This is a genomic window from Xanthomonas sp. WHRI 7064 (assembly GCF_040202355.2).
In the GTDB taxonomy this organism is placed as follows: Bacteria; Pseudomonadota; Gammaproteobacteria; order Xanthomonadales; family Xanthomonadaceae; genus Xanthomonas; species Xanthomonas arboricola.
The window spans coordinates 4,700,342-4,758,012 of sequence record NZ_CP167821.1; the positions used below are offsets into that span (position 1 = coordinate 4,700,342).

General features: G+C 65.3%; 36 protein-coding genes, 2 tRNA genes, 3 rRNA genes and 2 other RNA genes (2 of these 43 running past the window's edge). 15 read left to right on the forward strand and 28 right to left on the reverse strand.

Features of this window, described 5'->3' with window-relative positions; translation table 11 throughout:
• The 4 genes from galB to ABQY74_RS20020 form a co-directional block, all read right to left on the reverse strand.
• A protein-coding gene (gene galB / locus ABQY74_RS20005; RefSeq protein ID WP_349794657.1) for a beta-galactosidase GalB crosses the window boundary here: on the reverse strand, nt 1-1,155 show its 5' end (the start). 1,545 nt of this gene lie to the left of the window's left edge; only the first 1,155 of its 2,700 coding nucleotides appear in the window; the start codon lies at nt 1,153-1,155; its stop codon lies off the left edge, out of view.
• Nucleotides 1,156-1,318: 163 nt separating this feature from the next.
• Entirely contained in the window at nt 1,319-2,740 is a 1,422-nt protein-coding gene (uxaC, locus tag ABQY74_RS20010) for a glucuronate isomerase (protein WP_349794659.1), read from the reverse strand.
• Nucleotides 2,741-2,783: 43 nt separating this feature from the next.
• On the reverse strand, nt 2,784-3,770 hold the full coding sequence (locus ABQY74_RS20015) for an endo-1,4-beta-xylanase (RefSeq protein ID WP_167707961.1): 987 nt from the start codon (nt 3,768-3,770) through the stop codon (nt 2,784-2,786).
• 10 nt (nt 3,771-3,780) lie between these two features.
• Nucleotides 3,781-5,106: an MFS transporter gene (locus ABQY74_RS20020; RefSeq protein WP_349794661.1), complete on the reverse strand. Its 1,326-nt coding sequence runs from the start codon at nt 5,104-5,106 to the stop codon at nt 3,781-3,783.
• A gap of 466 nt (nt 5,107-5,572) precedes the next feature.
• Between ABQY74_RS20020 and ABQY74_RS20025 the strand changes: the two genes are divergently transcribed.
• The 4 genes from ABQY74_RS20025 to ABQY74_RS20040 all read left to right on the forward strand — a co-directional run bounded on the left by ABQY74_RS20025 (nt 5,573) and on the right by ABQY74_RS20040 (nt 12,053).
• Nucleotides 5,573-8,512, forward strand: a complete 2,940-nt coding sequence (locus ABQY74_RS20025) for a TonB-dependent receptor (protein WP_349794663.1) — start codon at nt 5,573-5,575, stop codon at nt 8,510-8,512.
• Nucleotides 8,513-8,611: 99 nt separating this feature from the next.
• Nucleotides 8,612-10,099, forward strand: a complete 1,488-nt coding sequence (locus ABQY74_RS20030) for an MFS transporter (protein WP_104553517.1) — start codon at nt 8,612-8,614, stop codon at nt 10,097-10,099.
• 36 nt (nt 10,100-10,135) lie between these two features.
• Nucleotides 10,136-11,170, forward strand: a complete 1,035-nt coding sequence (locus tag ABQY74_RS20035; RefSeq protein WP_349794665.1) for a glycoside hydrolase family 43 protein — start codon at nt 10,136-10,138, stop codon at nt 11,168-11,170.
• A 349-nt stretch (nt 11,171-11,519) separates the two neighbouring features.
• Complete coding sequence (locus ABQY74_RS20040) at nt 11,520-12,053, forward strand: lipocalin family protein (RefSeq protein ID WP_349794667.1); 534 nt, start codon at nt 11,520-11,522, stop codon at nt 12,051-12,053.
• Nucleotides 12,054-12,136: 83 nt separating this feature from the next.
• Here the strand turns inward: ABQY74_RS20040 and ABQY74_RS20045 are convergent, their stop codons facing one another.
• Entirely contained in the window at nt 12,137-12,490 is a 354-nt protein-coding gene (locus ABQY74_RS20045; protein WP_349794669.1) for a ribonuclease E inhibitor RraB, read from the reverse strand.
• Nucleotides 12,491-12,679: 189 nt separating this feature from the next.
• Entirely contained in the window at nt 12,680-13,252 is a 573-nt protein-coding gene (locus tag ABQY74_RS20050; RefSeq protein ID WP_039527696.1) for a hypothetical protein, read from the reverse strand.
• A 156-nt stretch (nt 13,253-13,408) separates the two neighbouring features.
• Here ABQY74_RS20050 and ABQY74_RS20055 point away from each other — a divergent pair, with 156 nt between their 5' ends.
• Nucleotides 13,409-13,612, forward strand: a complete 204-nt coding sequence (locus tag ABQY74_RS20055; protein WP_023905744.1) for a YdcH family protein — start codon at nt 13,409-13,411, stop codon at nt 13,610-13,612.
• Between the two features lie 411 nt (nt 13,613-14,023).
• On the opposite strand, the gene ABQY74_RS20060 is transcribed toward ABQY74_RS20055, so the two are convergent.
• From ABQY74_RS20060 to ABQY74_RS20070, 3 genes are all read right to left on the reverse strand, one after another.
• Nucleotides 14,024-15,004, reverse strand: a complete 981-nt coding sequence (locus ABQY74_RS20060) for a zinc-binding dehydrogenase (RefSeq protein WP_349794671.1) — start codon at nt 15,002-15,004, stop codon at nt 14,024-14,026.
• A gap of 326 nt (nt 15,005-15,330) precedes the next feature.
• Nucleotides 15,331-17,985 (reverse strand): glycerol-3-phosphate 1-O-acyltransferase PlsB, encoded by a 2,655-nt coding sequence (plsB, locus tag ABQY74_RS20065; protein ID WP_349782706.1) that lies wholly within the window; start codon nt 17,983-17,985, stop codon nt 15,331-15,333.
• The gene (locus ABQY74_RS20070; protein WP_349782704.1) at nt 17,985-18,959 is read right to left on the reverse strand and encodes a hypothetical protein; all 975 of its coding nucleotides are present in this window, start codon (nt 18,957-18,959) and stop codon (nt 17,985-17,987) included. The genes plsB and ABQY74_RS20070 overlap by 1 nt, the downstream gene beginning before the upstream one ends.
• A gap of 406 nt (nt 18,960-19,365) precedes the next feature.
• Here ABQY74_RS20070 and ABQY74_RS20075 point away from each other — a divergent pair, with 406 nt between their 5' ends.
• The 4 genes from ABQY74_RS20075 to ABQY74_RS20090 all read left to right on the forward strand — a co-directional run bounded on the left by ABQY74_RS20075 (nt 19,366) and on the right by ABQY74_RS20090 (nt 28,691).
• A complete protein-coding gene (locus tag ABQY74_RS20075) occupies nt 19,366-20,418 on the forward strand; it encodes a LacI family DNA-binding transcriptional regulator (protein ID WP_039510858.1) in 1,053 nt (350 codons plus the stop codon).
• A 134-nt stretch (nt 20,419-20,552) separates the two neighbouring features.
• Complete coding sequence (locus tag ABQY74_RS20080) at nt 20,553-23,582, forward strand: TonB-dependent receptor domain-containing protein (RefSeq protein ID WP_349794674.1); 3,030 nt, start codon at nt 20,553-20,555, stop codon at nt 23,580-23,582.
• 308 nt (nt 23,583-23,890) lie between these two features.
• A complete protein-coding gene (locus tag ABQY74_RS20085) occupies nt 23,891-26,923 on the forward strand; it encodes a TonB-dependent receptor domain-containing protein (RefSeq protein WP_127158575.1) in 3,033 nt (1,010 codons plus the stop codon).
• A 247-nt stretch (nt 26,924-27,170) separates the two neighbouring features.
• Nucleotides 27,171-28,691, forward strand: a complete 1,521-nt coding sequence (locus ABQY74_RS20090) for a tryptophan halogenase family protein (protein WP_349794676.1) — start codon at nt 27,171-27,173, stop codon at nt 28,689-28,691.
• Between the two features lie 243 nt (nt 28,692-28,934).
• Here the strand turns inward: ABQY74_RS20090 and pyrF are convergent, their stop codons facing one another.
• Complete coding sequence (gene pyrF, locus ABQY74_RS20095; protein ID WP_104575991.1) at nt 28,935-29,666, reverse strand: orotidine-5'-phosphate decarboxylase; 732 nt, start codon at nt 29,664-29,666, stop codon at nt 28,935-28,937.
• Nucleotides 29,663-30,628 (reverse strand): 5'-nucleotidase, lipoprotein e(P4) family, encoded by a 966-nt coding sequence (locus ABQY74_RS20100; RefSeq protein WP_126968743.1) that lies wholly within the window; start codon nt 30,626-30,628, stop codon nt 29,663-29,665. The genes pyrF and ABQY74_RS20100 overlap by 4 nt, the downstream gene beginning before the upstream one ends.
• Nucleotides 30,629-30,967: 339 nt before the next feature.
• On the opposite strand from ABQY74_RS20100, the gene ABQY74_RS20105 reads away from it, so the two are divergent.
• Nucleotides 30,968-31,636 carry a YceH family protein gene (locus ABQY74_RS20105; protein WP_047127679.1) on the forward strand — a complete coding sequence of 223 codons (669 nt, stop codon included), beginning with the start codon at nt 30,968-30,970 and terminating at the stop codon, nt 31,634-31,636.
• A gap of 132 nt (nt 31,637-31,768) precedes the next feature.
• On the opposite strand, the gene ABQY74_RS20110 is transcribed toward ABQY74_RS20105, so the two are convergent.
• Nucleotides 31,769-32,803: a DUF4272 domain-containing protein gene (locus ABQY74_RS20110; protein ID WP_349794679.1), complete on the reverse strand. Its 1,035-nt coding sequence runs from the start codon at nt 32,801-32,803 to the stop codon at nt 31,769-31,771.
• Nucleotides 32,804-32,878: 75 nt separating this feature from the next.
• Between ABQY74_RS20110 and ABQY74_RS20115 the strand changes: the two genes are divergently transcribed.
• Nucleotides 32,879-32,954: non-coding RNA, sX9 sRNA (locus ABQY74_RS20115), on the forward strand.
• A gap of 4 nt (nt 32,955-32,958) precedes the next feature.
• On the opposite strand, the gene ABQY74_RS20120 is transcribed toward ABQY74_RS20115, so the two are convergent.
• Nucleotides 32,959-33,549: a GNAT family N-acetyltransferase gene (locus ABQY74_RS20120; protein WP_104644593.1), complete on the reverse strand. Its 591-nt coding sequence runs from the start codon at nt 33,547-33,549 to the stop codon at nt 32,959-32,961.
• A 63-nt stretch (nt 33,550-33,612) separates the two neighbouring features.
• Entirely contained in the window at nt 33,613-35,589 is a 1,977-nt protein-coding gene (rep, locus tag ABQY74_RS20125) for a DNA helicase Rep (protein ID WP_024937657.1), read from the reverse strand.
• A gap of 113 nt (nt 35,590-35,702) precedes the next feature.
• Here rep and ABQY74_RS20130 point away from each other — a divergent pair, with 113 nt between their 5' ends.
• Both ABQY74_RS20130 and ABQY74_RS20135 read left to right on the forward strand, forming a co-directional pair.
• The gene (locus tag ABQY74_RS20130) at nt 35,703-36,338 is read left to right on the forward strand and encodes a thymidine kinase (protein WP_039527659.1); all 636 of its coding nucleotides are present in this window, start codon (nt 35,703-35,705) and stop codon (nt 36,336-36,338) included.
• A gap of 522 nt (nt 36,339-36,860) precedes the next feature.
• Nucleotides 36,861-38,105: a GAF domain-containing sensor histidine kinase gene (locus ABQY74_RS20135; RefSeq protein WP_024937659.1), complete on the forward strand. Its 1,245-nt coding sequence runs from the start codon at nt 36,861-36,863 to the stop codon at nt 38,103-38,105.
• A 150-nt stretch (nt 38,106-38,255) separates the two neighbouring features.
• Here ABQY74_RS20135 and ABQY74_RS20140 read toward each other — a convergent pair whose 3' ends face one another.
• The 8 genes from ABQY74_RS20140 to ABQY74_RS20175 all read right to left on the reverse strand — a co-directional run bounded on the left by ABQY74_RS20140 (nt 38,256) and on the right by ABQY74_RS20175 (nt 47,489).
• The gene (locus ABQY74_RS20140; protein WP_047127789.1) at nt 38,256-39,857 is read right to left on the reverse strand and encodes a glucan biosynthesis protein; all 1,602 of its coding nucleotides are present in this window, start codon (nt 39,855-39,857) and stop codon (nt 38,256-38,258) included.
• 68 nt (nt 39,858-39,925) lie between these two features.
• Nucleotides 39,926-41,029: a DUF4380 domain-containing protein gene (locus tag ABQY74_RS20145; RefSeq protein WP_349794694.1), complete on the reverse strand. Its 1,104-nt coding sequence runs from the start codon at nt 41,027-41,029 to the stop codon at nt 39,926-39,928.
• A gap of 184 nt (nt 41,030-41,213) precedes the next feature.
• Nucleotides 41,214-42,029: a bifunctional DNA-formamidopyrimidine glycosylase/DNA-(apurinic or apyrimidinic site) lyase gene (mutM, locus tag ABQY74_RS20150; RefSeq protein ID WP_349794683.1), complete on the reverse strand. Its 816-nt coding sequence runs from the start codon at nt 42,027-42,029 to the stop codon at nt 41,214-41,216.
• Nucleotides 42,030-42,343: 314 nt separating this feature from the next.
• Nucleotides 42,344-42,458, reverse strand: a 5S ribosomal RNA gene (gene rrf, locus ABQY74_RS20155).
• A gap of 112 nt (nt 42,459-42,570) precedes the next feature.
• A 23S ribosomal RNA gene (locus ABQY74_RS20160) occupies nt 42,571-45,451 on the reverse strand.
• 227 nt (nt 45,452-45,678) lie between these two features.
• A tRNA-Ile gene (locus ABQY74_RS20165) sits at nt 45,679-45,755 on the reverse strand.
• A 19-nt stretch (nt 45,756-45,774) separates the two neighbouring features.
• Nucleotides 45,775-45,850, reverse strand: a tRNA-Ala gene (locus ABQY74_RS20170).
• Nucleotides 45,851-45,942: 92 nt separating this feature from the next.
• Nucleotides 45,943-47,489: ribosomal RNA gene (locus tag ABQY74_RS20175) — 16S ribosomal RNA — on the reverse strand.
• The 16S, 23S and 5S rRNA genes sit together here with 2 tRNA genes alongside, the layout of an rRNA operon.
• 813 nt (nt 47,490-48,302) lie before the next feature.
• Here ABQY74_RS20175 and ABQY74_RS20180 point away from each other — a divergent pair.
• Complete coding sequence (locus tag ABQY74_RS20180; RefSeq protein ID WP_104560842.1) at nt 48,303-49,478, forward strand: benzoate/H(+) symporter BenE family transporter; 1,176 nt, start codon at nt 48,303-48,305, stop codon at nt 49,476-49,478.
• Between the two features lie 61 nt (nt 49,479-49,539).
• Nucleotides 49,540-49,614: non-coding RNA, sX9 sRNA (locus ABQY74_RS20185), on the forward strand.
• Nucleotides 49,615-49,653: 39 nt separating this feature from the next.
• Here the strand turns inward: ABQY74_RS20185 and bphP are convergent.
• The 6 genes from bphP to ABQY74_RS20215 form a co-directional block, all read right to left on the reverse strand.
• A complete protein-coding gene (bphP, locus tag ABQY74_RS20190) occupies nt 49,654-51,555 on the reverse strand; it encodes a bacteriophytochrome BphP (protein ID WP_184230799.1) in 1,902 nt (633 codons plus the stop codon).
• Entirely contained in the window at nt 51,552-52,145 is a 594-nt protein-coding gene (locus ABQY74_RS20195; protein ID WP_047126570.1) for a biliverdin-producing heme oxygenase, read from the reverse strand. Before ABQY74_RS20195 ends, bphP begins: the two co-directional genes overlap by 4 nt.
• Before the next feature lie 99 nt (nt 52,146-52,244).
• Nucleotides 52,245-53,510 carry a TCR/Tet family MFS transporter gene (locus ABQY74_RS20200; protein ID WP_046345147.1) on the reverse strand — a complete coding sequence of 422 codons (1,266 nt, stop codon included), beginning with the start codon at nt 53,508-53,510 and terminating at the stop codon, nt 52,245-52,247.
• A gap of 380 nt (nt 53,511-53,890) precedes the next feature.
• Complete coding sequence (locus tag ABQY74_RS20205; protein WP_047126569.1) at nt 53,891-56,050, reverse strand: lytic murein transglycosylase; 2,160 nt, start codon at nt 56,048-56,050, stop codon at nt 53,891-53,893.
• Nucleotides 56,051-56,365: 315 nt separating this feature from the next.
• Nucleotides 56,366-56,572: a hypothetical protein gene (locus ABQY74_RS20210; protein ID WP_039518438.1), complete on the reverse strand. Its 207-nt coding sequence runs from the start codon at nt 56,570-56,572 to the stop codon at nt 56,366-56,368.
• 264 nt (nt 56,573-56,836) lie between these two features.
• Nucleotides 56,837-57,671 carry the 3' portion of a LysR family transcriptional regulator gene (locus ABQY74_RS20215; protein WP_047126568.1) on the reverse strand. 38 nt of this gene lie beyond the right edge of the window, so 835 of the gene's 873 nt are visible here — the last part of the coding sequence; the start codon falls outside the window, past its right edge — the gene reads right to left on this strand; the stop codon is at nt 56,837-56,839.

Here is a 57,671-nt window from a genome sequence, read left to right on the forward strand (position 1 = left end):
GCCGTTGACCAGCAGGCCCTTGTCGGCATCGAACACGATGCTGCGGATGCCGAACGGGGTTTCGTAGCGATCCACCACGTGCCCGTCCTGACTGACCTCGGTCACTGCGACATAGCGGTGCGGGCGCTGGGTCGGTGGCGGGCCCCACAGCCGCGGGCGGTCGATCTGCGTGCTGCCCTGCACACGGGCGCTACCACCGGCGGCAACCGCAACCTGCACCGCGACAATCCGCGCGACCGGCGCGCCGCTGCGTGTGCCGCGTGCATCGTCGAGCACATAGATCGCGGTGCTGACCTGCGCCTGCACCGCGCTGCGCGCGGCATTGTCCAGCGTGATCGCCAACTGCACCTGCGCGGTGCCGGCCGACACCTGCGGCGTGGTCAGCTGCGTGCCCCAATGCGCGACATGCAGCGGCGCAGCTTTGGTCAGCCACACATTGCGATACAGCCCGCCGCCCGGATACCAGCGCGCCGACTCCGGCGGGTTATCCAGACGAATCGCCAATTGATTGCGCGCACCGGGCACCACGTAGGGGCTCAGGTCCACGCGCCAGGAGCTGTAGCCATACGGCCAGCCGCCGACCAGCTTGCCGTTGAGCCAGACCGTGGCATAGGCCATCGCACCATCGAAATCGAGAAACAGCGCGCGCCCGCGATCGCTGGCGGGGATGTCCAGACTCTTGCGATACCAACCCACGCCCCAGCTTGGCAGGCGCCCCATGCCACCGTAGGGACCATCGGCCAGGAACGGCCCGGCGATGGCCCAGTCGTGCGGCAGATCCACGCGCTCCCAACCGCTGTCGTCGAACTGCGGCTGCACGAAGGCGACGCTGCTGCCGGGGTGGCCGGGCGGGCGTTTGTGCCGCTTCGCGGGATCTGCAATCAAGTTGTTGGCCGTGGGCAGGATCCACGGCTTGAGCACGCGGGTTGCGGCGGCATCGAGGCGCTGCGCCTGCTCGGGCTGCGCATCGGCCACCTTGCCGTCTTCGCTGCGTGGCACGTGCGGGCGGATGTCGTAGTCCAGGATCTGCCGATTGCCTGGAGGATCGCCCCGATGGAAGCGCCATTGCGCGTTGAGCGAGACACGCTCGCGCGGCAACTGGGTCGATGCCGGTGGTGCTGCCAGCGCGGGCACTACCACGCAGATGCGAAGCATCGCGACGCGCGCAAGGCGTGCGCAATCCCTGAGCGCGCGCATCACCCTCGCCTGCATGCCCGTGTGCGTCATATCGCGCCTCGCATCGACCGTGCCTGCAGGCGTGTCCCATCCGCACCACCTGCACGCGTGCAGGCATCGCTGCGTGCTGCCTCGCTCAGCCTCACAGCTTGTAGGCTTGCTTGGGCAGGCGATACGCCAGATCGATCGCAACCTCGACCGCCTCGTCCTCGTCCAGCCTGTGCTCGGCGACCAGCTTGGCGAGAAAGGCACTATCCACGCGCCGCGCCACATCGTGCCGCGCCGGAATCGACAGGAAGGCGCGGGTATCGTCGTTGAAACCCACGGTGTTGTAGAAGCCGGCGCTGGCCAGGGTCTGCTCGCGGAAGCGCCACATGCCTTCCGGCGCGTCATGGAACCACCAGGCCGGCCCCAGCAGCAGCGACGGGTAATGGCCGGCCAGTGGCGCCAGCTCGCGGCTGTAGCTGGTTTCGTCCAGGGTGAACACGATCAGGCGCAGGCGCGGGTCGTTGCCGAACCGGTCCAGCAAGGGTTTGAGCGCGTGCACGTAGTCGGTGCGCATCGGAATATCGGCGCCCTTGTCACGCCCGAAGGTCTGGAACAGCTGTCGGTTGTGATTGCGAAAGCAGCCCGGGTGCAGCTGCATCACCAGGCCATCGTCCAGGCTCATCGCCGCCATCTCGGTCAGCACCTGCGCGCGGAACAGCTCGGCCTGCGCCGGTGTGGCGGCACCACGCACCACGGTGTCGAACAGGCGTTGCGCCTCGGCCGGCGACAGATCGGCCGTGGCTGCGCTGGGGTGGCCGTGGTCGGTCGAGGTGGCGCCATGCGCGGCAAAGAACGCGCGGCGCTGCCGGTGCGCACGCAGATAGCCTTGCCAGCTCAGCACATCCTCGCCGGTGAGCGCGCCGAACTGCTGCAGCGCGCCGGCAAACTGCTCGTGTTCGGGGTCGACCACCGGGTCCGGGCGGTACGCGGTGAGCACGCGTCCCTTCCAGCCGCTGGCGCGAATGGCCGCGTGGTGCTGCAGCGTGTCCAGCGGCGACTCGGTGGTGGCAATCACCTCGATGTTGAAGCGCTCGAACAGGGCACGCGGGCGGAATGCCGGCATCTGCAGCGCAGCGGTGATGTGGTCGTAGTAATGATCGGCAGTGCCGGCATCCAGCCGGATGCGCAGATCGAACACGTCATGGAAGACATGATTGAGCCACAACGCTGACGGCGTACCGCGCAGCAACGTGTAGTGCTCAGCGAACACGCGCCACGCTGCGCGCGGGTCCACCGCCGCGCGCGACCCATCCGCACGCGGAATGCCCAAGGCATCCAGTGCGATGCCCTGGCTGTAGAGCATGCGGAACACGTAGTGATCCGGCACCAGCAACAACTCGGTGGCATTGGCGAACGGCGCGTCGGTAGCGAACCACGCCGGATCGGTATGGCCGTGCGGGCTGATGATCGGCAGTGCGGCGATCTGCGCGTACAGGCGGCGCGCGATCGCACGGGTGCCGGGGTCGGCGGACAGCAGGCGGTCGGCGTGCAGGGTCAGCGGAATGGAGGTAGGCATCAGTCGGTCGCCGAACGGGCAGGAAAGAGGCAGGGCACCGGGATCATCGCGCCGCGCCGTGGCTGGCAACGTAATCGCGCAGCCAAGTCAGCGCCGGCCGCTCGGTGGCATCGGCCCGGATCAGGTACGCCGCCTCCTTGTCGCGCCACAGCCCGGGACGAAAGCCCCACAGCGTGATGCCGCGCACGCCGGGGTGCTCCCAGAACACCGGGAACACGCGTTGGTAGGCGGCCAGCTGCTGCGCATCGGTGGGCCCGTCCAGGTCGAACTCGGTGATGTAGATCGGCAAGCCGGTCGCGGCCAGTGCATCGAGATTGTCGCGGTGCACCGACATCGCCACATTCGGGGTGGTTTCGAAGGCATGCTCTTGCACGCCGATCGCATCGACCAGCTGCTCGCGCTGCAGCAACTGCACGATCTGCAGGTATTTCTGCGTGGCCTGGGGGCTGTTGGTGATGCTGTAGTCGTTGATCATCAGCCGCGCACGCGGAAAGTGCTGGCGCGCCAGCCGGAACGACTGCAGCACCCACTCCCAGCCGCTGGCGCCGTTGCCGCCGAGCGCCTGCAGATAATTGCCGCCGCCGGTGTCGTCCTTGCTGGGCGGGTCGTTGAGCGGCTCGTTGACCACTTCCAGCAGGTCGATCTCCGGATAGCGCTGCGCCACCGCGGCAAACCACTGCTCGATCTCGCGGCGTTGCTCGGCCGGCCGCAGCGACTTGATCCACTCCGGCTGCTGATTGCCCCACACCATCACATGCATCTGGAACGGCATGCCGTTGGCCTTGGCCAGCCGGTAGGCGGTATCCAACCCGCTCCAGTCCATCTGGTCGCGCACCGCTTCCACGCTGCCCCACTTGCCGCTGTTCTCCGGCGTGAGCTTGTTCCAGTACTGCGCAAATCCCGGCGCCTGTTGCGGACTGTAGGCGCTGCCCAGGAACTTGGGCGCGCCGGAAGCCAGCGGTGCGGCCTGCGCAAGCGTTGCGACGTTCGCCGCCAACAACAACCCCACTGCCAATGTGCGTAATTGCATGATGATCCCCTCAGGAAGATGCGTTGGCTGTCGGTGCGGAATCTGCCGGCAGCTGCGCCGGCGCCAAGCGTGGCACCAGCATGTGCACCACCGCCAGCGCCAGCAGATACGCCGAGCCTGCCATCAGGAACACCGGCACATAACTGCCGGTGGCCTGCAGCAGGAACCCGATGAAGGTGGCGATCAGCATGCCACCGACCGCGCCGGCAAAGCCGCCGATGCCGACCACGGTGGCGACCGCGTGGCGTGGAAACATGTCCGACGGCAGCGTGAACAGATTGGCCGACCACCCCTGGTGCGCAGCGGTGGCCAGGCCGATCAGGCCCACGGCCAGCCACAGGTTATCGGCGCGTGCGGCGAACACGATCGGCACCACCGAGATCGCGCAGATCAGCATCGCGCTCTTGCGCGCGCGGTTGACGCTCCAGCCGCGCGCGATGAAGCGCCCGGCGACCCAGCCGCCGGCAATGCTGCCGATATCGGCCAGCACGAAGATCACGATCAATGGCGCGCCCAGTTGCAACAGACTCAATCCGTATTCGGCATGCAGGAACTTGGGCAGCCAGAACAGGAAGAACCACCAGATCGGGTCGGTGATGAACTTGCCCAGCACGAACGCCCAGGCCTGCCGATGCCGCAGCACCTGCAACCACGACAGCCGCCGCTGCACCGGCTCGTGCGCATCGCTGCGGATATGCGCCAGCTCTGCCGCCGACAGGCCGGGTTGCTGCTCGGGCGGGTGATAGCTGAGCCACCACACCAGCAGCCACGTGGCGCTGAGTACGCCGGTGAACAGGAAGGCCGCCTGCCAGCCCCAGGCGGTGGCAATCAGCGGCACCAGCAAGGGCGCGACGATCGCACCGATGTTGGAGCCGGAATTGAAGATGCCGGTGGCCAGTGCGCGCTCGCGACGCGGGAACCACTCGGCCACCGTCTTCAGTGCAGCGGGGAAGTTGCCGGACTCGCCCAGCCCCAGGAAGAAGCGCGCAATCGCAAAGCCCACCACGCTGGTGGCCAGCGCATGCCCCATTGCCGCCAGGCTCCAGATGCCGATCGCCAGCGCGTAGCCGACGCGCGTGCCGAAGCGGTCGATCACCGCACCGCTGCACAACAGGCCCAGCGCGTAGGCGGCCTGGAACGCGGTGACGATATAGCCGTACTGGATTTCGTTCCAGCCGATCTGCGTCTGCAGAAACGGCGCCAGCACGCCCAGCACCTGGCGGTCGACATAGTTGATGGTGGTGGCGGCAAGCAGCAGTGCGCAGACGCGCCAACGCATGCGGCCCAGGCGCGCCAGCGTGCCGGCAGCGGCAGCCGCTTGCGGCAACTCGCTCATGCGCGCTGGCGCCATAGCGCTGCTGTACGCAGCCTGCGACGGGCAATCGCGCAACGGCCACTGCAATGCGCTGCCACGTGTCGCGCGTGGCCCAGCCTCTGGCTACCGTGTTCTTCGGTTCGATTCATCGAGCACTGCACCTGCACGAAGGTGGCCTTGCGCCACGGGTGATAGCGCTACCATTACCACGCTGCTGGGCAAAAACCATCGCGCAGTGCAGCACGCCAGTGCGCCATACGCGGCCAGCATCATTCCGATCAGCGCCACTGTCGCAGCCGCCGCGATGCCTTCCGTCGCCTATGCTGCCCTGCAGCGTGCTGTTCTGAATTTGGTAGCGCTAACATCGGCCACCGCTGATCGCCCGTCTCCCCCATCGCACCATCGCCGCGCCGCTGTTCGGCAGCGGCACTCCCTGCGCAGGGGCGATGCGTGGGACATCTGCTCACCTGTTAGGGAAGGGATTACGGTGAAGAACAGCTACGCACAAACCGCGTTGTCCTGCGCGTTGGGGTCCATCCTGCTGGGCATGACCAGCACCGCCGCCTGGGCGCAGTCCAGCGACGCCGACAGCGCTTCCCCCGCACAACCGCCCGCGGCCGCCGCTGCCAGCGGCGATGCGGTGACCCAGCTCGACACCGTCACCGTCTCCGGCTACCGGCGCAGCATCCAGTTTTCCACCGACGCCAAGCGCGACTCGGTCGGCTTTGCCGACACCGTGTTTGCCGAGGACATCGGCAAGTTTCCGGACATGAACATCGCCGAGTCGCTCAACCGCATCCCCGGCGTGCAGCTCTCGCGCGACGTCAATGGCGAGGGCCTCAACATCGCCATCCGCGGCCTGGGCACCAGCTTCACCAAGACCACGCTCAACGGCGCGAGCATCGCCACCGCTTCGATCGGCCTGAACGCGCAGAACCAGAACCGCGAAGTCGATCTGAACCTGTTTCCCACCGAGTTCTTCACCCAACTCACCGTCAGCAAGACGCCCACCGCCAGCATGCTCGAAGGCGGCGTCTCCGGCGTGGTGGACATGCGCAGCGCGCGCCCGTTCGATCGCCCCGGCGTGCACTTCACCTATCAGGCCCAGGCGGACTGGAACAGCACCAGCGAAAAGACCACCCCGCGCGGCGCCTTCATGGGCAGCTGGACCAACGAGCAAGGCACCTTCGGCGCATTGCTGGGCGTGGCTTCGGTCCGCGGCAAGCTGGGCGTGCGCGGCTTCGAAAGCGTGGGCTGGACCAACCCCGGCCTCACCTACACCCAGTGCGGGCTCACCCCGCCTGCCGGCACCCCGGCCACCAATCAACCGGCCGCGTGCAACGTCAATGGCGGCGGCAACTGGCGCATCCCCGACCGCGTGCCGGCCACCGCCGGCAGTGGCCTGACCACCGGCGAGACCATCGATGCGGCCTGGCTGCTGGCGCGCAACCCGGGCCTGAGCATCGACCAGATCAGCGACGCGCTGATCCCGCGGCTGGGCCGCAGCGTGTACATGAATGGCGATCGCGACCGCGATGCCTCGGTGATGTCGCTGGAATGGCGCCCGTCCGACAGCATGCATTTCTACCTGGACACGCTGTATTCGGAAGCCAAGCGCACCACCGAGCGGATCAGCATGAATCTGATCGGCCGCAACGGCAACATGATCCCGCTGGGCATGCAGCTGGACCAGAACAACGTGGTCACCAGCGCCACGTTTGCCAATGCGCAGTACTTTCTGGAAGCGCGCCCGTACCGGGAAGAGGTCAAGTTCTGGAGCGTCAATCCGGGTGCCGAGCTGTTGTTCGGCGAGAACCAGGACATCAAGCTCAACGTGCAGGCCAATGCCACGCGCAGCTGGCTGGAGCGCGAGTCGCCCAGCATTCTGGTCACCTCGCCGTTCACCACCGTCGATTACCGCAACGAAGGCGGCGACCGCCCCTCGATTAGCAGCCCGCTCGATCTCAACGACCCCAATCTGGGCTGGGGCTGGAACGGCGGCCGGGTCAATATCCAGAACGAAAAACGCGTGACCGAGACCCGGGGTGCACGCGCCGATCTGCAGTTCGGCGAAGACAAGCGCAACATCAAGATCGGCGCCGCCTACGACCAGGCCGAGCGCACCATCCGCGGCTTCGACAACAGCATCGCCTGGGAGCAGGTGGTCTGCCGCGGTGGCGGCGGCAATGTCTGCAACGGCGGCCCTGGCTCGGCAATCCCGAATGCGGCGCTGGCCGGCTATCTGCGCCCCGGCCCGGACGGCTTCATCACCGCCGATTTCAAACGCTTCCTGGGCGACACCAACTATTACGCGCTGCGCGATTCCGCACCGGAAACCAACTCCGCCAATACCGGTGCCTCGGCCGGCGGCATCCGCGAAAAAAACTGGGGTTTCTATATCGAAACCAACGCGGAAACCGAAGTGTGGAACCGCACGCTGCGCTTCAATGCCGGCGTGCGCTACGTGACCACCGACCAGACCATCACCGGCCCGGTCACCATCAACGGCATCCGCCGCGTCCAGGTGCTGGATTCGGACTACAAGGAGACCCTGCCCTCGTTCAACGCCGCCTGGGACGTGGCCGACAACGTGGTGCTGCGCCTGTCCAGCTCGCGCACGCTCACCCGGCCTGACCCCAGCGCGATGCTGCCCAACACCAATTTCAGCGACCCCTCCGCGCAGACCGCAACCCAGGGCAATCCGAACCTGGCGCCGTACCTGTCCACCAACGTGGATTTCGGTGGCGAGTGGTACACCGGCGGCGAAGGCTATGTGGGCCTGACGTTGTTCAACAAGCGCATCAGCGGCTTCACCGTCAACGGCGTGCGGCGCATTCCCTTCAACGACCTGGGCGTGCCCTACGACAGCCTGCTGCCGATCCAGCAGGCCGGCCTGGACCAGCGCGGCGGCCCGAATGCGGCCACCGTGGATGTCCAGACCCAGGTCAACGCCGACGGCGTGCTCAACATCCGCGGCACCGAGGCGATCTGGGTGCAGCCGCTGGACCGGCTGGTCGACGGCCTGGGCTTCAGCGTGAACTACACCCATGTCACCCAATCCTCCGAAGGCGAAGGCATTCCGGCAGTGGCGGTCGGCGTCGCCCCCAACCTGTGGAACGGCACCGTGTACTGGGAAAAGGACGCCGCCTCGGTGCGCCTGTCCTACACCTGGAACGACGACATGGTGATCTCCGGCGCCAACCAGAACGGCATTCCCTACGCGCGCCTCAACGCCGATGCGCGCGGGCAGCTGGATCTGTCTGCCAGCTACACGCTGGAGTCGCTGCCGTCCAAGCCGCAGATCACCCTCAACGTCACCAACCTCACCGACGAGCCGCTGCGCACCACCTACGCCTGGCCCAACGCCACCTACGATCTGTACGAGCCCGGGCGCACGGTCATGCTCGGGATCCGCGGTACCTTTTGAGTGCTGTGTTTGCCGGTCGCGATCACCTCCCATCGCGACCGGCAGCCTGGCGCGCGCCGCGGCGTTTTCCGCAGCACTCCCTGAGCCCCGCCCCACCTCATGAACGATCGCTCACAACAGCTCTCCTTGCGCGAAAAGATCGGCTACAGCCTGGGCGACCTGGCAGCCAACCTGATCTTCCAGACGCTGGTCACCTTCCTGGCGTTCTTCTATACCGATGTGTTCCGCATCCCGGCGAGTGTGGCCGCCACCCTGATCTTCGTGGTGGGCATGCTCGGCGCGTTCGTGTTCACGCCCATCATCGGCATCCTGGCCGACCGCACCCGCACGCGCTGGGGCAAGTTCCGCCCGTGGATCCTGTGGACGGCATTGCCGTTCGGTGCCTTGTCGCTGGCCGCGTTCAACACGCCCGCACTCGGCGAACAGGGCAAGATCGCCTACGCCTTCGCCACCTACACGCTGCTGATGCTGGTGTACGTGGCCAACAACCTGCCGTACTCGGCATTGAGCGGCGTGCTCACCGGCAGCATGGAGCAACGCAATAGTTTGTCGGCGTACCGCTTTCTAGCGGTGACGTTTGCACAGTTCATCATCCAGGTGTTGTTGCTGCCGCTGGTGCTGATCCTGGGCAATGGCGACAAGGCACAGGGCTTTCGCAACACCATGGCGCTGTTCGCCGCCGTCGGCACGCTGTGCTTTCTGATCACCTTCTTCACCACCCGCGAGCGCGTGCTGCCGATCAGCGAACAACGCAGCAGCGTGCGCCAGGACCTCACCGATCTGGTCCGCAACAGACCCTGGCTGGTGATGCTGTCGCTGACCATCCTGGTCTTCATCAATCTCGCCATGAAGGGCGGGATGTACATCTACTACTTCAAGTACACCCTCGACGCGAACGCATTGACGCTGTTCCTCGACAACGCCGGCTTCAACCGCTTCATTGCTGCAATCAACAGCATGCTCACCGGCGCCGGCATGAGCGCGCTGCAATGGCCGCAGGACGCACCCACCTCGGCCTTCAGCGTGTTCAGCGCCGGAGGCATCCTGGCGATGATCGTGGGCATCGGCTTTTCCAAGCGGCTGGCCGACCGCTACGGCAAGCGCAACGTGTTCGGCGGCGCGCTGCTGATCTCCACGCTGTTCCTGCTGGCGTTCTACGTGTATCCGCCGACTGCGATCGCCTGGGTGTTCGCCTCCTACGTGCTGCACGGCTTCTTCTACGGCATCACCATCCCGCTGCTATGGGCAATGATCGCCGACGTGGCCGATTACTCGGAATGGAAGAACCACCGCCGCGCGACCGCAATCATTTTCTCGGCGATGTTGTGCGGCCTGAAGATCGGCCTGAGCGTCGGCGGCGCGCTGGTCGCCGGCATCCTGGCGTTCTATGGCTACGATGCCGCCCTGCCGCTGCAAAGCGATGCCGTGACAAACGGCATTCGCCTGGCCATCAGCGTGTATGCGTCCATCCCGTTCCTGCTCGGCACCGCGTTGCTGGCGCTGTACGAGATCGACAAGCCGCTGGAAACCCGCATCGAACACGAGCTGGGCCTGCGCCGACGCAGCGCCGCGCTCGCCACCAGTTGACGCCCTCTCCCTCCCACCTCATGCACAGGTACGCGCATGTCCGATGAACTGCACACCGCTGCACTGCAGGCGCTGGCGCGCACCGCCATTTCCGCACCGCTGGTCACCCATCTCTATACGGCCGACCCTTCCGCGCACGTGTTCGACGGCGCGTTGTACATCTACCCCTCGCACGACATCGATGCCGGCGTTGCCTTCAGCGACGACGGCTCGCACTTCGACATGGCCGACTACCACGTCTTCCGCATGGCCCATCCCGGTGCACCGGTGGAGGACCTGGGGCAGGTCCTGCACGTGCGCGACGTGCCCTGGGCACAGCGCCAGATGTGGGCACCGGATGCCGCGCAGCGCGACGGCAAGACCTATCTGTATTTTCCCGCCAAGCGGGCCGACGGCATCTTCCAGATCGGCGTGGCGGTAGGCGATGGCCCGCAAGGCCCGTTCGTCGCAGAACCCGAGCCCATCGCCGGCACCTACTCGATTGATCCGGCGGTATTTGCCGACCACGACGGCGCGCATTACCTGTACTTCGGCGGCATCTGGGGCGGCCAACTGCAGCACTACCGCGACAACGTCTATGCGCCGGAGCATCAGGAACCGGGCGACGACGCGCCCGCACTCGGCCCGCGCGTCGCCCGCCTGGGCGAAGACATGATCCAACTGGCCGAACCCACCCGCGAGATCATCATCCTCGACAAACACGGCACACCATTACGTGCCGGCGACCATGCCCGCCGCTTCTTCGAAGGCCCCTGGGTCCACCACCATGCCGGCCGTTATTACCTGTCCTACTCCACCGGCGACACCCACCGGATCTGCTACGCCACCAGCGATACCCCATACGGGCCATTCGCCTACCAGGGCGTGCTGCTCGCCCCGGTGGTCGGCTGGACCACGCATCACTCCATCTGCCTGTTCGACGGCCAGTGGTATCTGTTCTATCACGATGCCGTGTTGTCGGGCGGGCAGACGCATCTGCGCAGCATCAAGATGGCACCGCTGGAGCACGACGCGGATGGAAGGATCGCGACGATTCATCCATATGGGGAAGACGCGGTATCGCCCTGGTGAATGCCGTCGGGCTACCGCCTGCCGGAACTCCGACCAGCCCGTCATGGCTCGACCGCCGGCACTGAACGACACGTCCTGCCACCGCTGCGCTTTCGAAGCGCGTCGTGATCCTCGTTGCGGCTGATCGTCGACCCGGCGCTCACCACTGCGTGATCGCGCGTTTCCTGGCATGCGCAAGGCGTCGGCCTAGCGCTTCAACGCCGCCATGACATGTGGAGCGTTACGGTCATCCCGCTGGCACACCACGCCAGCGTGCACTCAGTCCGGAACTGCATCGCATGGGGTTGCATCCGGACGCACAGCAACGCCGTAGAGGCCTATCTACGGGTTCTTTCTGGTGGAGGTTGCCATGCGAGGTGGTTCGATGCTGTTGTTGCTGACGCTAGCGGTCTACGGGAGTGCCAGTGGGAGCGAGTCGCGTGCCGCCCTGCCCCGCGCAGACACCGTTGACGTGCCACGCTTCATGGGCGACTGGTACGTCATCGCGCACATTCCTACACGGCCCGAGCGCAAGGCCTACGATGCCGTGGAGCGCTATACGCTGCGACCGGATGGCCGCATCCAGACCACCTTCACCTACCGCAAGGGCAGCTTCCAGGCGCCGCTCAAGTCCATGCATCCGATCGGCCAGGTGGCGAAGGAAGGCAATGGTGCGCTGTGGAGCATGCAGTTCTTCTGGCCGTTCAAGGCCGAGTACGTGATCGCCTGGCGGGATACGGAGTATGCGCAGACCATCGTGGCGCGCAGCAAGCGCGATTACGTCTGGTACATGGCGCGCACGCCGCAGGTCTCCGATGCCGACTATCAGCAGGCCGTTCAACGCATCGCCGCCATGGGCTATGACGTGTCGCAGCTGCGCCGCGTACCGCAATCGCAGCGGTGACGCGGTGACGCGGTGACGCGGTGATGGTGCAACGAGCTCAGCGATGCAGTGACTGCATCGCCGGCTCTCGCACACGGGCTGCGTCATGCGTCCTTGTCATCCACGGAAAACTCCCAGCCGTCATTCAGGCCACCCAGGGGCTTGGCCTCCACGGCCAGCTCTTCCTCGAACGCCGAAATCGCCTTGTACGACGGCACCATGGTCGGATACACCGTCACGTCCATCGGAAACGCGGTGTTTTCCGGATAGTGGCAGCAACGCACCTTTTGCTCGAAGCGCAGCAGCATCACCGAGAACTCCAGTGCCGACTCCTTCCTCGGGAAGACCACGGAGAACGCAATCTCGCGCGGCTTCGACAGGTCCACGCCTTGCTGGGCAATGTGCCAGAGGGTGTTGCCGTTATCGTCGTTGGGATACAGGTCCGGATGTCGTTGCATATGAGCTTCGGTCTTTGGCGGCCGGTGGCCAGGGAAGAGCGCTGGCGCTGATTGTGCGCTCTGATCGCGTGTCGCCAGGATCCAGACCTCGGCTGCTGGAGCCTACCGTCTCCCGGTGTTCGAGGTGCCTGCTCAGGCAATGAACCTGCTACGCAGATGGCCGCACGATGTGCGACCACCTCGGGCAATTCACGGCAGCCAAACCAGATTCATCAACTGCGGATCGGCCGTCACCTTGACCAGCTTGCCGCTGGGGCCGAACTGCACCTGGTACTCGGAGAAGCTGTCGCGCCAGTAGCGCCACAGCGAGGCGTCCAGATTCGGGTTTTCGCTGCTGATCGGGTAGCCGACCGCCATCAGCACCTGTTCGCGGGTCATGCCGCCGGTGAGCTTGCCGTCATTGATGGCCTGGCGGATCTTGGGCGGAAAGGTGGCCAGCTTGAGCTTGGGGTCGGCGGTGACGACATAGCGGGCGGCGAAGGCGGTGTTGTCCAGGTCGCGGCTGTAATCGTTGCCGATGGACTGCTTTTCGCCGGCGATCTTGAGGTTGACGCGGTTGCGGCCGAAACCGGTGACGCTGACCGGGGTGCCTACGGGAAGCATGCGCTTGCCGTCTTCGGCGTAGTTGCTGTCGCTGATCCAGCTGCCGTCGGTGCGCAGGTTGCAGCACAAAAAGCCGTCGTACTTGGCGACGTCGGCGGCGCTGGCCAGGTTGGCGGCGGTGAGCAGGCTCAGGGCCAGCAGGGAAGAACGCAAACGCATCGTAAAGACTCCTTTCTCGACGGCCATGGCCGCGCGGCAATGATGGGATCAGGCGCGCCGCCGTTTCCCCAACGGCGCGCAGGCATTGTCGCAGCCCCGGACGGCTTGGCAAGCACGGGTGACGCGGCCGGCCCGTGGTTGTGTATGCTCGGAGCCGTGGAAACTCTCTCACCCGCCGAGATCGCCGAGCAGATCGCCGAGTTGCGACGCGCCCACCGCGCGTTGGACGAGGAGATCCAGCGCGTGCCCGCCAACATGGACGACGAGCTGCAGATGAAGCGTCTGAAGAAGCGCAAGCTGCATCTCAAGGACTGCATCACGCGGCTGGAAATGGAGCTGGTGCCTGACGAGCCGGCGTGAGGTTGATGCTTGCGGCCGCCAGGGTTTGCTTTGCGGTGGTGGATATCAGCGTCGCTGTGACAGGCAGTTGAGTCAGTTGGTGGCGCAGGCAGGGTTTTGTCGGCATGGCGCTGGCTTGAGCTGAGGCGTGTCGCATTGGTCGCTTGGGCCACACCCTCACCCCACTCCGCGCCCCGGCCCACGCCTTGCGACGCGGGCGCTCCAAGGCATGCGCGCCAGTGGCGCGCAAGCGGTGCCGCTTCGCCCCGAAGGGACAGGGGCTCGATATGCCGGCCTTGAAGAATTGTCGATCTCTTCGGCCGACCTGGGCAACGGATCCGCGCGCTTGTTCGCGTCAGCGGACGTGCAAGCGCCTCACCGCTTTTGCGCGTCAGGCGCCGACTGTCGTAAAGACGACCCGAGCCGCCGTCCTCAGCCTGCGCGCAGCAGGATCTTGCCGCGGCGGCCCGGTTCGGCGCTTGCCGCGGCCGCCTTGGCTGCTTCTTCCAGGTCGAACACCGCTTCCACCGGCAGGGCCAGGCTGCCGTCGACGGCGGCCTTGAGCAGTTCGCCGATCATGCGGCGCTTGTCCTCGGGCTTGGTGGCGGCCATGACCTTGCTGCCCCAAAAGCCGCGCACGCTGGCCTGCTTGAAGATCACATCGCCGCTGGAAATCTGCAGCGGCTCGCCGGTCATCGAGCCGAACGAGATCAGCTCGCCGCCCTCGGCAAGCAGCCCCATCAGGTCGCCGGCTGCGCTGCCGGCGACAGAGTCGATTGCGCGCACGATCGGCGCCTCGCCGACCAGCGCGCGCACGCTGTCCTGCCAGCCCTCCCGGGCGGTGGAGACCGCGTTGCCGATGCCCAGTGCCTGCAGCTCGTCCACGCCGGCGTCGCGGCGCACCAGATTGACCACGTTGATGCCGCGCGCGGCGGCGAGCATGGCGACAGTCTTGCCGACCGCACCATTGGCGGTGTTCTGCACGATCCAGTCGCCTTTTTCGACCTGCAGGAACTCGATCAGCATCAGCGCGCTCAGCGGCATCGCGATCAACTGGCAACCGCGGTCGTCGTCCAGCGCGTCGGGCAGCGGCACCACGCCGGACGCGTCGGCCAGGAAAAACTCTGCCCAGCTTTCGTGCACGCCGGCCGCGACCACGCGCTGGCCGGTCTGCAGGCCTTGGACGCCTTCGCCGAGGGCGTCGATCACACCGGCTGCTTCGCTGCCGCCGATTGCGGGAAGCTCCGGCTTGTAGCCGTAATTGCCACGCACCGTCCACAGGTCGTGGTTGTGGATGGGCGAGCGACGCATGGCGATGCGCACCTGGCCCTTGCCGGGCTGCGGAGTAGGCCGTTGACCGAGTTCGAGCACCTTGGCCGGGTCGCCGAATTGGGTGTGGATGGCTGCGCGCATGGAAGTCTCCTGCCGGGCACGCCAGTGATCCAACGCACCCGATCGTGATGAAAGGTGGCGCGATGCTATCGGTACGGCTGCAAGAGGCGGATGAAACGAACGGAACTGTTGTGTGAAGTTGCGGGCGTTGGTGGAGGACGCCTGGAGTGACTCTGGTCTACTACAGCGCCGGGGGTCGCGTGCTGACCGACCCGCATCCGCCCTTCGGGGCACCTTCTCCCGGTGCGAGAAGGGAAGCGTGGTGCGCACCTGCGCTTCCCTGCGGGTGCGCTGCCATTGCCCGGCATCACCTACCGCAGGAAGACGCTGGCGTTTGTACTGCGGCCTTACTCGGCCGGCGGCAGCACCACGTCCGGCTTGACCGCTTCGGGGCTGACCCGCTCGATGGTGTGGCGCAATTCGCGGCCAAGGATGAACTTGGCGTCCTTGGCCCAGGCATCCAGGCGCTCGTCGAACAGCAGCTTGCTGTTCTCGTCCGGCCACACCAGGCGCAGCTCGCGCAGTTTCTGGATGAAGCTGCGGAACAGGGTCTTGTCGAAGAACTCCGGGGCGGCCGGGGCGTACAACAGGCTCAGGCGCTGCGCGGCCTGCTGGCACAGGCTTTCCAGTTCGCCTGCACCGAGCACGCCGGGGCCATTCTTCACCAGCACCGAGATGGCGATGTAATAGCGCTCGAAGGCCTGCTGCAGCGAATGGCCGATCGCACGCAGGCGGAACACCTCGTCGGTCTGCCCGGTATTGCGGGTGAGGATGCCGCCATCGTCGTCGGTGACGTTGAGCAGCAGGCCTTCGCGCACGAACATGTCGATGGTCTGCTCGATACGCTCGGCAAAGCGGTCCTCGCTCCACGGCAGGAACAACTCCGCCTGCAGGAACGGGTACACGGTGCGCCCCAGGCGCAGCAGACCGGCACGGCTCATGCGGCGGTTGTTCTGGAAGCAACACGCCACCCAAGAGGAGGCCGTGAACAGGTGCAGCACGTTGTTGCGGAAGTAGCTCAGCAACACCGCGGTGTCGCCGCTGACGCTCAGCACATCGCCCAGCGGGTGCGACACGCGCGTGAGCACGTTGATCTCTTCGGCGTGGGTGATGATGCGCGCCGGGGTGTGCGGGGTGACGGTGACGCGGTCCGAATACGGCATCTCCGCCAGCAGCTTCTTGCACAGCTCGATCTGCGCGATCAGGTCGGCCTCGCCCATCGCGTGCTTGGGCGTGGATAACAGTGCCAGCGCCAGCAGGTTGATCGGATTGACGTCGGCGGCGCAGTTGATGCGGGTCTGGATCTGGGTGGACAGCGTGTCCACCGCCGGTGCCAGCCAGGTGGGCTTTTCGTCATCGGGCAGCGGTTGGCCGTCCCAGTCGGGCGCGTGCTTGGCCAGCACGTCGTTGAGCGCGATCGGCTCGCCGAAGTTCACCACCACCTGGCCGTAGTTTTGCTTGAGCACCTTGGGGATGGACCACAGCAGGCCCCAGATGGATTCCTTCTCCTTGGGCCGGCCGGTGAGCTCGTCCAGGTAGCTGTTGCCTTCCATCAGCTTCTCGTAGCCGATGTAGACCGGCTGGAACAGCACCGGCTTGCGCGGCTGGCGCAGGTAGGCGCGCAGCGTCATCGCGATCATGCCGCCCTTGGGCTGCAGCAGGCGCCCGGTGCGCGAGCGCCCGCCTTCGACGAAGTATTCGATCGAATAACCGCCGGCCACCAGCTGGGCGACGTACTCGCTGAGCACCGCCGAATACAGCGCATTGCCCTTGATCGAGCGGCGGATGAAGAACGCGCCGCCCTTGCGCAGCAGCGTGCCGACCACCGGCAGATTGAGGTTGATGCCGGCCACGATGTGCGGCGGCACGATGCCGCGTTCGTACAGCAGGTAGCTCAGCAGCAGGTAATCCATGTGGCTGCGGTGGCTGGGCACGTAGACCACTTCGTGCCCGGGCGCGGCCTGCTTGAGCTTGTCCAGGTGATGCACCAGCACGCCGGCGTAGATGCGGTTCCACACGTGGGTGAGCAGGAAGCTGGCCGAGCGCACCACCGGACTGGAATAGTCGGCGGCGATTTCCCAGGCGTAGGCATGCGCCTTGCGCCAGGCATCGACCGGCTTGGAGTTGTCGCGCTTGGCCTGGGTGGCGATGGCCTCGCGCACCGAGTCGGCCGCCAGCACCTGGTCCACCAGCAGGCGGCGGGTGGACAGGTCCGGCCCGATCACCGCCTCACGGATACGGCGGAAATGCGTGCGCAGCACGCGCTGCAGCTTGCGCAGGGTGCGCTCGGGCGGCAGGCCTTCGGCCATGGTCTGGCGCAGCGAGATCGGCGGGGCAAAGCGCACGATGGTGGTGCGGCCATTGAGCAGCACCGCCAGCAGGCGCCGGAAGCGGCCGACCAGCGCCCAGTTTTCCGAGAACAGCACCGCAAACCAGCCGCTCTGCTTGTCCGGCGCGCGGCCGACGAAGATCGACACCGGCACCAGGTGCACGTCCAGGTCGGCGCGCACGCGATGCGCCTGCAGCAGCTTGGCCAGCGAATCCGAATGGGTCTTGCCGCCGCGCTGCTCGGGGATCAGCGAATTGCTGCTGCTGCGCCGCGACAGCGCCAGGTAGGCGCGCTTGCGCTGCAGCGGGTCGCCCGGCAGCGGCACCAGTGGCGAGGGCAGCCCGGCCTCGCGGCAGGCCTTGTCCAGGATCAGCGCGCTGGACAGGCCGTAGTCCTCCAACACGTAGACCACCGGCGTGCCGTCGTCGTAGCGGCTCGGCTGGTCCGGTTCGATGGTCAGGCTCAGCCAGGGGTCGGCCAGGCGGCCGAGCAGGCGCGCCCACCACGGGCGTTTGGCGCTGCGGGCAGCGGCGACGGCGGGCGCGATCGACGGCGCAGCGTCCGGCGGAACCGGAACGGCGGCCGTGGCACCGAGATCGGCGGCGGCAGCGCTGGGCGGGGCGGGCTGGCCGTCCGGGAACGGCAGGGGATTCTGTTCTGGCATCACGGTCATTATCGCCCAGCCGGGCGTTGCCCGGTGGCGGCGGGCGTGGCGGGCGCGGCCGCCGGGGTGTCAGGCCTTGCAGTGGCGTCGGGTGCGGGCGCCGCCGGCGCAGCGCCGAGCAGCGCCTGCACTTCGTCCTGGGTCTGCTGCTGGTACCAGTGGCCGTCGCGCTTGATCAGGCCGATGCTCAGGTCGATGTCGTGCGCGGCCAGCGGATAGCGCAGCCGCACCTGGGCGCGGTCGCCGTCTTGCTTGATCAAGCCGGTGCGCAGCGCATCCAGGCTGCTGTCCAGCGACAAGCCGTAACGCTCCAGCACCTGCTTGGCCGCGGCCCAGAACGGCCCCAGCCGGCGCAGGCTCTCTTCCATCCCCAAGCGCTGCAGATCGGCGTCCGAGCCGATGCCGGTGGCGCGGGCGGCAGTCACCAAGTCGGCGATGCTGGCCTTGGCGCGCGCGCGGTCGGCCAGCGGCGCGGTGGCCGCCCAGGCGCTGAGGGCATCGACCAGCTGCACGTAATGGGCGCGTTGCTCGGGCTGGTAGTCGCTGCGGCTGCGCAGGTATTGCACGCCGAACTGGCCCAGCGACTGCGCGGCCTGGCGGATGCCCTGCGACTGGCCGGCCAGCTGTGCATCGAAGGCCTGCTGCAGCTGGCGTTCGGCGCCGGGCGCCGACAAGGTACCGAGCAGGCTGCCGACCTCGTTGGGCAGTGGCAGCTCGGTCAGCGGCCAGCGGCTGGCACCGCTGCGCCAAGCCGCCTCCAGCTGGGTGTATTGCGCGGGGGTGACCCGGATCCGCGCATAGGCGACCAGGTCGTTGCGCCGCAATGGCAGGGTCATCGACTGCATCGCGGCGGCCGGCTCGGCGCTGGCGCCCGGCAAGGCGGCGGTCTTGTCGGCGCGCTGGCAGCTGCCCAGGCATAGCGCTGCCAGCAGCACCCACGCGATGGACTGGAACCGGCCGGCGCGGACGGTGGATGGCGACATGCGCACGCTGTTCCCCTGATCGATCGGCGCATCTTGCTGTCTGAACGCACTGGCGGCAAGGCGCGCGACAACCGTGCGCCCGGGTACGGTGCGGAAACGTTAGATTTTCGTAGTTCCATGCATGTTGTCGCCCAGTGTCCGACATTGACTGCCGTTGTCCTTTCCGGACAAACTTGTCCAGGCGATGCCGCCAAGCCCTTGTGCCACCTGCGTTTGGCCCAATGGTGCAGCGCATCATGTAAGCGCTTGCAGTTCCTGCTAGCGTGCGCGCCATCTCGCTCTGAGGTCGCCATCGGTTGGGGCCGATGTCATTCATGTGCATGTGTGACACGAACGTTCTGCGCCAGCGGACCGTGCGACCCTTCCCGGCGTGCGGCGGCAGCCGCGTTGTCCTGGAGGTTTTGCCATGAGTCGGCCACGCTCCGAAGGCGGTAGCGTCACCATCAAGGACGTCGCGCGCGAAGCGCAGGTGTCGGTGGCAACGGTCTCGCGCACCATGAATGGGCACCAGCATGTGGCCGAGTCGGTGCGCGAGCGCGTGCTGCAGGTGGCCCGTGCGCTGCATTACATCCCGCACCACGCCGCGCGCAGCCTCAGCAGCCGGCGCACCCACACCATCGGGGTGGTGCTGCCGGACCTGCATGGCGAATTCTTTTCCGAACTGATCCGCGGCATCGACCAGGTGGCGCGCGAGCAGGGCTACCACCTGCTGGTGTCCAGCTCGCACGGCGACCCGCAGGCGCAGCGCAAGGCGCTGGAACGCCTGCCCGGGCGCGTGGACGGGGTGGTGGTGATGTCGCCCTCGCTCGGCGACTCCGGCGTGCACGAGGACGCCCTGCCCGGCGGCCTGCCGGCGGTGCTGCTCAACTGCGCTGGCACGGCCAGCCAGCGCCCGGTGCTCAACGTGGACAACTACGGCGGCGCGCGGACGATGACGCGGCACCTGCGCGACAGCGGCCACCGCCGCATCGCCTTCATCGCCGGGCCGGCCGACAACTTCGATGCGCACGAGCGTCTGCGCGGCTACCGCGACGAGCTGGCGCTGGATGCCGACGTGCAGCCGTGGGTGCTGCCAGGCAACTTCGACGAAGAGTCCGGCTACCGCGCCGGCCAGACGCTGGCACAGGACGCGCGCCCGGATGCGGTGTTCGCGGCCAACGACATGATGGCGCTGGGCTGCCTGTTCGCGCTCGGCCATGCCGGGCTGAAGGTGCCGCAGGACATCGCGCTGGCCGGCTTCGACGACGTGCCGATGGCGCGCTACGTGCTGCCGGCGCTGACCACCATGCGGGTGGACATCGCCGGGCTGGGCGCACGGGCATTGCAGCTGTTGCTGGGCCAGCAACTGGTCGATGCGCCCGCCCCGCCCGCCGATGCCGCACCGCCGGCGTTTTCCGAGATGGTTCCCGAACTGATCGTGCGCGCGTCCAGCGCGCCGCGGGCGGCGCCTCCCACCTGAAACGCGCCACCACGCTTTGCCGAACGTGTGTTGCTTGCAGTCCTTGCCGTTGTTGCCAGCTGTCCCGCTTGACGCAGTACCGACGCGCCAGTCACTCCGCTGGTTCGCGCTTTACCCCTGGGAGGGGGAAAGTCATGAAGAATTACCGCACCGTCTCCACCCTGCCGGCGCGCAGCCTGTTGTGCTGCGCCCTTGCCGCCTCGTTGCTAGCCAGCACCCCGGCCATGGCCCAGTCCAGCAATGCGACCTTGCGCGGCCAGGTTGCGGCGGCACAGGCCGGCACCACCGTGACCGCGACCAATGTGGCCAGCGGCGCCGTCCGGCGCGTACCCACCGGCGCCGACGGCAGCTACGCGCTGGTCGGCCTGCCCCCGGGCACCTACAAGGTGGATGCCGGCCCCGGCAGCGAGCAGACCGTGACCCTGTCGGTGGCCTCGTCGGTCACCTTGAACCTGGGCGGCGGCGCGGCCGCGGCGCCTGCCGGCGATGCCACCACGCTGGATGCGGTGCAGGTCACCGCCACCACGCTGCAGGAGGTCAAGACCTCCGAAGTGGGCACCAACGTGTCGCTGAAGCAGATCAGCACCGTGCCGCAGCTGACGCGCAACTTCCTGGAGTTCGCCGACACCGTGCCGGGCATGCAGTTCGAGACCAACTCCAACGGCAACAGCCAGATCCGCGGCGGCGCGCAGGGCAGCTCGGCGGTGAACGTCTACATCGACGGCGTCGGCCAGAAGAGCTACCTGTTCGGCGGCGTGTCCGGGCAGGAGCAGAGCGCGGGCAACCCGTTCCCGCAGCTGGCCATCGGCGAGTACAAGGTCATCACCTCCAACTACAAGGCCGAGTTCGACCAGGTCGGTTCGGCGGCGATCGTGGCCTCGACCAAGTCCGGCGGCAATGAGTTCCACGGCGAGATCTTCGGGCGCACCAGCAATACCGATTTCCGCGCGCGTCAGCCCGACGAACGCGCCGGCGCGCCCAACTCCGATGGCAGCAAGCGCAAGACCCACCAGGACGAATACGGCTTTGCGCTGAGCGGGCCGATCGTGCAGGACAAGGCGCATTTCTTCTTCAGCTACGAAGGCAAGGGCTTCGAGGTCTCGGCTGATCCGGTGGCCGTGCCCGATCGCTTCAGCGCGCTCAGCGACGACCTGCCGGCCGGTGTACAGAGCCGGCTCGGCTCGGTCACCCGCCCGTTCAACGAAGACCTGTACTTCGGCAAGGTCGACTGGGACATCGGCGAGAACGACCGCCTGGAGCTCACCGGCAAGTACCGCGACGAGGAAAGCCGCGACAGCGTCGGCGGCCAGACCACCGCGATCGCCTCCAAGATCAACCTCAACACCGAAAAGCGCTTCGATCTGCGCTGGCAGCATTACGGCGAGCGCTACGTCAACGAAGCGCGCGTGTCCTATGAAGACGTGCTGTTCAATCCCACCGCCTACACCGTGGGCAGCCAGAGCGTGTACACGCGCGGCATCGCCGAAGACGACGTGCTGCTCAACGACGGCGCCACCAGTGGCCTGGCGATCCAGCGCAAGGGCCAGAAGGGCCCCAGCTTCCAGAACGACTTGACCTTCAACAACCTCGAGTGGCACGGCAACCACGTCATCAAGATGGGCGTGAAGTACAAGGAAGTGGAGCTGACCCAGAGCGAGAACTCTGCGGCCAACCCGTCGTTCTACTACGCGGTGGGCGATGGCGCGGGCACCTCGGCCATTCCCTACCAGGTGCGCTTCAACCTGCCGTTCGCCGGTGCCGCACCGTCGGTGACCACCACCAGCAAGCAGCTGGGCCTGTACATCCAGGACGATTGGGACGTCAACGACAAGCTGCAGTTGAATATCGGCGTGCGCTGGGATGGCGAAAAGATTCCCTCGTACCTGGACAACGTGACCCCGCCGGAAGTGGTGGCGGCCTTGAACGGCCCCGGCACCGATCCGGCCGTGAGCGCCACCTACGCCGAGCAACTGGCCAAGGGCGGGGTGGACATCAACGACTACATCAGCAACGGCCGCAATCGCAAACAGGACAACAACAACTTCGCGCCGCGCCTGGGCTTTTCCTACGACTTCCGTGGCGACGAGTCGCTGGTGCTGTTCGGCGGTGCCGGCCGCAGCTACGACCGCAACCTGTTCGACGTGATGGGCCTGGAGCAGATCAAATCCGCGCTGGCGCAGTACACGATCCGCTTTGCCGGGCCCACCAACTGCATCCCGGCGCCGGGTACCTGCACCGCCTTCGATCCGGCGTTTGTGAGCAATCCCGACAGCCTGGGCAACCTGGTCGATGCGCGCGTGCGCAATGGCGAAATCGACCTGCTCAACAACGATCTGAAGACGCCGTATGCCGACCAGTATTCGCTGGGCCTGCGCACCCAGTTGGGCGACTGGAACACCTCGGCCACGCTGTCGTACATCCACAGCAAGGACGGTTTCATCTTCACCCTGGGCAACCGCTATGCCAACGGCGATTTCTTCCAGAACGGCGCACAGGCGTTTGAGCAGCGGCCGCAGGGCTTCGGCAACCTGATCATCGGCAACAACGGCGTGGAGACCAAGACCGGCCAGTTGCTGCTGTCGGCAGACAAGCCCTATACGCAGGAGAGCGGCTGGGGCCTGACCGCGGCCTACACCTTCTCGCGTGCGCGCGGCAATCGCGGCAACGACGATCGCTACGGATTCGATGCGGCCACCATTGCCGACTACCCGTTCCTGGATCTCAATGCGGTGCCGCGCCACCGCCTGGTGCTTACCGGCATCTACGACCTGTTCTGGGGCATCAGCGGCTCGGCCAAGCTGACCCTGGCCACGGTGCCGCCGCGCAACGAGGCGATCTCCTACGACCAGTACGGCGGCCCGAGTTCGGACAACATCCGCGTGGTCTCGGTGGATGCGCCCGGCGGCAAGTTCATCGCCGGCGGCGACATCTTCGGCACCCGCCAGCTGGACTTGTCGTTGTCCAAGGACATGCACATCACCGATGCGGTGACGGTGCAGGTGCGCGGTGATCTGATCAATGCGCTGAACTTCCGCAACTACGATCAGTACAGCATCGACTGGGGCAGTGCCGGCGTGTACGACCCGCGCGTGAGCATCAACCAGTACGGCGCGATGTCCACTCCGCCACGGACCTTGTTCATGAGCGCACGCATCATCTGGTAACGGCTGCGTTGGCGGCATCCGGCGTCTCGGCGCCGGTACCGCACCCGCTGCCTAAGCTGCATCGGCCCCACGGCAATGGGGAGGGGCCGGCCGCAGACTTGTTGCATCGTCCCGATTGAGGTGTGTTGCTGCGGCGCGACGCGCGATGCTGCAGACGCCACGCTCCGGTTGGCGACCGTTTTTGCTGTGTTTGCCGTCCCTGCTGTTTGTTTGTTGCCCGCTGTACCCGTTCCATCCACACCAAGCACCAACCTCGACGCGCCAGTCACTTCACTGGTTCGCGCTTTACCCCTGGGAGGGGGAAAGTCATGAAGACTCACCGCACCGTCTCCACCCTGCCGGCACGTAGCCTGTTGTGCTGCGCCCTGGCTGCCTCGTTGTTCGCCACCACCCCGGCCATGGCCCAGTCCAGCAACGCCACGTTGCGCGGACAGGTCGCTTCCGCACAGAGCGGCAGCGAGGTCGTCGTCACCAACCTCGCCACCGGCTCGGTGCGACGCGCACCGGTCAATGCCAACGGCAACTACACCATCGTCGGTCTGCAGCCGGGCACCTACAAGGTCGAATCCAACGGCGCCAGCCGCACGGTGACCCTGTCGGTGGCCTCCAGCGCCACCGTCGATCTCGGCACCGAGGCGGCCGCGGCGCCCGCCGGCGACGCGACCACACTGGACACGGTGACGGTCAGCGCGCCGATGATTCGCGACGTCAAGACCTCCGAGGTGGGTAACACGGTGTCGCTGCGCCAGATCCAGCAGCTGCCGCAGGCCACGCGCAACTTCCTGGAATTCGCCGACACCGTGCCGGGCATGGTGTTCACCATCGACCAGGATGGCAACACCAAGCTGCGCGGCGGTGCGTCCAACGCCAGCTCCAGCAATCTGTACATCGACGGCGTGAGCCAGAAGAGCTACGTTTCCGGCGGCGGCATCGCCGGCCAGGACGAGACCCAGGGCAACCCGTTCCCGCAGCTGGCGATCGGCGAATACAAGGTCATCACCTCCAACTACAAGGCCGAATACGGCCAGATCAGCGGCGCGGCGATCACTGCGGCGACCAAGTCCGGCACCAACGAGTTCCATGGTGAGGCGTTCTACCGCTTCACCAATCAGGACCTGCGTAAGCAACGCCCTGACGAAGCCGATGGCAAGGTCGATTCGCAGACCAAGGAATATGGTTTTGCGATCGGCGGCCCGCTGATCCAGGACCGCATGCACTTCTTCTTCGCCTACGAAGGCAAGGACAACGTCGCGCCCAAGAGCGTGCAGCCCAGTGCCGAAGCGGCGCCATTCATCGGCCTGCTGCCGTCGAACCTGCGCGACCAGTACGGCGCGTCCAACATGCCGTTCACCGAAGATCTGTATTTCGGCAAGATCGACTTCGAACCGACCGACAACGATCGCATCGAACTGGCCACGCAGTATCGCGACGAAACCCAGGTCAGCAATGTGGGCGGCCAGAACGCGCCCGACCGCGCGGTGGACAAGATCAACAAGGACAAGCGCACCAGCCTGCGTTGGCAGCACAGTGCCGACAGCTGGTTCAACGAAGCCATCCTCACCACCGAAGATTCGCGCAATGTGCCGACGCCGCGCGGTGTGGGCAACGGTTCCATCTACACCTACATCGACCGCACCCAGGCCGATCCGCGCCAGTGGGTGTTCCTCAACACCGGCGCCGCCAGTGGCGAAGACTTCAAGTTGCGTAGCCAGAAGGGTTGGTCGTTCCAGAACGATCTGACCTTCAACGCACTGCAGTGGCATGGCGAGCACACCATCAAGACCGGTGTGACCTACCGCGACATCAAGCTGACCTCGCGCGAATCGAGCTCGCTCAATCCGCAGTTCAGCTATGAAGTCGGCCAGAACGGCGTGGCGCCGGTGCCGTTCCAGGTGCGCTACATCCGTGCGTTCGACAACCCCGGCCAGCTGCCGGTGGTCGAGTCGCCGTCCAAGCAGTACGGCATCTATCTGCAGGACGACTGGGCCGCCACCGACAAGCTGATGATCAACATCGGCGTGCGTTATGACTACGAAGACACCCCGGCCTACACCGACTTCGTGACCTCGCAGCCGTTCGTGAATGCGCTGTATTCCGACGATCCGGACAACCCCGGTCAGCCGTGGGCCAACCGCCTGCTGCCCAGCGGCGTCAACGTGGCCGATTACATCAGCACCGGCAACAACCGCAAGAACTTCAAGGATGCCTGGGCACCACGTCTGGGCTTCTCCTACGACCTATTCGGCGATGAGGCGGCAGTGATCCACGGCGGCGCGGGCCGTTCCTACGACCGCAACCTGTTCGAACAGCTCGCGCTGGAATCGGTCAAGGCCGCGCTGTCGCCGGTGGTCGTGTACTTCAGCGATGCCGCCAGCGGCCAGGGCTGCTTCCGCACCGACCGTGTCTGCGCCCCATGGAATCCGGCGTTTCTCACCGGTATCGATCAGCTCAACACGATCGACGGCACCAACGACAGCTCCGAGCTTTTCATGTTCAAGAACAAGCTCAAGACCCCGTACAGCGACCAGTACAGCATCGGCATCAGCAACCAGGTCGGCGATTGGCTGACCGATGTCACCTTCCAGCGCATCCTGTCCTACGACGGGCTGGTGATGAGCCTGGTCAACCGCTATCCGAACGGCGCGTACTTCGATGCCAATGGCGGCGTGCCGTGGGGCGAGCCGGTGCCGGGCTATCGCAACACCATCATCGGCAACAACGGTCTGGAGCAGCGCAGCAGCCAGGTGTTGCTGTCAGCGGAAAAGCCCTACACCAAGGAATCGGGTTGGGGCTTGAACCTGGCGTACACGCATACCAGCGCGCGCCAGAACCGCAACATCGACGAGCCGTTTGCATTCGACAAGGCCACCATCCGCGACTATCCGTTCGTGAAGTCCGATGCGGTCTCGGCGCACCGCTTCGTGGCCTCCGGCTCGCTGGATGGTCCGTGGGGCGTCACCTTCGGTGCCAAGCTGGTGCTGGCCACGCCGGAGCCGATCAACACGATTGCCTGCTACGGCTTCACCGATCCCGATGGCGGCACCTGCCAGCAGATCGGCGTCACTCCGCCGGGCAACGGCAAGTTCCTGCTGGGCGGCAAGATCTGGGGCTACCGCACCGTGGATCTGCAGGCCACCAAGGACTTCACCGTGGCTGGCGACTTCAAGTTGACCGCACGGGTGAACGTGCTCAACGTGTTCGATTTCAAGAACTTCACCCAGTATCAGTACAACAGCTTCGGCAGCAATGGTCGGCTGGAGCCGGACATCACCGTGGTCAACGACGGCGAGATCAGCTACGTGCCACGCAGCGTGATTTTCGAAGTGGGTGCAAAGTTCTGATCCACTGCAACGTGCACGCGCATGCGCCTGCATGCGCGTGAGTCGAACGGGGCCGCGTGGCCCCGTTCGCCTGTCAGTTTCAGAGTGGCGAACAAAACATAGCGGGCAGTCGTCTGTTGGGTATCACACACGTGCGACGTAACGGTGTGCACGTGGTGCATGCTGCCCCGTGTATCGATTGCAACTGCCTGGCAATGATCACAGACGTTTTGTTGGCGGCTTCTCTTCTTCTCAGGACCGGACTTCCATGATCCCCGCTCCGCTTCGCAACATCGTCATCGTCGGCGGTGGCACCGCCGGCTGGATGGCCGCCGCGGCCTTCGCGCGCGTGCTTGGCCCCGGCTTCAAGGTGCAGCTGATCGAATCCGAACAGCTCGGCACCGTCGGCGTCGGCGAGGCCACCGTGCCGCACATCAAGGCCTTCAACAATTTGCTCGGCATCGACGAAGCCGAGTTCGTCCGCCAGACCCAGGGCAGCTTCAAGCTCGGCATCGAGTTCGTCGACTGGCAGCGGCCCGGCACGTCGTACATCCATGGCTTCGGCACCCAGATTGGGCACCCGCTCGGGCTGCTGCCGTTCCACCAGTACTGGATCAAGCAGCACGCGCGCGGCAAGGCGCAGCCGCTGGGCGCCTATACGCTCAACACCGTGGCCGCGGTGCGCGGCAAGTTCATGACCTCGGCCGGCGATGTGCCGGCCAATTCGCCGCTGGCCAATATCGCCTACGCGTATCACTTCGACGCCACGCAGTACGCGCGCTTCTTGCGCACTTACGCCGAGCAGCGCGGCGTCACCCGTATCGAAGGCCTGGTCGAGCAGGTGCAGCTGCATGCGGACAGTGGCCACGTGCAATCGCTGCAGCTGGCCTCGGGGCAGGTCGTCAGCGGCGACCTGTTCATCGACTGCTCCGGCTTCCGCGGGCTGTTGATCGAAGAAGCGCTGCACACCGGCTACCACGACTTCACCCATTGGCTACCCTGCGACCGCGCCCTGGCGGTGCCGAGCGAAAACGTCGGCCCGCCCACGCCGTACACGCGCTCCACCGCGCGCGCGGCCGGCTGGCAGTGGCGCATCCCGCTGCAGCACCGCACCGGCAACGGCTATGTGTATTCCAGCGCGCACATCAGCGACGACGAAGCCGCCGCCACGCTGCTCGCCAACCTGGACGGCAAGCCGCTGGCCGACCCGCGCCCGCTGCGCTTCACCACCGGGCGGCGCAAGCAGTTCTGGAACCGCAACGTGGTGGCATTAGGCCTGGCCAGCGGCTTCCTGGAACCGCTGGAATCGACCAGCATCCACCTGATCCAGGCCGGCATTTCCCGGCTGCTGGAGCTGTTTCCACGCGAGGGCATCAGCCCGGTGCTGGTGCAGCGCTACAACGACCGGCTGGCGTTCGAGTTCGACCGCATCCGCGACTTCCTGGTGCTGCACTACCACGCCACCGAGCGCGACGACAGCGCGTTCTGGCGGCACTGCCGCACGATGCCGATCACCCCTGAGCTGCAGACCACGCTGGACCTGTTCCGCGACAGCGGGCGCTTCTACCGCAATGCCGAGGAGATGTTCGCCGAGATCAGCTGGGTGCAGGTGATGGTCGGCCAGGGCATCCTGCCGCGGGCCTATCACCCGTTGGTGGACCAGGTGCCCGATCACGACGCCGAACGCTTCCTGGCCAGCGTTGCGCAGACCATCGGCCACTGCGTGGACGTCATGCCGACCCACCAGCAGTTCATTGATCGCTACTGCAAGGCAACGGCGCCGCGTTGAGCGACGACACCGCCGGCGCAGTCGCCGATCGGCAGGCAAAAAAAAGGACCGGGCACAAGGCCCGATCCCTTCGAAAACCGGGACAAGCCCGGTGGACAATGAGTGGCACAGCTTCCGACTGACATCGGACGAGGGGCATCGTACGCAGGCTTTAACGTTAAAGCAACACTTTAATTCTATCGCTTTAACTTATTGATTTTGCTCACTTGCATCATGCGCAGCATGCACCATCCCCATGCTCCGTCAGTGCTGCTCCGCTCCCAGCACTGCCTGGATCTCGGCCTGGATCGCATTCGCCGCAGCGGCCGGATCGGCAGCCAGGCGGATCGGCCGGCCGACCACGATGGCATCGGCGCCGTCGTGGAAGGCCTGCGCCACACCCACGGTGCGTTGCTGGTCGTCGCCGACCGGGCCGCCGGGGCGTATGCCGGGGCAGACGATCGAAAACCCTGCGCCGGTGGCGCTGCGGATCGGGCCGGCCTCCTGGCCGGAGGCGATCACCCCGTCGATGCCGGCGGCCTGCGCGGCCAGCGCGCGCTCCACCACCACCTCCACCGGTTCGCGGTCGATGCCCATCGCCGCCAGGTCCGGCCGGCCCATCGAGGTCAGCACGGTCACCGCCAGCAGGCGCATGTCGCCGTGGTTGGCCTCGGCGGCGGCCTGCAGCATGCCGGCGTGCCAGCCGTGCACGGTGCAATAGCTCACCGGCCACTGCGCCAGCCGGCGGATGGTGCCGGCCACGGTGGCGGGGATGTCGAAGAACTTCAGGTCGACGAACACGCGCTTATCGCGCCTGGCCAGGGCGTCGAGCACCTGGAAATACTCGCCGGAGGCCAGCAGCTCCATGCCGATCTTGTAGAAGGACACCGACTCGCCCAACCGGTCGACCCAGGCGATCGCCTCGTCGTGGCCGGGCACATCCAGCGCGAAGATCAACCGCTCATGCGCGGCCAGCGGCAACGGGGCGCGGCTCATCGGGCCACCTCCAGCGCGGCGCGCTTGGCATCGTGGCGCTGCTGCCAGGGCTGGGCGTAATCGTTGTTGAACTGCGCCGGCTCCCAGCCGCCGTAGCTGGGGTTGGGCAGCATCCACCAGCGCTCGCCGAACCAGTCGTGGTACTGCTGCAGCAGCGCGCCACGCGCCCGGCCGGTGTTGGCGGTGACCTGCACGAAGTCGCCGAGCTGGTCGCCGAACTGCATCAGCACGCGGTACTTCTGGCCGGCCAGCTGGCGCCGGCAGTTCTTCTCGCTGCCGTTCTGCTCGCAGCCCTGGACCACCGTGCCAAGGCCCAGGAACACGCTGTCATCGGCCACCGGCAGCCCGACGCTACGCAGGTTGGCCAGCGTGGCGTCCTTCAGGTGCACGGCGCGGTTGGAGATGTAGATCAAGGTGATGCCGCGGGCGTTGGCGGCCTTGGCGAAATCCACCACGCCCGGGATCGCGGTGGCCTTCTTCTCCGCCACCCACTGGTCCCAACTCAGCTCGTCGTATTCCTTGCCGTCGCGCAGCAGGCGCGCCTGGTACGGCGAGTTGTCAAGCACCGTCTCGTCCACGTCCAGCACCACCGCCGGCTTCAGCCCGGTGGCGGCATTGCCGCGTTCCTCGGGCACCAGCGCGTCCCAGTTGGGCTGCTTCAGCGCAGCGTCCAGCTTGTCGGCAGCGGCGCGGTAGGTCTGCTCGGCCACTGCGCGGTATTCCTCCGAGCGCTGCATCCACAGCACCGCGTTGAGGTTGTCGTCGCCGGCCGGCGCGGTGGCGGCTGCGGGCGGCGTAGCAGTCTTGGCTGCGGCGGCGCCGGCGGCCGCATTGGCGGACACGGCGGCGTCCTGCGCGCGCTGCGCCAGCTCCTTGTCGCCGGGTTTGCAGGCGCTCAGGGCCAGCGCGGTGCAGGCGAGCAGGGACAACGGGGCGTAAAGCGAGGGGCGCATGGCATCCACCAGAACAGGAGCGGCAATGAAGACCGCGATTTTAGCGGGTTCGCGCCGCCCCGCCCGCTCCGGCTGATGGCTATGCCGTCAGCAACGGCTGAGGCGAACGGATGGCTGCCGCTGCGACAAGGGGCGTATGGCCAGTTGACCGAATGGGTTTGAACACCACTGCGACGGATGCGTGCTTGCGCCAGTCCGACCCTGCTCAGGCTGATGGTCGCCGCACAATGCAGACGTGCACCATGCAGACGTCGATGTCGTAAGCCACGCTGCGTGATGGCCGCACCGGAAGAACGCAAATGCAAGATCGGCATATGCTTGTGCGCTGATTGCCCCGGAGTCGCCCCCATGACAGATGCACCTTCCCCGCCCGTCCTCGATACCGCCCAGGCCCGCGTGCTTGGCTGCTTGATCGAAAAAGAGGCGACCACGCCGGATGCGTATCCGCTCACGGTCAATGCCGCGCAGGTGGCCGCAAACCAGAAGACCGCACGCGAGCCGGTGCTGAACCTGCAGACCGGCGTGGTGCATCACGCCCTGCGTCAACTCGAAACCCTGGGGCTGGTCCGCCAGCAGTTCTCCTCGCGCGCCGAGCGTTACGAACACCGGCTGGGCAGCGTGCTGGACCTGACCCGCCAGCAGGTGGCCCTGATCGGCCTGTTGCTGCTGCGCGGCCCGCAGACGCTGGGCGAGCTGTTCGCGCGCAGCGAGCGGCTGGCGCGCTTCAACGATGCCGACGACGTACGCCACCATCTGGACCGGCTGATCCAGCGCGGCCTGGCGGTGCAACTGCCGCGTGCCAGCGGCCAGCGCGAGGACCGCTACATGCATCTGCTCAGCGGCGAACTGGATGTGGAGGCGTTGCAGGCCGCGGCGGCACGCGCTGCGCCAGGCCCCCGCAGCAACGCCGACAGCAGCGAGCTGGAAGCGCGCGTACAAACGCTGGAAGCCACCGTCGCCGAGCTGCAGGATGCGCTGGCCGCCGTGCAGGCGCGCCTGGAGGCGGCTGGCGCCTAGCGCGACGGTTCGCTCATGGAGATGCCCGCTTCACATCGACGCCCGCGCGGGGCGCGAAGCGCGCAACGACCAGCCAAACCGCCAGACGACGCGCTTGCCGCGCAGTAACGGCGCAACCTGCGGCCGGCCCGCTTACGTCGGCGTATCCACCTCGTCCCAGTCGGCGTCTTCGAAGTGCAGCAGCCAGTTGAGGGTGTAGTGACGCTCGTAGACCACGCCCGGCACGATGCCGGCCGGTGGCGGTCGCTCGCTCTGGCCGGCCTGGCGCACCGCCCAATGCAGGCGCAAGTGCCGGTCCAGCGCATCCAGCAGCTCGGGCACCGGTCGTAGCGTCAGCGACGGGCGCGTCGCGGCTTCGGCATGCTCCAGCGCGCGCTGGGCGGCCAGGGGCACATCGCACAGGCTGGTCGGCTCCGGCAGCGCCTCGGCCAGTCCCAGGGCCCACTGCAGCACGGCCAGGCTCTCGTAGCGCCAGCCGAAGTTGGCGAGCTGCTGCGGCTCCGGCGCAGGCTGGGCAAAAAAGGCGCGCTCCTGCGGCGACAGTGCCGCCACCACACCGGGCAGGCGGGTGTCCATCGCTTCCAACGCGGGTGGCGTATCGCCGGCGGCCAGCATCTCCGCGCGCAAGGCCACCGCAAACAACGCCAGCATGCGCTGCGTCACCGCCGCCGCATCGCGCACCCGCGCCTCGGCCTCGCCAGGCACCGGCGGCAGGCTGGGTGGCACGCGGATGCCTTGCGCGGTCAGCTGCGCAAGTTGCTGCGCACGCCGCTGCAAGGCATCCGGCGGATACGGCACCTGCGCCTGCTCATCGATCGCCGGCTCGCCCTGGCTGATCAGCACCCGCCCGTGCGGATCACGCACGCTACCGTCGGCCAGGAAACACACTGCGTTGGCCTGCTCGGCCCACTGCGCCAATTCCCCGAAGGCCGCATCGTCGACCTCGAAGGTGAAATGCTGGCGCACACGCTGCACATGCCGCATCAGGTGATAGCGCGGCTGGGTCATCTGGCCGTCGCCGGCCTGATTCACGTAGCCGACGAAGCCATGCAGATGCGTGGCCAATTCCGGATCGGCGTGATCGCGGTACTGCACGGCGGCGCGCGGCAGGAAATCCGGCCACAACGGCTCGCGCAGCGTGGAATAGGCGTTGACCAGCAATGGCATGCAAGTGTCCTTGTTGGGGCGACGGACACAACGACGGCGCTTATCGCCAGGCAGGTGCGGTGCGGTGCGGAGTCGCTGCGCCGTTCGTCCACCGAAGTGCCTGCGCGCGGTCCCCGCCAAGCTGACGACTGTTTGCTGCGTTGTGTCGGCCGCGTTCAGCGGTGAGAGTCGCCGCCAGGGTGCCGCAGGCCTGCCCGGCTGTCCATGTCGGCCGGAGCGAGCGCGATCGTGTAATACAGCACCGGATGGTCCTCCTGGCTCAACACGCGCAGGCCTTGCCGCTGCAATCCGAGTTTTTCCAGCGCGCGAATCGAATCGGCATTGTCCGGCGACACGATCGCGCACAGCTGCGGCAACCCCAGCACATCGCGCGCATGGTCCAGCACTGCGCGCCCGGCCTCGCTGACATAGCCCTTGCCGCGATACTCGGGCAGCAGTGCAAAGCCGATATGCGGCACCGGCAAGGTATCGCGGCGCAACAACCCCAATGTGCCGGCAAATGCCCCTTCGGCGCGCGTCTCCACCGCCCAGTGCGCAAAGCCGTATTTTTCCTGGTGCGCCTGCGCCCACTCACGCAGATGATCACGCGCCTGCTCGCGGGTGCGCACACCGCGGTCGTTGATGCCGGCGATGAAGCCGGGGTCGTTGACCAGCGTCAGCACTGCGTCGGCATCGCGCTCGGGATCCAATGTCCGCAGGCGCAAACGCGGGGTTTCGATCACGACAGTCACGGCGCACTCCGGCATCAGGGCAAACCAGACTGCCGTGCAGGCGGGTCGCTGGCAAGCCTGCGCGGTACGCAACAACCGCTAGTCGAACAACGCCTGGATCGCTGCCAAGCCCGCACTGGCGCGCTCCTTCTTGCGCTCGGCATCGGCCACCGGGTCGGCGCCGTCGCGCTGCAATTCTTCGGCCGGGATCTCGTCGAAGAAGCGGCTGGGCTTGAGCCGCACATGCTCGCCGAACTTGCGCGTCAATTTGCTATGGCTCATCCACAGCTGCTCCTTGGCGCGGGTGATACCCACATACAGCAGCCGGCGCTCTTCCTGCAGGTTGCCTTCTTCCAGGCTCACTTCATGCGGCAGCACGCCGTCCTCGCAGCCGACGATGAACACATAACGGAATTCCAGGCCCTTGGACGCGTGCATGGTCATCATGCGTACCTGGTTGCCGCCATCGTCCTTGTCGTTGCGCGACAACAACGCCAGCTGCGCGGCCAGATCGCTGGCACTTGCACCACGCGGGCCGCCTTCGAACCACTCGGCCAGCTCGTCCAGATTGCGCTTGCGGCGCTGGAAGCCGGTTTCGTCCTTGGACTGATTGCGCAGGTCGTTGAGCAGGCCGGATTTGTCGGCAAGCATGCGTACCAGCTCCCCCGCCGGCAGCCTGGCCGAATGCTCGCGCATATCGCGCAGGATATCGGTGAACGCACTCAGGCCGTTGGCCGCACGCGGCGGCAGGTGCTGCAGCGCACCCATCGACTCGGCCGCGCGCGACATCGGCACCGACTTCGCACTGGCAAGCTCGGCCAGCCGCGCCAGCGAGGTCGCACCGACCTCGCGCTTGGGCGACTGCACGGCACGCAAAAACGCCGCGTCATCTTCGGGGTTGACGATCAGCCGCAACCACGACAGCACGTCCTTGACTTCCTGCCGCTCCAGAAACGCGGTGCCACCGGTCAGGTGATACGGCACGCGCAGCAGCTGCAGCGCCTTTTCCAGCGGCCGCGATTGAAAATTGCCGCGGAACAGGATGCAGAAATCGCTCCACGGCACCTGCTTGGCGGTACCCAGGAACGAGATCTCGGCGGCGACCTTTTCCGCTTCGTGCTCGCTGTCGCGGCATTCCCACACGCGGATGCGCTCACCATCGGCCTGATCGCTCCACAGGGTCTTCAAGTGCTCGTGCGGGTTGTGCGCGATCAAGGCATTGGCCGCACGCAGCACGCGGTTGGAGCAGCGGTAATTCTGTTCCAGCTTGATGATTTCCAGCGCCGGATAATCGCGGCCCATCTGCTGCAGGTTTTCCGGATTGGCACCGCGCCAGGCGTAGATGCTCTGATCGTCGTCGCCCACGCAGGTGAAGTTGCCGCGCGGGCCGGCCAGCATTTTCAGCAGCCGGTACTGCGCATCGTTGGTGTCCTGGCACTCGTCCACCAGCAGGTAGCCGATGCGCTCGCGCCAGCCCATCACGATCTCTTCGTTGGCCTCCAGGATCTGCACCGGCAGGCGGATCAAGTCGTCGAAGTCCACCGCGTTGAAGGTGGTCAGCCGCGCCTGGTAGCGCTCGTACAGGCTGGCGGCTTCCTTTTCGCGATTGCTGCGTGCCGCCGCCATCGCCTGTTCGGGCGACAGGCCGGCGTTCTTGGCGCGCGAGATCAGGTTCTTGGCATCTTCGATCGCATCGGGCTTGGCGCCGTGCATCAGGTCCTTGATCTGGGCGGCGGCATCGTCGGAATCGAAGATCGAAAAGCCGCGCTTCAAGCCGGCAGCGGCGTGCTCGATCTGCAGGAACTTCAGCCCCAGCGCGTGGAAGGTACAGATGGTCAGGCCATCGGCGCCATCGCCACGGATGCGCTTGGCCACACGCTCGCGCATTTCCTTGGCCGACTTGTTGGTGAAGGTGATCGCGGCGATGCGCTTGGCCGGATAGCGGCCGGTGGCGATCAGGTGCGCGATCTTCTCCACGATCACGCGCGTCTTGCCGCTGCCGGCACCGGCCAGCACCAACAAGGGACCTTCGCAGTGCAGCACTGCGGCGCTTTGCGGGGGATTGAGACCGTGCATAGAGGCTTCCAACAGAGCAGGCCATTGTACCGGCGCCGCGCCAGGCAGGCCTGCGCCGCCGGTTCATGCAGATGGCTGTCACCGCCGGCCGCCCGGCCCGGTAAAATCCACCAATGGCCAAGCTCTACTTCTACTACTCGGCAATGAATGCCGGCAAGACCACCACCTTGCTGCAGTCGGCGCACAACTACCGCGAACGCGGCATGCGCACCTTGATCCTCACGCCCAAGCTCGATCACCGCGCCGGCAGCGGCGTGGTGGCCTCGCGGATCGGCCTGCGCGCGGACGGGCGCACCTTCGATCGCGGCACCGAGTTGCAGCAACTGATCGAACGCGACATCCAGGCCGAAGGCGCGCTGCATTGCGTGCTGGTGGACGAGGCGCAGTTCCTCAACCGTGGCCAGGTCTGGCAGTTGAGCGAGGTGGTCGACCGCCTGCGCATTCCGGTGCTGTGCTACGGCCTGCGGACCGACTTCCGCGGCGAGCTGTTCGAGGGCAGCCAGTTCCTGCTGGCATGGGCCGACGAGCTGGAGGAGATCAAGACCATCTGCCACAGCGGCAGCAAGGCCACCATGACCGTGCGCGTGGATGCACAAGGCCACGCGGTGCAGGACGGCCCGCAGGTGGAGATCGGCGGCAACGAGCGCTACGTGTCGGTCAGCCGCGCCGAGTTCAAGAAGATCATGCGTGGCGAAGGCCGCATCGACCCGCTGCAGATCGCGCTGCCGCTGCCGCCGGCGGGCGCGTAACGCTCCACGGCATCGCGCTGACTGAGGTGCAGCGCGACGCCGAGAATGTCGCCTGCCGCGGGCAATGCCGATCTTCTACGAAACCGGGCATCGGCATGTCGCCCAGTGAGAATGGCATCGTCATGCCGAAGCGGTTGCGCACCCGACGAAGCCTTGCCCACGCACAGATACCGTCCTTGTGCGGCGGCCATGACCCGATCCCGCCAGATGGTCTTGATGCGCGGATCGCGACACGCCACTTCCTGGATGATTCGGCCTTGCCGCGCCGGGTATTTGCCCGCCATCGGGCAGGTAAACCGCCGTGGTAACTGGCTGAAGAATTCAGCCGAAATGCCGTTGACGCGCTGCTCCGGTATGCACGTGTGATGCGTCGATAAACCCCTGCAGGCATTCGATCGCCGCTGTATTTCCGCTACACATCAACAGGCGTATCGTTGCGGTGCCGTTGCAGCGATCCGCGCGCAACCAGGCGCAACCACAGTCCTGTAAACTGGCGACCATCCACTTGTCGGGAGGCAATTCATGGGTCCGCTTCCTCCCGAGTTACGCGCAGATATCGCGCGTGTTGGCCGGCTATCGTCGGTCCCGGATGTCCTGACCATTCTCACCCGTCTGACCGGCATGGGGTTCGCGGCTGTTGCGCGCGTGACCGATACGCGCTGGATCACCTGCCAGGTCCGCGACGAGCTGTCGTTCGGCCTGGCGCCCGGCGACGAGCTGCCCCTGGTCACCACTTTCTGCGACAGCGTGCGTACCCAGGGCAACGCGTTGTGGTTCGGCCATGCCTCCGAGCACCCGGTCTTCCGCGACCACCCCACGCCGCGGCTGTACGGCTTCGAGAGCTATGTGTCGGTGCCGATCAAGTTTGACGACGGCAGCGTGTTCGGCACCTTGTGCGCGCTGGACCCGTTGCCGCGCGTCATGGACGCGCCGATGGTGGAAAAGGTCGAGCTGCTGGCGCAACTGCTAGCAGCGCAGATCCAGGCCGAACAACGCGCCGAAGAGAGCGCGCAGGAATCGCGGCGCGCACGCAGCGAACTGGGACGTATCGGCGCCTCTGCGCGCCTGCGCGAAGAATTCATCGGCATCCTTGGCCACGATCTGCGCAACCCGCTGCAGTCCATGCATGCGGTGGTGGACATGCTGGCAATCGACCCGCTTAACCAGCGCCAGGGCGGCGCGATCCGGTCGATGCAGCGCAGCCTGCGGCGCATGGAAGAACTGATCGACTTCGCCAACGATTTCGCGCGCGGTATCGAACGCGACTGGCTGCAACTGGACTACGGCAACGGCAGCGATCTGCTCGATGCCTTGTCGCAGGTTGTCGATGAAACCCGCGCCGCGTATCCGAACCAGGTGCTGTCCACGCATGTGGCCATCGACGAGCCGGTGCATGGCGACGCGGTGCGCCTGGCGCAGATGTTCGGCAGCCTGATGATCAACGCCGTGGTGCAGGGGCAACAGAGTTCGCTGATCAAGGCGGTCGCGGTCACCGAGCAGGGCCGCCTGCGCATCGAGGTCTGCAATCTGGACGGGATCGATCCACGCCGGCTCGACGTGCTGCAGGCCTCCACCCATGTGCACACCGGCGGACGCGCCTTGCCCGAAGTGGATCTGGGCCTGCACATGGCCGCCCAGATCGCCCGGGCCCATCAAGGCGAACTGCGCATTCTCAGCGGCAAGGACGGCACCTGCTTCCGGGTGGACCTGGCCTGCGTGCGCCCGCGTGCGCGCATGCAGTTGGTCAACAGCTCGACGTCGGCCTGAGTCCGAGGCGGCGCCTGGGCGCCGCAGCCGCGACTGTGCGGCTGCAACGCAGCCGCGCTCGACATTCGAAATCGGCGGCCTGTCGTCACTGCGCCATCCGCACCTGCCTGCCAATCGCGTCTCGTATCGGTCGCGCGATGTACCTGTGCGCTAGTAGACCTTGCGCTCGCTCGCCGGTGGCGGCGTCCACTGGTACAGCCAGGTCTCGGTCAGCGGCTTGCCGTTGGCGCGCAGGAACAGGCGGATATCGATCTGCCGGGTGCTGTCATCCGGCGGTACCAGGTCGAACATCGCCCGATAGCCCTTGAGCTCATGCAGCGGACGCGCCGACACGATCTCGGTGCTGCCACGCGACACCTGGAGGATGGCCTCGACCTTGGCTTTCGGGTCCTTGGCCAACGCAGCCAGTTCGCCCCCGGCAAAATCCACCGCAAACCGCCACGAGAAATGGCTGCGCTTCTGCCCGACGATGCCGCCCAGGCCGGTGCGCGTGGCCACGCAATGCGCCAGCGGCGAGCTGGCCGGCGGATGGGCGCCCCAATACAACCGGTACCCCATCAGCAACTCTTGCCCCGGCTGCGGCTTGTCCTGCGGATTCCAGAACGCCACGATGTTGTCGAAGGTCTCGTCCATGGTCGGGATCTCGACCAACTGCACCGAGCCCTTGCCCCAGCCGTTCTTGGGTTCCACCCACAGGCAGGGCCGCTTCTCGTAGAACACGCCGTCGTCCTGGTAATGGTCGAAGTTGCGATCGCGCTGCAACAGGCCGAATCCGCGCGGATTCTCATCGACGAACATGTTGAAGCGCAGCTGCGGCGGGTTGCACAACGGCCGCCAGATCCACTCGCCGCCGCCGGTCCACATCGCCAGGCCGTCGGTGTCATGGATTTCCGGCCGCCAGTCCCAGTCCATGCGGCGATCGTTTTCGCCGACCTGATACATGCTGGTGCACGGACCGATCCCCAATCGCTCGATGGTCTTGCGCGGATAGAGCGCGCTGTCGATCTCCATCACCAGCACCTCGCCATTGGTGATGGCAAAGCGATACGCACCGGCAACGCTGGGCGAGTCCAGCAGCCCGTACACCACCACGGTGTTCGAATCGTCGGCAGGCTGTTCCAGGTAATAGGCGATAAAGTCCGGGAACTCCTCCGGCCCGCCGGTACCGGTATCGATGGCCAGCCCGCGCGCCGACTGCCCGTACTGGCCTTCCTTGCCGACCGCACGGAAATAGCTCGCGCCCAGGAAGGCCGAGAAATCGCGATCGGTGTCCTTGCGCGTGTTGAGACGGAACCCGGCAAAGCCCAGGTCCTTGGGCAACTGCTTGCCGCCCAGCCCGCTGCTGCCGTAATCGAACGCCGCCGGGTCGTAGGCCAGTTGCTGCGCCTGGCCGTCGACGATGTCGTAGATATGCACAGGGGTATGGAAATACAGCCCCAGATGGAAGAACTTCGCCTGGAACTTGCCGTTGCCGTCGGCCCATAGTGCATGGTCCTGGCGGTAGCGGATCGACTGGTATTGATCCCAGTTCAATGCTTCCAGCGACCCGGGAAGCAGCTGCTTATGGCTCTTGTAAGGCGCCGTGGCCAACGCACGCGCCTGCCCCTTGAGCCAGCCATAGTCGAACGGCTGCGGCTGTCCCAAGCGACGCAGTCCAACGGCCTTGGCCGCCAACGCCCACTGTGGCAGCGCCGGCAAACCGAGCGCGGCCAGTGCGGCGGCGGCATTCTTCAGGAAGTGGCGTCGTTGCATGCGCATCGGTCTGCTCAGGGAATGGCCGCCATCATAGCCACAGCTCGGCACGGAGGTGAATGCGGAGGTCAGGGCGCCTGAGACGAAGGCGCGCACGCATTGGTCAGTTGCAGCTCCTTAGCCTTGCTGCACAGGAACTGTTGTTGCGCCTGCTGCGCGTCGGGTCCGCTGTAGCGCAGCAAGGTCCACTGCTCGTTTGCCTGCATGCGCTCGCCCGGCGCCAGCTGCCGGTACGGTGCGTGCACTTCCATTTCCAGCAGTCCGCGCTCGGGATGCTGCGGCGGCGCGTCCAGATACAGCTCCACCTGCCCTTGCTCCGGATGGATCGCGGACAGCGACTGGTGCGCAAAGCGGATCACCAGCACCTGGTCGCCCGCAAAGCCCGCCATCCAGCCTGCCGAAGGCTGCAACAACACCTTGCCGCGCTGAATCAGCCCGTCCTGGCGTGCATCGGCACGCAATGCAAACACGCCGCCTTGATGCCGGTAGGTCGGCGCAACCGTGCCGGCCTCGGTCGGCGGCTGAACACGGATATCAGCTGCATTGGCCACCGGTACGAATACACGCGTGTCCGCCGCGACCCGCGTGTTGAACCATAGATCCCAGGCGATCGGCTCCTCGCGAATATTCCGAGCGATTGCTTCCACCTCCACGGTATCGGCACGCGTGGATGCAAGAGCCACGCGCTTGCGTAGCTGCACGCCGGTGACCGGACTTGGCACGCCTTCCAGGATCAGGTGATCGCCACTACGTGTGACTGCACGTGTGGTTGCCAACGACAGATACGGATCCGGTGGCCAGACCGCGGTGGCCGCCTTGCGTGTCGGGTTGACCTGTTGATGCACCCACCACTGACTCTGCGGCCCTACCCAGACATCGTGGCCGAGGTACGGGATATCGCCTGCGGTCGCGGACACTTCTGGCACGGGCTGCTGATCAACCGCCTCACCCGTCTTCAACACGTTGGGGTGTCCACGCAAATTGAAGGACAGCACGCGCCCACCGAACGCGGGCGTAGCACTGAGTTCAACAACTCCGTTGTGCAACTGGATGCGCTCAACTGCAGGTTTGGTGCTGGACGCAAGCTCATCCGCGTATGCGCCTGTTGCCAGCGGCAACGCTGATGCACCCACAAGCATGATCGGCATAAAGTAGCGCAGTGAGGCAGGCATGGACGACTCCAATCGCAGGACGTCACGATTGTGGCGCGATGCACGGCAACGCACCATCAAGCAATTGGCCACTGTGGCTCCAAGCGCGCCGTTTGCTGTTACCCGAGGGCGACTCGCCAGCTGTCGTAGCTGACGCAGAACTGGAGGCTGGTGTTTCAATCAGCGTGGGTCACCTGGCGGGCGTTCAACGTTGGCAACTGCTGCACCACACCGTCGCACGTTGCCCGATCGTGGCGTGTTTCAACACACGTCCACACTGCTTGCAGGTTTCACCCTCGCGCCCATACACCGTGAGTTCCTGCTCGAAGTAACCGGGCGCCCCGTCCGGGCTGATGAAATCGCGCAGCGTGGTTCCGCCGCGCTGGATGGCGTAACCGAGGATGTCTTTCACTGCCGTGGCCAGACGCCGGTAACGGTCCAACGACACTTTGCCCGCTTCGCGTAATGGGCTGATTCCGGCGCGATGCAGGCTTTCTGCCGCATAGATATTCCCCACGCCGACGACGACCGCCTGATCCATCAGAAAGGTTTTCACTGCCGCGCGCCGGCCATGCGCCAATGCATGCAGATAATCGCCAGTAAATGCATCCGATAAGGGTTCCGGGCCGAGTGCCGCCAGCAGATCGTGCACGTGTGCATCGCTCTGCCACAACAGGCAACCAAACCGACGCGGATCGTTGAAGCGCAGGACACGGCCATTTTCCAGGCTGATATCCACGTGATCGTGCGCCCGCGGCGGGGTATCGCCGGGTAAGACGCGCAGGCTTCCGGACATTCCAAGATGCATCAGCGCGCTGCCGCCGGCATCTGTATCGATCAACAGGTATTTGGCCCGGCGACGCACATCGGTGATGGTCGCACCGGGCAACAAGCGCTCGATCTGCTCGGGAATGGGCCAGCGCAGGTCGGGGCGTCGCAGGATGACGCCATGGATGCGTTGGCCAACCAGATGCGGAGCCAGGCCACGCAAAGTGGTTTCGACTTCGGGCAGCTCGGGCATGCAGGTCTCCAATCGTCCAGGCCGGCGGTACGCCGGCACGGATCAATATGGTGGCCAACGGCAGTAAATCCAGCTCGTCGCCCCAGTCTCGTTACGGTGCTCGATTGCGCCTAGAGCGTCCGAATGCCGTGGTGAGATTCGGACCTTTGCCTTTGCCTTTGCCTTTGGCTTTGCCTTTGGCTTTGCCTTTGGCTTTGGCTTTGGCTTTGGCTTTGGCTTTGACTTCGGCTTTGGCTTTGGCTTTGGCCAGTTGGCTTAAATTTCGCACAAAAAGAAACCCTCAGTCCTATTGGACTGAGGGTTTCGGGTAAAGCCCCTGGCGATGACCTACTCTCGCATGGCTTGAGCCACACTACCATCGGCGCAGCTGCGTTTCACTTCCGAGTTCGGGATGGGATCGGGTGGTTCCACAGCGCTAATTTCACCAGGGAGACGGTTGGAGCAGCGCTTGATAGCGCTCGTCTCGCATAGGTAACTTGTGACGTAGCTTGCGTTTGGTGATCTACCAACGTTCGTTGGGACCAAGGCAACTTGAGGTTATATGGTCAAGCCGCACGGATCATTAGTATCAGTTAGCTCAATACATTGCTGTACTTACACACCTGACCTATCAACCACATAGTCTATATGGTTCCTTTAGGGGGCTTGTGCCCCGGGAAGTCTCATCTTGAGGCGCGCTTCCCGCTTAGATGCTTTCAGCGGTTATCGCTTCCGAACATAGCTACCCGGCAATGCCACTGGCGTGACAACCGGAACACCAGAGGTTCGTCCACTCCGGTCCTCTCGTACTAGGAGCAGCCCCTCTCAAACTTCCAACGCCCATGGCAGATAGGGACCGAACTGTCTCACGACGTTCTGAACCCAGCTCGCGTACCACTTTAAATGGCGAACAGCCATACCCTTGGGACCGACTACAGCCCCAGGATGTGATGAGCCGACATCGAGGTGCCAAACACCGCCGTCGATATGAACTCTTGGGCGGTATCAGCCTGTTATCCCCGGAGTACCTTTTATCCGTTGAGCGATGGCCCTTCCATACAGAACCACCGGATCACTAAGACCTACTTTCGTACCTGCTTGATCCGTCGATCTTGCAGTCAAGCACGCTTATGCCTTTGCACACAGTGCGCGATGTCCGACCGCGCTGAGCGTACCTTCGTGCTCCTCCGTTACTCTTTAGGAGGAGACCGCCCCAGTCAAACTACCCACCATACACGGTCCCTGATCCGGATAACGGATCTAGGTTAGAACGTCAAGCACGACAGGGTGGTATTTCAAGGATGGCTCCACTGCAGCTAGCGCCACAGTTTCATAGCCTCCCACCTATCCTACACAGACGAACTCAACGTTCAGTGTAAAGCTATAGTAAAGGTTCACGGGGTCTTTCCGTCTTGCCACGGGAACGCTGCATCTTCACAGCGATTTCAATTTCACTGAGTCTCGGGTGGAGACAGCGCCGCTGTCGTTACGCCATTCGTGCAGGTCGGAACTTACCCGACAAGGAATTTCGCTACCTTAGGACCGTTATAGTTACGGCCGCCGTTTACTGGGGCTTCGATCAAGAGCTTCGCCTTGCGGCTGACCCCATCAATTAACCTTCCAGCACCGGGCAGGCGTCACACCCTATACGTCCACTTTCGTGTTTGCAGAGTGCTGTGTTTTTGATAAACAGTCGCAGCGGCCTGGTTTCTGCGACCCTCTTCAGCTATAGCTCGCATGAGCCACCAAAAAGGGTGCACCTTCTCCCGAAGTTACGGTGCCATGTTGCCTAGTTCCTTCACCCGAGTTCTCTCAAGCGCCTGAGAATTCTCATCCTACCCACCTGTGTCGGTTTACGGTACGGTCTTCGTGAGCTGAAGCTTAGGAGCTTTTCCTGGAAGCGTGGTATCAGTGACTTCGCCATAAAGGCTCGTCTCGGTGCTCGGTCTTAAAGGATCCCGGATTTGCCAAAGATCCAAACCTACCGCCTTTCCCCGGGACAACCAACGCCCGGTACACCTAACCTTCTCCGTCCCTCCATCGCACTCACGCGAGGTGCAGGAATATTAACCTGCTTCCCATCGACTACGGCTTTCGCCCTCGCCTTAGGGACCGACTAACCCTGCGTCGATTAACGTTGCGCAAGGAAACCTTGGGCTTTCGGCGTGCGGGCTTTTCACCCGCATTATCGTTACTCATGTCAGCATTCGCACTTCCGATACCTCCAGCAGACTTCTCAATCCACCTTCGCAGGCTTACGGAACGCTCCTCTACCGCGCATAAAACAAGTTTTATGCACCCCAAGCTTCGGTTCACTGCTTAGCCCCGTTAAATCTTCCGCGCAGACCGACTCGACCAGTGAGCTATTACGCTTTCTTTAAAGGGTGGCTGCTTCTAAGCCAACCTCCTGGCTGTCTATGCCTTTCCACATCGTTTTCCACTTAGCAGTGAATTTGGGACCTTAGCTGTGGGTCTGGGTTGTTTCCCTTTTCACGACGGACGTTAGCACCCGCCGTGTGTCTCCCGGATAGTACGTACTGGTATTCGGAGTTTGCAATGGTTTGGTAAGTCGCGATGACCCCCTAGCCATAACAGTGCTCTACCCCCAGTAGTATTCGTCCGAGGCGCTACCTAAATAGCTTTCGAGGAGAACCAGCTATCTCCGGGTTCGATTAGCTTTTCACTCCTAATCACAGCTCATCCCCGTCTTTTGCAACAGACGTGGGTTCGGGCCTCCAGTACCTGTTACGGCACCTTCACCCTGGCCATGACTAGATCACCCGGTTTCGGGTCTACTGCCCGCGACTATGCGCCCTTATCAGACTCGGTTTCCCTTCGCCTCCCCTATACGGTTAAGCTTGCCACGAACAGTAAGTCGCTGACCCATTATACAAAAGGTACGCAGTCACTCTTGCGAGCTCCTACTGCTTGTACGCACACGGTTTCAGGATCTATTTCACTCCCCTCTCCGGGGTTCTTTTCGCCTTTCCCTCACGGTACTGGTTCACTATCGGTCGGTCAGGAGTATTTAGCCTTGGAGGATGGTCCCCCCATATTCAGACAGGGTTTCACGTGCCCCGCCCTACTCGTCTTCACTGGAGTGGCCCTTTTAAATACAGGGCTATCACCTTCTATGGCCAATCTTTCCAGATTGTTTTTCTAAAGCCATTCCAGCTTAAGGGCTGCTCCCCGTTCGCTCGTCACTACTTAGGGAATCTCGGTTGATTTCTTTTCCTCCGGTTACTTAGATATTTCAGTTCACCGGGTTCGCTTCCAGCAGCTATGAATTCACTGCAGGATACTGCCGAAGCAGTGGGTTTCCCCATTCGGATATTGCCGGATCAAAGCTTGTTGCCAGCTCCCCGACACTTTTCGCAGGCTACCACGTCCTTCATCGCCTCTGACCGCCTAGGCATCCACCGTGTGCGCTTATTCGCTTGACCATATAACCCCAAGTTGCCTCGGAGTTACATGCCGTGTTGTGTGGGGTACAAAGCCACCAACGCGAACATACGACTCAATTATTTAGGGACTCGAAGTCCCCGCCTTAGCCTCAACGACACGTTTAGATAGATATCTCAAACGCTCGCTACGTCACAAGTTATAAAAGAACATGTATCAGCCTCAACGCTGATCCATATAAATTCTTAAGTGTGCACTACATTCAGAGTGGTGGGTCTGGGTAGACTCGAACTACCGACCTCACCCTTATCAGGGGTGCGCTCTAACCACCTGAGCTACAGACCCGAAGTCTTTTCACTCAATATGGTGGAGCCTGTCGGGATCGAACCGACGACCCCCTGCTTGCAAAGCAGGTGCTCTCCCAGCTGAGCTAAGGCCCCAAAAGGGACTTCGCATACCGACCTGTGCCGGTATGAATCTCTGAATGCAGGTAATTTGTGAGGACGCCCGCAAGACGATGACGTCATGCTCAAAAGGAGGTGATCCAGCCGCACCTTCCGATACGGCTACCTTGTTACGACTTCACCCCAGTCATCGGCCACACCGTGGCAAGCGCCCTCCCGAAGGTTAAGCTACCTGCTTCTGGTGCAACAAACTCCCATGGTGTGACGGGCGGTGTGTACAAGGCCCGGGAACGTATTCACCGCAGCAATGCTGATCTGCGATTACTAGCGATTCCGACTTCATGGAGTCGAGTTGCAGACTCCAATCCGGACTGAGATAGGGTTTCTGGGATTGGCTTACCCTCGCGGGTTTGCAGCCCTCTGTCCCTACCATTGTAGTACGTGTGTAGCCCTGGTCGTAAGGGCCATGATGACTTGACGTCATCCCCACCTTCCTCCGGTTTGTCACCGGCGGTCTCCTTAGAGTTCCCACCATTACGTGCTGGCAACTAAGGACAAGGGTTGCGCTCGTTGCGGGACTTAACCCAACATCTCACGACACGAGCTGACGACAGCCATGCAGCACCTGTCTCACGGTTCCCGAAGGCACCAATCCATCTCTGGAAAGTTCCGTGGATGTCAAGACCAGGTAAGGTTCTTCGCGTTGCATCGAATTAAACCACATACTCCACCGCTTGTGCGGGCCCCCGTCAATTCCTTTGAGTTTCAGTCTTGCGACCGTACTCCCCAGGCGGCGAACTTAACGCGTTAGCTTCGATACTGCGTGCCAAATTGCACCCAACATCCAGTTCGCATCGTTTAGGGCGTGGACTACCAGGGTATCTAATCCTGTTTGCTCCCCACGCTTTCGTGCCTCAGTGTCAGTGTTGGTCCAGGTAGCCGCCTTCGCCACGGATGTTCCTCCCGATCTCTACGCATTTCACTGCTACACCGGGAATTCCGCTACCCTCTACCACACTCTAGTGACCCAGTATCCACTGCAATTCCCAGGTTGAGCCCAGGGCTTTCACAACAGACTTAAACCACCACCTACGCACGCTTTACGCCCAGTAATTCCGAGTAACGCTTGCACCCTTCGTATTACCGCGGCTGCTGGCACGAAGTTAGCCGGTGCTTATTCTTTGGGTACCGTCAGAACAATCGGGTATTAACCGACTGCTTTTCTTTCCCAACAAAAGGGCTTTACAACCCGAAGGCCTTCTTCACCCACGCGGCATGGCTGGATCAGGCTTGCGCCCATTGTCCAATATTCCCCACTGCTGCCTCCCGTAGGAGTCTGGACCGTGTCTCAGTTCCAGTGTGGCTGATCATCCTCTCAGACCAGCTACGGATCGTCGCCTTGGTGGGCCTTTACCCCGCCAACTAGCTAATCCGACATCGGCTCATTCAATCGCGCGAAGCCCGAAGGTCCTCCGCTTTCACCCTTAGGTCGTATGCGGTATTAGCGTAAGTTTCCCTACGTTATCCCCCACGAAAGAGTAGATTCCGATGTATTCCTCACCCGTCCGCCACTCGCCACCCATAAGAGCAAGCTCTTACTGTGCTGCCGTTCGACTTGCATGTGTTAGGCCTGCCGCCAGCGTTCACTCTGAGCCAGGATCAAACTCTTCACTTAAAATTACATGCCCGAAGGCAAATTACTTTAGCTGCAGAAGTTCAACCACTGGCAACTTATCGCTTGCAAAGCAATTAATATGTTGCATTTTGATTAAACGTCTGCAAGATGGACAATCATCCTTCCTGCAGGCGTCCGCACAAATTACCTGCGCACACTGTCAAAGAACATTGGGAAGTGGCCTCAGCGCCGTTCCCGTCAGCTTCGTCGTTTCCGTCGAAGCGAGCCGCCCATTATAGCGGACTTTTTCTTGCCGTCAACACCTCATTTCGAGGTGGTTGACGCTGCTTCGTTTCGACCCGAAGGTTTTCTGCGAAGCGAGCCGGCCATATTAGCAGGCTTTTCATCTTCGTCAACCCCTCGTGAAGAGGAAGTTGCCGCCGCTGCACTTCAATCCGCCGTAGCGTCTTTCCGTGTAGCGAGCCGCCCATCATAGCCGGCTTTTCCGTTTCGTCAACACCTTGTGATGTTTCCGATTCGCCCCGTTCGTTGTTGCGATGCTTCGAGAAGCGCCGCCGTCCTGAGCGAGGCCGCGCAGTTTATCGAGACTGTGCAGAAGTGCAAGCACTTTTTGACACTGGCATGACACGGGCGTCATTGCGCCCATGCGCCAGGCCTGATTCCACGCACTTTTCGGTGTATCCGGCCTGCTCTCTCTATCAGGGTCATAGGACCATGTGTCCGCATTGCAGCGACGTCATGCTTTCCAGGCAGGACAACAAGAGCGTCGATAGAGAGCCGACCACGCGAGGTGCTGCGCTATCGATCACCGGCGTGCTCGGTAAGAATGCATGCACTAGATAGAGAGCTCCAATGTCTCCCTTACGCAGCCTGCTTCGCGATCTGTCCCTGCCTGCGATTGCTGCGGGCTTCGTCACCGTGCTGGTGGGCTTTGCCAGTTCTGCGGTGATCGTGTTCGAAGCGGCGCGTCACCTGGGAGCGGATCAGGCGCAGATCGCCTCGTGGATGTGGGCGCTCGGCATCGGCATGGGCGTGACCTGCATCGGGCTGTCGCTGCGCTACCGGGTGCCGGTGGTAACGGCATGGTCCACGCCGGGTGCGGCCATGCTGATCGGCAGTGCGGCCGGGGTGCCGTTGCGCGAGGCAGTCGGCGCGTTTGTGCTGGCGGCGGTGCTTGGCATGCTGGCCGGCTTCTCGGGCTTGTTTGAGAAGGCGATCCGGCGCATTCCGATCTCGCTGGCCTCGGGCATGTTGGCTGGGGTGTTGTTGCGTTTCGGGCTGGACCTGTTCGTGGCGATGCAGAGCCAGGTGTGGCTGGCGCTGGCGATGCTGGCGGCCTATCTGGCCGGGCGGCGCTGGTTTGCGCGCTATGCAGTGATCGCGACCTTGCTGGTCGGCGTGGCGATTGCGGCCGGCAGCGGGTTGATGCAGTGGAAGAGCGTGCAGCTTGAACTGGCCCGGCCGGTGCTGGTGGTGCCGTCGTTGTCGTGGGCGGCGTTGTTCGGGCTGGCGATTCCGTTGTTCGTGGTCACCATGGCCTCGCAGAACGTGCCGGGCGTGGCGGTGATCCGCGCTTCCGGCTACGCGGTACCGATCTCGCCGACGATCGGCTGGATCGGGGTGGTCAATACGCTGCTGGCACCGTTCGGCGGCTATGCCTTGAACCTGGCGGCCATCACTGCGGCGATCTGCATGGGCCGCGAAGCGCACGAGGATCCGGCGCGGCGTTACACCGCTGCGGTGAGCGCGGGCGTGTTCTATGTGCTGATCGGCGTGTTCGGCGCGACCGTGGCGGCGGTGTTTGCCGCCTTCCCGCGCGAGCTGGTGATGGCCATCGCCGGGATCGCCTTGCTGGGCACGATCGGCAACAGCCTGGCGGCTGCATTGCAGCAGGACAGCGAGCGCGAAGCGGCCTTGATCACCTTTCTGGTGACCGCATCGGGACTGACGCTGGGCGGGATCGGCGCCTCGTTCTGGGGCCTGGTGGCCGGGACGATCACCTTGCTGGTGTTGCGACCGCGGGCCTAGGGCAGCGATCAGAACGACGGCGCGCACCGCCAGGCGGGCGCGGCCGGTGCACGGAACCGGCGTGAACCACTCGACACTGCGCTTCTTCCGCGCCGTCCGCACCCCGCTGGCGACTGCGGGCTCCGCTTCGCCAGCCACTCCTGGCCGCGGCAGACGATTCGGTTGCGGGCCGCGCTTATTCCGGGTCGCGTAGCTGCAGCAGCCAGTGGGCGGTGACGCCATTGGGGCTGGGCAGCGGTTCGAGATGGAACTGACGGTAGACCAGCGCGCCGCCCTGCGAGCGCAGCGGCAGGGTGACATAGGCGGCGCGCCCTTGCCGCAGCGCGTCTTCGAGCAGCTCCACCTTGGACGGGGCGGCATCGCTGGCCAGCAGGGACAGGATGTCGCAACCGATCAGGTCGGCCACTTCGGTCTGGCTGAGTTCTGCGAAGGCCGGATTGACGAACATCAGCCGGTGCGCGTCCGCGGTGCCGCGTTCGATGATGGCCACACCATCGCGCAGGCGCGAGAGCGAGGCTTCGAGCAAGGTGAAATCCTGCTGGAAGCGCTTGCGCTCCATCAGTTCGATCAGCACGCGCAGGCTGCGCGCCGATTCCAGGTGCAGCGGCGACCAGCGCCGCGCGCGACCGCGCACGGTTTCCTGCCAGAGGTCGAAGCTCTTGCGTGGCGACAAGCGCGAATTGGGAATGTCCTGCAGCTTGGCCAGCTGCGGATTGCCGGCCCATTTGACCTGCTGCACCTGCTCGCGGCGGGTCCACAGCAAGGCGCTGCGCGACTGCGGCATCAGCGGCACGAAGATGAAACCGGCGGCCAGCGGGGCGAGGTCGGCCAGCTCGGGGAACACCTCGCCGATCGCATCCACATGCAGGGCGCCGACCGCGTCTTCGCGCAGGGCATCGTGGTGTTCGGATTCAATGTGGTCGCGGATGCGGCGCAGCGCGGCCGCGTCCGGGGTGCTGCCATGCCGGCTGATCTCGCCGCCATGGAAGATCGCCACGCCGTCGGCGTCGACCACGTCCATCAGGTCGGGCGCCATGTCGGCGAGCATTTCCACGGTCATCTGGTCGGCGTCATTGAAGTCGGTGATCAGCTTCTCGCGCACGGTGAGCAGCACCGATTCCATATGCGCACGCGCCACCGCCTGCAATCCGCCGATGCGCCCGGCCAGCGCGCGGGTCACCGCATCGGTGGCATCACGCATGGCGTGGCTGGTGAAGTGCGGGCTGTAGTGGTGGCAGGCGATCAGCCCCCACAGCGCATCGTTGACGACGATCGAGGACACCAGCGTGGCGGTCACGCCCATGTTGGCCAGGTATTCCAGATGCACCGGCGAGACGCTGCGCAGGCTGACATCGCTCAGGTCCACCGGGGTGCCCAGGCGCGGATGCAGCGTGGGTTCGATCGGCGAGGCCCGATAGCCGACGTCGGCAATCTGGCGGACGCGGTTGCGCAGGTACAGCGCGCGCGCCTGGGCCGGGATGTCGGTGGCTGGGTAATGCAGGCCGAGATAGGCGTCCAGCTCGGGCTGGCGCGCTTCGGCGATGACGTCGCCGTTCCACTCTTCGTCGAAGCGGTACACCATCACCCGGTCGAAGCCGATCATGCTGCGCAGCCCCTTGGCGGCGCGCACGGCGGCTTCGGCGATGCCGGGATCGCGCTCGATGCTGCGCAGCAGCGGCAGCGCTTCGCGCAGGGTGACGTCCATCAGGCGTGCATCGCGCGGCTCGATTTCCACCAGCCACTGCTCCGGATACAGATGCCAGGCGGCCACCCAGGGGTGGTCGGTGGGTGCTGCACGCAGGGGAAAACGCACGTCGGCATGCAGCAGGTGCTGCGCCTGGTCCTCCACCGCAAACGGCTGCTCGCCGGGCAGTTCCAGCACGTGGGTATAGACCATGCCCAGCAGCTCGGCCAGCGGCACGCCGAGCAGGTCGGCGGCGGTGGTGCTGGCCTGCACGATGCGGCCGTCGGCCGGCTCGATCACCAGCAGCACGCCGTATGGCTGGATCAGGCCGGGGATATGGATCGGCTCACGCGCACAGACATCCATATCCAGGGGTTCGGTGGGCTGATTCACGGGCGCGGCTCCGCTGCAAGACAGGTATGGAAGTGGGCGAACATGCGCTGCGCACCGTCGATGGCGGACGCGCGCGCGGAAGAGGTGTCCAGGCGTTGGTCGAGCACGGCCTGGAAACGGCGCCAGCCGGCCGGATCGTCGTTGGCCAGTTCGAAATAGCGCAAGGCATCAGCCAGCGCAGGCTGCTGCTTGCGCAAGGTGCGCGCGATCATTCGCCCGCCGAGTTGCGAGCCTTCGATGACGTAGAGCATGCCCCAGCGCGCGGCATCGTTGCCGGCGGCAGGCGCCGCGATGGGCGCCTGCGGCGGCTGCCCGAGCGTGTGCAGGTCCTCGCGCAGGGCCGGGACGCGGCGGCGGTACTGCCAGCCAGTGCCGATCAGGGTGCTGAGCCAGTCGCTCAGTTGCGCTTCGAAGCCGGCCAGCAGCGCATGGTGCCGACGCAGGATCAGCGCGTAGGCAGCGCGATCGACCTGCCCCTGCCCCAGCGCCTGCATCAGCGGAACCGTTTCGACCAGGCGGTGGGTGTCCTGCGTGGCATGGCGCAGCACGAGCGCGGCCGAGGGCGGAACAGCCAGGGTGTCAGGACACATAGGGAGTCGAGGCGGTGCCGCAGCACGGAGGACACCAGCCTAGCAGCGACTGCGCAAATCAGATAAAGCGGGCGCGAGCACAAGCTGAATAGGTTGGCATCACCCCTGTGCCGCGGGGGCCATGCCGGCCCCCCGCCCCGCCCGGCGCCAGGCCATGACCCAGCCTGCGGCCAGCAGAAAACCCGCCAGCAACCAGGGTGCGCCGGGCAGATGCAGCGGTGCGCCCGTGCCGATAAACCAGGCGAACACATTGGCAAACAGCAGCGGACCGGCGATACCGGCCAGACTGACCAGGCTGGTCAGCGCGCCCTGCACGCGGCCCTGCGCATCGGCGCCGACCTCGCGGGTGATCAAGGCCTGCGCGGCCGGTGCGGCGATCGCCCAGAACGCGCTGATCGGCACGCCGATCAGGAACGTGGTGCCGCTGTCGGCCAGCCCGTAGATGACGAAACCGACCACCCCGCAGCCCAGACCCAGCAGCAGCGCACGGCGTTCGCCCAGCCAGCGCACCAGCCGGCCGACCAGCAGCGCATTGACGATGATGCTGCACACGCCGACGCCGGCCAGCACCCAGCTCACCTCGCGCGGGCCCCAGTGATATTGATAACCGGCGAACAGCACGAAGATGCTGGGATAGACGTAGTGCGCCAGGTTGGCCAGAAACACCACCGAGGCCAGGCCGAACACCTGCGGATAACGGCGCAGCAGCTTGAGCGCGCCGAGCGGATTGGCATGCGACCAGTCCAGGCGTGGCGTGCGGCGTTCGGCAGGCAAGGATTCGGGCAGCACGAACCAGCCATACAGCACGTTCAGCAGCGCCAGCCCGGCGGCAAACCAGAACGGCCAGCGCAGGCCGATGCTGCCCAGCCAGCCGCCGATCAACGGCCCGGCGACAAAGCCAATACCGAACGCGGCGCCAAGCATGCCGAACGCGCCGGCGCGTTTGTCGGCCGGGGTGACGTCGGCGATGTAGGCATTGGCGGTGGAAAAGCTGGCCGAACACACCCCGGAGATCACCCGCGCCAGCAGCAGCATCGGCAGGGAATGGGCGACCGCCATCAGGATGAAGTCCAGGCCCAGGCCCAGGCAGGAGAGCAGGATCACCGGGCGGCGGCCATAGCGGTCGGACAGGGTGCCCTGCAGCGGCGAGCAGACGAACTGGATGGCGGCAAACAAAAAGCCGAACCAGCCGATCCAGCCGGCGGCGACGGCGTAGTCGCCCCCGGTGAACTGGCGCACCAGATCCGGCAGCACCGGAATGATCACGCCGAACGACAGCACGTCGATCAGCACGGTGATGAAGATGAAGATCAGCGCGGCGCGGCGCCGGCCCGTGGCGGGAGCGGAATCTGCTGGGAGGGACATCGCGCTGCGCAGTGGGGCGAAGCGGCGAGTGTAGCGGTGGACTGGGTGGCGGAGTTGTGGGGATGAGCTGTCGCCTGATACGCCCAACGCCCCCATCACTGAAAGCCCCTCTCCTGCGGGGCGAGAAGGCATGGCACGCGCGCCACTGGCGCGCGTGCCCTGGAGCGCCTGCGCCTCATGCGTGGGCCGGGGCGCGTAGCGGGGGTTGGGGTGAGGGTACCGACGAAGCCACAGGAATTGCGAGGTGACACGAGGCTTCGCCCGCACCCTCGTCCGCCCCTTGGGGGCACCTTCTCCCGGCGGGAGAAGGGAGCCGTGCTGCTTCTTTCCTGTTTTGGAAGGCAGCGCAGGATCTGGGCGATCCTGGTGCCAACTTGCGCTTACTCGACGCTGATGGTCTGGGTCAGCGTGTGGCTGGCGCCGGGGGCGAGTTCGATGACGTCCGGGCCGGCGTTGGCCGCTTCCAGGCAGACGTAATCGCGCCAGCCCTCGCCCACGTCGGCCATCTTGGCGGCCGCCTCTTGGCCCGGGTTCCAGGCCACCAGCGAGCGGCTGCCTTTGGTGGCGATGACGATGCGGCGGCCAAGCACCGGGTCGGTCAGGGTGTAGCGGCCGCCGGCGTTGGTGTAGATACGGTCGCTGCGGCCGGGGTCGCGTGGGTCGCGCAGGCTCCAGTCGCCCTGCTGGCGGTGGGCGGTGGCGTAGTTCTCGTACTTGTCGAGGTAGTCCAGCCCGTCCAGGCCCTGCACGCTGACCTTGAGCGCGTCGCCGACGCGGAAGTAGTTGTGCAGCGCCTGGGTGAAGCGCACCGGGGCCGGGCTGGTGTTTTCGGTGATCAGGCTTTGTTGGAGGGTGCGGCCGATGCGCAGGGTCATGCGCAGGCGCAGCGCCAGGTCGTCGAAGCTGGGCGGGGTCAGCGTGAGCACCAGGGTGCCGTCGTTCTCGCGCCGGCTCTCGGTGAGCTGCCAGGGCACGGTGCGCACGAAGCCGTGCGCAGGGACCTCGCCGGTCTGGTCCTGGCGGCCGAAGTACGGCCAGCACACCGGCGCGCCGCCACGGATCGGGGTGGGCGGCTGCTTGGCGGTGGGCGACAGCCACATCACGTCCTGCCCGCCCTTGGGCACGAACGACAGCAACTGGCCGCCGAACAGGCTGATGGCCGCAGTGGAGAACGGGGTGTCGATCAACAGCGAGGGAAAGCCGTGGAAGTCGCCTGTGCGCAGGCCGGTGAGGTCGGACATGGGGGGTGCCTTCTGGACGATGGGGGATTGGACGAATGCGGGATAGGCGGCCGGCAGCTTGAACGCCGTGGCGCGGATGGCCGCCGCGCCGGCGACCGGCGGGGCGGCGCGCAAGGCGGTGAGGATGCGCTGGCCGGGACGGCCGTCGGCCGGCTGCAGGCCCAGGCGGGTCTGCTCGACCTGGATGGCGCGCCGGCTGGCGGTGCCGATCATGCCGTCGGCCTCGCCGATCAGGTGGCCGCGGGCCAGCAGCAATTGCTGCAGTTCGCGCCGTTCGGGCCGGCCCAGGCCGGGGTCGTCGGTGGGCCAGGCGGCGACCAGGCCGGCGCCACCACGCAGGCGGTCGGCGAGCAGGGCGATCGACAGCGCGTAGCTTTCGGCGGCGTTGTAGGCGTAGATCGCGTCGTAGTTGCGGAACACCAGGAATGCCGGGCCGGTCGCGCCGGCCGGCAGCAGCAGGGCAGCCGGGGTGTCGGCGGGCAGGCCGGCCGGCGCCAGCGCCTTGCCGTCGGTGCCGAGCAGGCCGGCGTTTTGCCAGGCCTGCAGCGGTTGGCGCCGGGTGCGGCCGGCCTTGCTGGCATCGAAGCCGGCGGGCAGGCGGACTTCCATGCCCCAGGGACGGGCGCGCTCCCAGCCGGCCTTGACCAGATAGTTGGCGGTGGAGGCCAGCGCGTCGGGAATGCTGGCGACCAGGTCGCGTCGGCCGTCGCCGTCGCCATCCACCGCGATGCGGGCATAGGTCGAGGGCATGAACTGAGTCTGCCCGAAGGCGCCGGCCCAGGAGCCGGTCAAGCCATTCGGCGACAGATCGCCTTGCTGCAGCAGACCGAGCAAGGCAAGAAATTCGCCACGGAAGAACGGCTGGCGGCGGCCCGCGCAGGACAGCGTGGCCAGCGAGACCAGCAGTGGGCGCTTGCCGGTGACGCGGCCGTAGTCGCTCTCCACGCCCCAGACCGCCACGATGGTGGCCGGATCGACCCCGGTCTGTTCGGACAGGCGGGTAAGCAAATCGCGGTGGGTGGCCAGCATGGCCTGGCCGTCGGCAACGCGCTGGCTGTCGACCAGGCTGGCGAGGTAGTCCCAGATCGGGGTGGTGAACTCGGGCTGGGCATCGAGCAGCGGCAATACGCTGGGATCGGGCGCCAGGCCGGCGGTGAAGCGCTGGAAGTTGGCGGCCGCCACGCCCTTGGCGGCCGCCTGGGTCTGCAGGCCGGCCAGGCAGCGGTCGAAGGCCGGATCGGCGCAGGCGATCAGCGGCGCCAGCGCCAATAGCGCAGGCAGGACGCGCCGGGTCGGCATCACGGCGCGATGGCCGGCGTGTGGACGGAGGTCATGCGGTGGAGCGCTCCTGCGGCAGGTCGAGCCGCCGAGGATAGCCAACCTGGCTGGTTGCAGGCGTGCAGGTCGTGATGTTGCGACGGTGTGGTGCGCTGCGCTGGTCAGTGGCGATACGCAGCGGTGACTGTGCGGTGCGCGCGCTTTTCAGAGGGGTGAGTGCGGCGCAGAGGCTATCTAACGCGTGTGGGATGGTGATGTTGCACGCCGATGGAGTGGCATCGATCCGGCCCGTCTGGCGAAGACGCCGCGGCAACCCAGCCGCGTCGATCGCCGCGCCTAGCTGCCGTCGCCGGTGATGCCGGTCAGCAGCGACAGCGCCGGGCTGGAGGGGCTGGTGTCGGACATACGTCGGGCGCGCGCCCTGCGCGGGGCGTCGTGGCGGGGGCCGAACCAGATCAGTGCCGTGGCCAGGCACGCCGGCAGCACGATCGCGAACACCACGATGGCCACAAGCACCCACTGCCAGAGATTGAAGGTTGCCATCATCGTGTCCGCCCCGCGGCGAGCTCCGCCGAGGCGGCAAGCTTCCGGGATCGGCTGCGAACGTGGCGTCGAGAAAGCACGGCCGTGCCTGCCGTTCGTCGGAACGAACGGGGTGCCGGCTATCGCGTTAGATCACGCGGGCGATGGAGACAACCCGCGTGATTGCAGCAGCAACGCGGCGCATTGATCGCCCCGCACGCTCGCCGCTCCAGCCAGGCTCCGGCAACGCGCGTTGCCACGGGGTCCGTCTGACGCCCGGCGGCTTCAGGCAAACCGCTCCAGCAGGAAATCGACGAAGCTGCGTACCGTGACCGAGCGCCAGCGGGTTTGGGGATAGAGCACGCTTAGTGGACGGTGCAGCTCCCGGTCCTGAAACAGCCGCACCAGCCGGCCCGCTTCCACGTCGGCACGCAACAGGAACGCCGGCTGCAGCACGATGCCCAGGCCCTGCAAGGCCGCCAGATGCAAGGCCGGGCCGCTGGTGAGATGCAACTGCGCGCGCGGCAGCGGGCCGATTCGCTCGCCGGTGTAGTCCTGCCACTGGCCGAGCGCCTTGGCATCCATCCCCAGGCATTGGTGCCCGGCCAGCTCGGCAAGCCGTTGCGGGGTACCGTTGCGGTGCAGATAGGCCGGCGTCGCGCAGCACCACAGGCGATAAGGCTGCAGCGCGCGCGCCACCAGCGAGGACTCGCCCAGCGCCCCGATGCGGACGGCTACATCGATGCCCTCGTCGACCAGATCCTGCACCCGATCGCTGAGCTGCAGATCCAGCCTCACCTGGGGATGGCGCTGCAGATACTCGCCAAGCACCGGCGTGAGCCCATAGGTTCCGAACGACACCGGTGCGGCGACCCGCAGCGGCCCGGCCGGTTCCAGGCGCTGACCGTCGGCCTGCACCTGTGTATCGGCGACCAGCTCAAGAATCTCCCGGCAACGCCCGTAGTAGGCCTCGCCAAACGCGGTCAATCGCTGCCGTCGCGTGGTCCGCACCAGCAACTGCAGACCGAGGCGTTGCTCCAGGGCGCGCAGGTGGTTGCCAGCCATGGTCGGGGAAATGCCATGCGCTTGCGCCGCCGCGGCGAGGCTGCCGCCGTCCACC

Excerpts from the sequence above, each read along its gene's own strand:
- mutM (WP_349794683.1), bottom strand. The coding sequence starts at position 42,029 with ATGCCCGAGCTGCCCGAAGTCGAAACCACTTTGCGTGGCCTGGCTCCG.
- ABQY74_RS20140 (WP_047127789.1), bottom strand. The coding sequence starts at position 39,857 with ATGCAACGACGCCACTTCCTGAAGAATGCCGCCGCCGCACTGGCCGCG.
- plsB (WP_349782706.1), bottom strand. The coding sequence starts at position 17,985 with ATGACCGTGATGCCAGAACAGAATCCCCTGCCGTTCCCGGACGGCCAG.
- ABQY74_RS20195 (WP_047126570.1), bottom strand. The coding sequence starts at position 52,145 with ATGTGTCCTGACACCCTGGCTGTTCCGCCCTCGGCCGCGCTCGTGCTG.
- ABQY74_RS20145 (WP_349794694.1), bottom strand. The coding sequence starts at position 41,029 with ATGCCTGCCTCACTGCGCTACTTTATGCCGATCATGCTTGTGGGTGCA.
- ABQY74_RS20050 (WP_039527696.1), bottom strand. The coding sequence starts at position 13,252 with ATGCGTTTGCGTTCTTCCCTGCTGGCCCTGAGCCTGCTCACCGCCGCC.
- ABQY74_RS20110 (WP_349794679.1), bottom strand. The coding sequence starts at position 32,803 with ATGCCATTGCTGGTCAACGCCTATTCCACGCTGCGCGAGCCGTTGTGG.
- ABQY74_RS20080 (WP_349794674.1), top strand. The coding sequence starts at position 20,553 with ATGAAGAATTACCGCACCGTCTCCACCCTGCCGGCGCGCAGCCTGTTG.
- rep (WP_024937657.1), bottom strand. The coding sequence starts at position 35,589 with ATGCACGGTCTCAATCCCCCGCAAAGCGCCGCAGTGCTGCACTGCGAA.
- ABQY74_RS20090 (WP_349794676.1), top strand. The coding sequence starts at position 27,171 with ATGATCCCCGCTCCGCTTCGCAACATCGTCATCGTCGGCGGTGGCACC.
- ABQY74_RS20070 (WP_349782704.1), bottom strand. The coding sequence starts at position 18,959 with ATGTCGCCATCCACCGTCCGCGCCGGCCGGTTCCAGTCCATCGCGTGG.
- ABQY74_RS20060 (WP_349794671.1), bottom strand. The coding sequence starts at position 15,004 with ATGCGCGCAGCCATCCACACCCAATTCGGCGACCCGGCCAAGGTGCTC.
- ABQY74_RS20105 (WP_047127679.1), top strand. The coding sequence starts at position 30,968 with ATGACAGATGCACCTTCCCCGCCCGTCCTCGATACCGCCCAGGCCCGC.
- ABQY74_RS20200 (WP_046345147.1), bottom strand. The coding sequence starts at position 53,510 with ATGTCCCTCCCAGCAGATTCCGCTCCCGCCACGGGCCGGCGCCGCGCC.
- ABQY74_RS20015 (WP_167707961.1), bottom strand. The coding sequence starts at position 3,770 with ATGCAATTACGCACATTGGCAGTGGGGTTGTTGTTGGCGGCGAACGTC.
- ABQY74_RS20180 (WP_104560842.1), top strand. The coding sequence starts at position 48,303 with ATGTCTCCCTTACGCAGCCTGCTTCGCGATCTGTCCCTGCCTGCGATT.
- ABQY74_RS20030 (WP_104553517.1), top strand. The coding sequence starts at position 8,612 with ATGAACGATCGCTCACAACAGCTCTCCTTGCGCGAAAAGATCGGCTAC.
- ABQY74_RS20045 (WP_349794669.1), bottom strand. The coding sequence starts at position 12,490 with ATGCAACGACATCCGGACCTGTATCCCAACGACGATAACGGCAACACC.
- ABQY74_RS20085 (WP_127158575.1), top strand. The coding sequence starts at position 23,891 with ATGAAGACTCACCGCACCGTCTCCACCCTGCCGGCACGTAGCCTGTTG.
- ABQY74_RS20020 (WP_349794661.1), bottom strand. The coding sequence starts at position 5,106 with ATGAGCGAGTTGCCGCAAGCGGCTGCCGCTGCCGGCACGCTGGCGCGC.
- ABQY74_RS20210 (WP_039518438.1), bottom strand. The coding sequence starts at position 56,572 with ATGGCAACCTTCAATCTCTGGCAGTGGGTGCTTGTGGCCATCGTGGTG.
- ABQY74_RS20135 (WP_024937659.1), top strand. The coding sequence starts at position 36,861 with ATGGGTCCGCTTCCTCCCGAGTTACGCGCAGATATCGCGCGTGTTGGC.
- uxaC (WP_349794659.1), bottom strand. The coding sequence starts at position 2,740 with ATGCCTACCTCCATTCCGCTGACCCTGCACGCCGACCGCCTGCTGTCC.
- ABQY74_RS20130 (WP_039527659.1), top strand. The coding sequence starts at position 35,703 with ATGGCCAAGCTCTACTTCTACTACTCGGCAATGAATGCCGGCAAGACC.
- pyrF (WP_104575991.1), bottom strand. The coding sequence starts at position 29,666 with ATGAGCCGCGCCCCGTTGCCGCTGGCCGCGCATGAGCGGTTGATCTTC.
- ABQY74_RS20205 (WP_047126569.1), bottom strand. The coding sequence starts at position 56,050 with ATGCCGACCCGGCGCGTCCTGCCTGCGCTATTGGCGCTGGCGCCGCTG.
- ABQY74_RS20040 (WP_349794667.1), top strand. The coding sequence starts at position 11,520 with ATGCGAGGTGGTTCGATGCTGTTGTTGCTGACGCTAGCGGTCTACGGG.
- ABQY74_RS20035 (WP_349794665.1), top strand. The coding sequence starts at position 10,136 with ATGTCCGATGAACTGCACACCGCTGCACTGCAGGCGCTGGCGCGCACC.
- ABQY74_RS20075 (WP_039510858.1), top strand. The coding sequence starts at position 19,366 with ATGAGTCGGCCACGCTCCGAAGGCGGTAGCGTCACCATCAAGGACGTC.
- ABQY74_RS20120 (WP_104644593.1), bottom strand. The coding sequence starts at position 33,549 with ATGCCGGAGTGCGCCGTGACTGTCGTGATCGAAACCCCGCGTTTGCGC.